The organism is Streptomyces sp. NPDC001914 (assembly GCF_042891215.1).
GTDB lineage: Bacteria > Actinomycetota > Actinomycetes > Streptomycetales > Streptomycetaceae > Streptomyces.
In genome coordinates this window covers 929779-987449 of the sequence record NZ_JBIASW010000001.1, presented here as the reverse complement: position 1 = coordinate 987449, position 57671 = coordinate 929779, and the positions used below count along the sequence as shown (strand labels likewise).

The 57671-nt window shown below is 71.7% G+C and carries 48 protein-coding genes, 1 pseudogene and 1 riboswitch (1 of these 50 running past the window's edge); of the genes and pseudogenes, 36 read left to right on the top strand and 13 right to left on the bottom strand.

The features are described from left to right. Positions 1 to 13: 13 nt before the first annotated feature. The 4 genes from ACFYYF_RS04595 to ACFYYF_RS04580 all read left to right on the top strand — a co-directional run bounded on the left by ACFYYF_RS04595 (position 14) and on the right by ACFYYF_RS04580 (position 5963). The gene (locus tag ACFYYF_RS04595; RefSeq protein WP_388771334.1) at positions 14 to 1150 is read left to right on the top strand and encodes a CaiB/BaiF CoA transferase family protein; all 1137 of its coding nucleotides are present in this window, start codon (positions 14 to 16) and stop codon (positions 1148 to 1150) included. A 202-nt stretch (positions 1151 to 1352) separates the two neighbouring features. Continuing rightward, complete coding sequence (locus ACFYYF_RS04590) at positions 1353 to 2495, top strand: acyl-CoA dehydrogenase family protein (protein WP_388771331.1); 1143 nt, start codon at positions 1353 to 1355, stop codon at positions 2493 to 2495. A 22-nt stretch (positions 2496 to 2517) separates the two neighbouring features. Then, positions 2518 to 3732, top strand: a complete 1215-nt coding sequence (locus tag ACFYYF_RS04585) for an acetyl-CoA C-acetyltransferase (RefSeq protein WP_365493139.1) — start codon at positions 2518 to 2520, stop codon at positions 3730 to 3732. A gap of 38 nt (positions 3733 to 3770) precedes the next feature. Continuing rightward, complete coding sequence (locus tag ACFYYF_RS04580) at positions 3771 to 5963, top strand: 3-hydroxyacyl-CoA dehydrogenase NAD-binding domain-containing protein (protein WP_388771328.1); 2193 nt, start codon at positions 3771 to 3773, stop codon at positions 5961 to 5963. 142 nt (positions 5964 to 6105) lie between these two features. Here ACFYYF_RS04580 and ACFYYF_RS04575 read toward each other — a convergent pair whose 3' ends face one another. Continuing rightward, positions 6106 to 6804 (bottom strand): MerR family transcriptional regulator, encoded by a 699-nt coding sequence (locus tag ACFYYF_RS04575; protein ID WP_388771325.1) that lies wholly within the window; start codon positions 6802 to 6804, stop codon positions 6106 to 6108. A gap of 142 nt (positions 6805 to 6946) precedes the next feature. Between ACFYYF_RS04575 and ACFYYF_RS04570 the strand changes: the two genes are divergently transcribed. Beyond that, positions 6947 to 7426 (top strand): Appr-1-p processing protein, encoded by a 480-nt coding sequence (locus ACFYYF_RS04570; protein ID WP_388771323.1) that lies wholly within the window; start codon positions 6947 to 6949, stop codon positions 7424 to 7426. Positions 7427 to 7523: 97 nt separating this feature from the next. Continuing rightward, the gene (locus tag ACFYYF_RS04565) at positions 7524 to 8456 is read left to right on the top strand and encodes an adenosine kinase (RefSeq protein WP_388771320.1); all 933 of its coding nucleotides are present in this window, start codon (positions 7524 to 7526) and stop codon (positions 8454 to 8456) included. 104 nt (positions 8457 to 8560) lie between these two features. Here ACFYYF_RS04565 and ACFYYF_RS04560 read toward each other — a convergent pair whose 3' ends face one another. Then, positions 8561 to 9715 (bottom strand): M1 family metallopeptidase, encoded by a 1155-nt coding sequence (locus ACFYYF_RS04560; protein WP_388771318.1) that lies wholly within the window; start codon positions 9713 to 9715, stop codon positions 8561 to 8563. Positions 9716 to 9742: 27 nt separating this feature from the next. Between ACFYYF_RS04560 and ACFYYF_RS04555 the strand changes: the two genes are divergently transcribed. Continuing rightward, positions 9743 to 11704: a Xaa-Pro dipeptidyl-peptidase gene (locus ACFYYF_RS04555; RefSeq protein WP_388771315.1), complete on the top strand. Its 1962-nt coding sequence runs from the start codon at positions 9743 to 9745 to the stop codon at positions 11702 to 11704. A 65-nt stretch (positions 11705 to 11769) separates the two neighbouring features. Here ACFYYF_RS04555 and ACFYYF_RS04550 read toward each other — a convergent pair whose 3' ends face one another. Beyond that, a complete protein-coding gene (locus ACFYYF_RS04550; RefSeq protein WP_388771313.1) occupies positions 11770 to 12732 on the bottom strand; it encodes an FAD-dependent oxidoreductase in 963 nt (320 codons plus the stop codon). A gap of 67 nt (positions 12733 to 12799) precedes the next feature. On the opposite strand from ACFYYF_RS04550, the pseudogene ACFYYF_RS04545 reads away from it, so the two are divergent. Together ACFYYF_RS04545 and ACFYYF_RS04540 are read left to right on the top strand one after the other, a co-directional pair. Beyond that, a pseudogene (locus tag ACFYYF_RS04545) lies at positions 12800 to 13249 on the top strand (oxidoreductase); the annotation flags it as partial. Positions 13250 to 13366: 117 nt separating this feature from the next. Beyond that, complete coding sequence (locus ACFYYF_RS04540; protein WP_361687096.1) at positions 13367 to 15007, top strand: ABC-F family ATP-binding cassette domain-containing protein; 1641 nt, start codon at positions 13367 to 13369, stop codon at positions 15005 to 15007. Between the two features lie 73 nt (positions 15008 to 15080). On the opposite strand, the gene ACFYYF_RS04535 is transcribed toward ACFYYF_RS04540, so the two are convergent. Both ACFYYF_RS04535 and ACFYYF_RS04530 read right to left on the bottom strand, forming a co-directional pair. Further along, positions 15081 to 17468, bottom strand: a complete 2388-nt coding sequence (locus ACFYYF_RS04535) for a Tex family protein (protein WP_388771310.1) — start codon at positions 17466 to 17468, stop codon at positions 15081 to 15083. Positions 17469 to 17612: 144 nt separating this feature from the next. After that, complete coding sequence (locus ACFYYF_RS04530; protein WP_388771308.1) at positions 17613 to 18479, bottom strand: hypothetical protein; 867 nt, start codon at positions 18477 to 18479, stop codon at positions 17613 to 17615. 319 nt (positions 18480 to 18798) lie between these two features. On the opposite strand from ACFYYF_RS04530, the gene ACFYYF_RS04525 reads away from it, so the two are divergent. After that, complete coding sequence (locus ACFYYF_RS04525) at positions 18799 to 19752, top strand: GlxA family transcriptional regulator (RefSeq protein WP_388771305.1); 954 nt, start codon at positions 18799 to 18801, stop codon at positions 19750 to 19752. Positions 19753 to 19848: 96 nt separating this feature from the next. Beyond that, the gene (locus ACFYYF_RS04520) at positions 19849 to 20484 is read left to right on the top strand and encodes a DJ-1/PfpI family protein (protein ID WP_388771303.1); all 636 of its coding nucleotides are present in this window, start codon (positions 19849 to 19851) and stop codon (positions 20482 to 20484) included. A gap of 49 nt (positions 20485 to 20533) precedes the next feature. Here ACFYYF_RS04520 and ACFYYF_RS04515 read toward each other — a convergent pair whose 3' ends face one another. Beyond that, complete coding sequence (locus ACFYYF_RS04515; RefSeq protein WP_388771301.1) at positions 20534 to 21277, bottom strand: enoyl-CoA hydratase/isomerase family protein; 744 nt, start codon at positions 21275 to 21277, stop codon at positions 20534 to 20536. Between the two features lie 299 nt (positions 21278 to 21576). Here ACFYYF_RS04515 and ACFYYF_RS04510 point away from each other — a divergent pair, with 299 nt between their 5' ends. Next, complete coding sequence (locus ACFYYF_RS04510; protein WP_388771580.1) at positions 21577 to 22077, top strand: ATP-binding protein; 501 nt, start codon at positions 21577 to 21579, stop codon at positions 22075 to 22077. Positions 22078 to 22085: 8 nt separating this feature from the next. On the opposite strand, the gene idi is transcribed toward ACFYYF_RS04510, so the two are convergent. The 3 genes from idi to galE form a co-directional block, all read right to left on the bottom strand. Next, positions 22086 to 22679 (bottom strand): isopentenyl-diphosphate Delta-isomerase, encoded by a 594-nt coding sequence (idi, locus tag ACFYYF_RS04505; protein WP_361676199.1) that lies wholly within the window; start codon positions 22677 to 22679, stop codon positions 22086 to 22088. A 218-nt stretch (positions 22680 to 22897) separates the two neighbouring features. Then, the gene (locus tag ACFYYF_RS04500) at positions 22898 to 23836 is read right to left on the bottom strand and encodes a cation diffusion facilitator family transporter (protein WP_361676196.1); all 939 of its coding nucleotides are present in this window, start codon (positions 23834 to 23836) and stop codon (positions 22898 to 22900) included. A 174-nt stretch (positions 23837 to 24010) separates the two neighbouring features. Further along, positions 24011 to 24991, bottom strand: coding sequence for a UDP-glucose 4-epimerase GalE (gene galE, locus ACFYYF_RS04495; RefSeq protein WP_388771297.1), 981 nt, complete (start codon positions 24989 to 24991; stop codon positions 24011 to 24013). 317 nt (positions 24992 to 25308) lie between these two features. On the opposite strand from galE, the gene ACFYYF_RS04490 reads away from it, so the two are divergent. The 20 genes from ACFYYF_RS04490 to ACFYYF_RS04395 all read left to right on the top strand — a co-directional run bounded on the left by ACFYYF_RS04490 (position 25309) and on the right by ACFYYF_RS04395 (position 46614). Next, positions 25309 to 27105 (top strand): DUF5941 domain-containing protein, encoded by a 1797-nt coding sequence (locus tag ACFYYF_RS04490; protein WP_388771577.1) that lies wholly within the window; start codon positions 25309 to 25311, stop codon positions 27103 to 27105. After that, a complete protein-coding gene (locus tag ACFYYF_RS04485; RefSeq protein ID WP_361676191.1) occupies positions 27102 to 27854 on the top strand; it encodes a phosphocholine cytidylyltransferase family protein in 753 nt (250 codons plus the stop codon). Before ACFYYF_RS04490 ends, ACFYYF_RS04485 begins: the two co-directional genes overlap by 4 nt. Then, complete coding sequence (locus ACFYYF_RS04480) at positions 27842 to 28903, top strand: iron-containing alcohol dehydrogenase family protein (protein ID WP_365493096.1); 1062 nt, start codon at positions 27842 to 27844, stop codon at positions 28901 to 28903. Before ACFYYF_RS04485 ends, ACFYYF_RS04480 begins: the two co-directional genes overlap by 13 nt. Continuing rightward, complete coding sequence (locus ACFYYF_RS04475; protein WP_388771295.1) at positions 28881 to 29660, top strand: CDP-alcohol phosphatidyltransferase family protein; 780 nt, start codon at positions 28881 to 28883, stop codon at positions 29658 to 29660. Before ACFYYF_RS04480 ends, ACFYYF_RS04475 begins: the two co-directional genes overlap by 23 nt. A gap of 35 nt (positions 29661 to 29695) precedes the next feature. Continuing rightward, positions 29696 to 30541: a glycosyltransferase family 2 protein gene (locus ACFYYF_RS04470; RefSeq protein ID WP_388771575.1), complete on the top strand. Its 846-nt coding sequence runs from the start codon at positions 29696 to 29698 to the stop codon at positions 30539 to 30541. Between the two features lie 127 nt (positions 30542 to 30668). Continuing rightward, complete coding sequence (locus ACFYYF_RS04465; protein ID WP_361676298.1) at positions 30669 to 31565, top strand: ABC transporter permease; 897 nt, start codon at positions 30669 to 30671, stop codon at positions 31563 to 31565. Beyond that, on the top strand, positions 31558 to 32337 hold the full coding sequence (locus ACFYYF_RS04460) for an ABC transporter ATP-binding protein (RefSeq protein WP_361676179.1): 780 nt from the start codon (positions 31558 to 31560) through the stop codon (positions 32335 to 32337). Before ACFYYF_RS04465 ends, ACFYYF_RS04460 begins: the two co-directional genes overlap by 8 nt. 358 nt (positions 32338 to 32695) lie before the next feature. Then, positions 32696 to 33598 carry a squalene synthase HpnC gene (gene hpnC, locus ACFYYF_RS04455; RefSeq protein ID WP_361676176.1) on the top strand — a complete coding sequence of 301 codons (903 nt, stop codon included), beginning with the start codon at positions 32696 to 32698 and terminating at the stop codon, positions 33596 to 33598. Continuing rightward, positions 33595 to 34545, top strand: coding sequence for a presqualene diphosphate synthase HpnD (gene hpnD / locus ACFYYF_RS04450; protein ID WP_388771291.1), 951 nt, complete (start codon positions 33595 to 33597; stop codon positions 34543 to 34545). Before hpnC ends, hpnD begins: the two co-directional genes overlap by 4 nt. Next, complete coding sequence (locus ACFYYF_RS04445) at positions 34546 to 34701, top strand: DUF6380 family protein (RefSeq protein ID WP_365493084.1); 156 nt, start codon at positions 34546 to 34548, stop codon at positions 34699 to 34701. Continuing rightward, the gene (gene hpnE / locus ACFYYF_RS04440) at positions 34698 to 36104 is read left to right on the top strand and encodes a hydroxysqualene dehydroxylase HpnE (RefSeq protein ID WP_388771289.1); all 1407 of its coding nucleotides are present in this window, start codon (positions 34698 to 34700) and stop codon (positions 36102 to 36104) included. Before ACFYYF_RS04445 ends, hpnE begins: the two co-directional genes overlap by 4 nt. Before the next feature lie 14 nt (positions 36105 to 36118). After that, positions 36119 to 37231, top strand: coding sequence for a polyprenyl synthetase family protein (locus ACFYYF_RS04435; protein WP_365493181.1), 1113 nt, complete (start codon positions 36119 to 36121; stop codon positions 37229 to 37231). A 152-nt stretch (positions 37232 to 37383) separates the two neighbouring features. Further along, positions 37384 to 39387 (top strand): squalene--hopene cyclase, encoded by a 2004-nt coding sequence (shc, locus tag ACFYYF_RS04430; protein ID WP_388771286.1) that lies wholly within the window; start codon positions 37384 to 37386, stop codon positions 39385 to 39387. Next, entirely contained in the window at positions 39387 to 40028 is a 642-nt protein-coding gene (locus ACFYYF_RS04425) for a 1-hydroxy-2-methyl-2-butenyl 4-diphosphate reductase (RefSeq protein WP_388771284.1), read from the top strand. The genes shc and ACFYYF_RS04425 overlap by 1 nt, the downstream gene beginning before the upstream one ends. 5 nt (positions 40029 to 40033) lie before the next feature. Further along, positions 40034 to 41056, top strand: a complete 1023-nt coding sequence (hpnH, locus tag ACFYYF_RS04420) for an adenosyl-hopene transferase HpnH (RefSeq protein ID WP_361676159.1) — start codon at positions 40034 to 40036, stop codon at positions 41054 to 41056. A gap of 4 nt (positions 41057 to 41060) precedes the next feature. Then, positions 41061 to 42218, top strand: a complete 1158-nt coding sequence (gene ispG / locus ACFYYF_RS04415; protein WP_388771282.1) for a flavodoxin-dependent (E)-4-hydroxy-3-methylbut-2-enyl-diphosphate synthase — start codon at positions 41061 to 41063, stop codon at positions 42216 to 42218. Between the two features lie 27 nt (positions 42219 to 42245). Next, on the top strand, positions 42246 to 44198 hold the full coding sequence (gene dxs, locus ACFYYF_RS04410) for a 1-deoxy-D-xylulose-5-phosphate synthase (RefSeq protein WP_388771280.1): 1953 nt from the start codon (positions 42246 to 42248) through the stop codon (positions 44196 to 44198). After that, complete coding sequence (locus ACFYYF_RS04405) at positions 44195 to 45595, top strand: aspartate aminotransferase family protein (RefSeq protein ID WP_388771278.1); 1401 nt, start codon at positions 44195 to 44197, stop codon at positions 45593 to 45595. Before dxs ends, ACFYYF_RS04405 begins: the two co-directional genes overlap by 4 nt. Before the next feature lie 234 nt (positions 45596 to 45829). Beyond that, positions 45830 to 46468, top strand: coding sequence for a helix-turn-helix domain-containing protein (locus ACFYYF_RS04400; RefSeq protein WP_388771276.1), 639 nt, complete (start codon positions 45830 to 45832; stop codon positions 46466 to 46468). A 29-nt stretch (positions 46469 to 46497) separates the two neighbouring features. Further along, positions 46498 to 46614, top strand: coding sequence for a DUF6126 family protein (locus ACFYYF_RS04395; RefSeq protein WP_037618597.1), 117 nt, complete (start codon positions 46498 to 46500; stop codon positions 46612 to 46614). Between the two features lie 22 nt (positions 46615 to 46636). Here the strand turns inward: ACFYYF_RS04395 and ACFYYF_RS04390 are convergent, their stop codons facing one another. Then, positions 46637 to 47434, bottom strand: a complete 798-nt coding sequence (locus ACFYYF_RS04390; protein ID WP_361676144.1) for a tyrosine-protein phosphatase — start codon at positions 47432 to 47434, stop codon at positions 46637 to 46639. 664 nt (positions 47435 to 48098) lie between these two features. Then, positions 48099 to 48255, top strand: a riboswitch (cyclic di-AMP (ydaO/yuaA leader). A gap of 4 nt (positions 48256 to 48259) precedes the next feature. On the opposite strand from ACFYYF_RS04390, the gene ACFYYF_RS04385 reads away from it, so the two are divergent. Continuing rightward, positions 48260 to 49171, top strand: a complete 912-nt coding sequence (locus tag ACFYYF_RS04385) for a peptidoglycan DD-metalloendopeptidase family protein (RefSeq protein ID WP_388771274.1) — start codon at positions 48260 to 48262, stop codon at positions 49169 to 49171. A gap of 272 nt (positions 49172 to 49443) precedes the next feature. After that, complete coding sequence (locus ACFYYF_RS04380) at positions 49444 to 50229, top strand: SGNH/GDSL hydrolase family protein (RefSeq protein ID WP_388771570.1); 786 nt, start codon at positions 49444 to 49446, stop codon at positions 50227 to 50229. Between the two features lie 152 nt (positions 50230 to 50381). On the opposite strand, the gene ACFYYF_RS04375 is transcribed toward ACFYYF_RS04380, so the two are convergent. The 3 genes from ACFYYF_RS04375 to ACFYYF_RS04365 form a co-directional block, all read right to left on the bottom strand. Continuing rightward, entirely contained in the window at positions 50382 to 51002 is a 621-nt protein-coding gene (locus tag ACFYYF_RS04375; RefSeq protein ID WP_388771272.1) for a TetR/AcrR family transcriptional regulator, read from the bottom strand. A 65-nt stretch (positions 51003 to 51067) separates the two neighbouring features. Then, the gene (locus tag ACFYYF_RS04370) at positions 51068 to 52249 is read right to left on the bottom strand and encodes a Glu/Leu/Phe/Val dehydrogenase dimerization domain-containing protein (RefSeq protein WP_361676135.1); all 1182 of its coding nucleotides are present in this window, start codon (positions 52247 to 52249) and stop codon (positions 51068 to 51070) included. Beyond that, entirely contained in the window at positions 52246 to 53913 is a 1668-nt protein-coding gene (locus tag ACFYYF_RS04365; RefSeq protein ID WP_388771268.1) for a 5-guanidino-2-oxopentanoate decarboxylase, read from the bottom strand. The genes ACFYYF_RS04370 and ACFYYF_RS04365 overlap by 4 nt, the downstream gene beginning before the upstream one ends. 392 nt (positions 53914 to 54305) lie before the next feature. On the opposite strand from ACFYYF_RS04365, the gene ACFYYF_RS04360 reads away from it, so the two are divergent. Further along, on the top strand, positions 54306 to 55523 hold the full coding sequence (locus tag ACFYYF_RS04360; protein ID WP_388771265.1) for an MBL fold metallo-hydrolase: 1218 nt from the start codon (positions 54306 to 54308) through the stop codon (positions 55521 to 55523). A 346-nt stretch (positions 55524 to 55869) separates the two neighbouring features. Beyond that, a protein-coding gene (locus tag ACFYYF_RS04355; RefSeq protein WP_388771263.1) for an ATP-binding protein crosses the window boundary here: on the top strand, positions 55870 to 57671 show its 5' portion. Its footprint extends 292 nt past the window's final position; the window shows 1802 of its 2094 coding nt (coding positions 1–1802); it begins with the start codon at positions 55870 to 55872; the stop codon falls past the right edge of the window.

Here is a 57671-nt window from a genome sequence, read left to right as displayed (position 1 = left end):
TGCTGGGGGCTTGATGACAGCGGCAGGAACGCCGGGGCACGGTCCCCTCGCCGGGGTGCGCGTGGTCGAGCTGGCGGGCATCGGGCCCGGCCCGTTCGCCGCCATGCTGCTGGCCGACCTCGGAGCGGACGTCGTCCGGGTGGACCGGCCCGGCGGCGCCGGGATCGGCGTCGACCCGGCACTCGACATCACCAACCGCAACAAGCGGTCCGTGCTCGTCGACCTCAAGGCCGAGGACGGTCCGTCCCGGGTCCTGGACCTGGTCGAACGGGCCGACATGCTGATCGAGGGCTACCGCCCCGGCGTCGCCGAGCGGCTGGGCGTGGGCCCCGAGGACTGCCGGGCCCGCAACCCGCGGCTCGTCTACGGCCGGATGACGGGATGGGGCCAGGAGGGCCCGCTCGCCCAGCGCGCCGGACACGACATCGCCTACATCGCCCTCACCGGCACCCTCGGCATGATCGGCGAACCGGACAGGCCGCCGGCGGTCCCGGCGAACCTCCTCGGCGACTACGCGGGCGGCTCGCTCTACCTCGTCGTCGGTCTCCTCGCCGCCCTGCACCACGCGCGGGCGACCGGCACCGGCCAGGTCGTGGACGCGGCCATCGTCGACGGCACCGCGCACCTCTCGACGATGATCCACGGCATGATCGCCGCGGGCGGCTGGCAGGACCGGCGCTCCGCCAACCTCCTCGACGGCGGCTGCCCCTACTACGGGACCTACGAGACCTCCGACGGCCGGCATATGGCCGTCGGCCCCCTGGAGCAGCGGTTCTACGACCGGTTCGTAGACCTGCTGGGCATCCCCGGACTCGGTCCCGCCCACAAGGACCCGGCCCGCTGGGACGAACTGCGCGCGGCGGTCGCCGACCGCTTCAGGACCCGTACGAGAGACGAGTGGACCGCCGTCTTCGAGGGCACCGACGCGTGTGTGGCGCCGGTCCTGTCGCTGCGCGAGGCGCCCGGGCATCCGCATCTCGCGGCCCGCGGCACGTTCGTGGACCACGGCGGCATCACCCAGCCCGCCCCCGCTCCGCGCTTCTCCGCCACTCCCACGTCCGTCCGCGGCGGGCCCGCCCTGCCGGGCGCCGGCACCGCGGACGTGGCCCGCGACTGGGACGTGCCCGGGCTGACGAAGGACGGCGGCTGATGGCACCCGACCGGCCGCCGGTGCCGCTCGGCGCGGTTGTCTCCGGCCCGGACCGGACGCCCGTGGCGCCTCCAGGCGCGGACCGGGCGCCCGCCCGCACTCGCACGCCCGCCTGGACCCACGCCTCCTGCTTGCCCCGCCCCAGCCCGTGCCACGCCCTCGCCGAGGGCCCCCGTACCCCCTCCAGGAAGGCCCTTCCCGCATGAAGCGGCAGATCTTCACCGCCGAGCACGACGCGTTCCGCGAGACCGTGCGCACCTTCCTCGCCAAGGAGGTGCTTCCCCACTACGAGCAGTGGGAGAAGGACGGCATCGTCTCCCGCGAGGCCTGGCGGGCGGCCGGGAAGCAGGGCCTGCTCGGACTCGCCGTGCCCGAGGAGTACGGAGGCGGCGGCAACGCGGACTTCCGCTACAGCGCCGTGCTCGCCGAGGAGTTCACGCGCGCGGGAGCGGCCGGTCTGGCCCTCGGGCTGCACAACGACATCATCGGCCCGTATCTGACGGACCTCGCCACCGAGGAGCAGAAGCGGCGCTGGCTGCCCGGATTCTGCGACGGCTCGATCGTCACCGCGATCGCGATGACCGAACCCGGCGCCGGCTCCGACCTCCAGGGCATCACCACCCGTGCCGACGACAAGGGCGACCACTTCCTGCTCAACGGCTCCAAGACCTTCATCTCCAACGGCATCCTCGCCGACCTGGTGATCGTGGTCGCCAGGACCACCCCCGAGGGCGGCGCGCACGGACTGTCGCTGCTCGTCGTCGAGCGGGGCATGGACGGCTTCGAGCGCGGCCGCAACCTCGACAAGATCGGCCAGAAGTCGCAGGACACCGCGGAGTTGTTCTTCAACGACGTCCGCGTCCCCAAGGAGAACCTGCTCGGCGAGTTCAACGGCGCGTTCATCCACCTGATGACCAACCTCGCGCAGGAGCGCATGGGCATCGCCGTCGCCGCCATCGCCGGGGCCGAACACCTGCTGGAGATCACCACCGCGTACGTGAAGGAGCGCGAGGCGTTCGGACGGCCGCTCGCCAAGCTCCAGCACATCCGCTTCGAGATAGCCGAGATGGCCACCGAGTGCGCCGTCACCCGTACCTTCCTCGACCGCTGCATCGTCGACCACTCGGACGGCGAACTCGACGCGGTGCACGCCTCCATGGCGAAGTGGTGGGCCACCGAACTGCAGAAGCGCGTCGCCGACCGGTGCCTGCAACTGCACGGCGGCTACGGCTACATGACGGAGTACCGGGTCGCCCGGGCCTTCACCGACGGACGCATCCAGACCATCTACGGCGGGACGACCGAGATCATGAAGGAGATCATCGGTCGCTCCCTGCTCGGCTGAACCCTCATCGAAAGGCTTACCAGTGAGCACCGAAGCGTACGTGTACGACGCGATCCGCACCCCGCGCGGTCGCGGCAAGCAGAACGGCTCCCTGCACGGAACGAAGCCCATCGACCTCGTCGTCGGGCTCATCCACGAGGTGCAGCGCCGCTTCCCCGGCCTCGACCCGGCCGCCGTCGACGACATCGTGCTCGGTGTCGTCGGCCCGGTCGGCGACCAGGGCTCCGACATCGCCCGGATCGCGGCCATCGCCGCCGGACTGCCCGACACGGTGGCCGGCGTCCAGGAGAACCGCTTCTGTGCCTCGGGCCTCGAAGCCGTCAACATGGCCGCGATGAAGGTCCGTTCGGGCTGGGAGGACCTCGTCCTCGCGGGCGGCGTCGAGTCGATGTCACGGGTGCCGATGGCCTCGGACGGCGGCGCCTGGTTCGCCGACCCGATGACCAACCTGGCCACCAACTTCGTGCCGCAGGGCATCGGCGCCGACCTGATCGCCACCATCGAGGGCTTCTCCCGCCGCGACGTCGACGAGTACGCGGCCCTCTCCCAGGAGCGCGCGGCCAACGCCGTGAAGGACGGCCGTTTCGACCGGTCCGTCGTCCCCGTCAGGGACCGCAGCGGTCTCACCGTCCTCGACCACGACGAGTTCCTGCGCCCCGGCACCACCGCCGACTCGCTGGCGAAGCTGAAGCCGTCGTTCGCGGACATCGGTGAACTGGGCGGCTTCGACGCGGTGGCACTGCAGAAGTACCACTGGGTCGAGAAGATCGACCACGTCCACCACGCGGGCAACTCCTCCGGCATCGTGGACGGCGCCTCGCTCGTCGCCATCGGTTCCAAGGACGTCGGCGAGCGCTACGGCCTGACCCCGCGCGCGCGGATCGTCGCCGCCGCCGTGTCCGGCTCCGAGCCGACCATCATGCTCACCGGTCCCGCGCCCGCCGCCCGCAAGGCGCTCGCCAAGGCCGGCCTGACCATCGACGACATCGACCTCGTCGAGATCAACGAGGCCTTCGCGGCCGTCGTCCTGCGCTTCGTGAAGGACATGGGCCTGTCGCTGGACAAGGTCAACGTCAACGGCGGCGCCATCGCGCTCGGCCACCCCCTCGGCGCCACCGGCGCGATGATCCTCGGCACCCTCGTCGACGAGCTGGAGCGCCAGGACAAGCGCTACGGCCTCGCCACCCTGTGCGTGGGCGGCGGCATGGGCATCGCCACGATCGTCGAACGCGTCTGACCTTCCCAACGGATCAAGGATCTACGGAGCATCCCCTGATGAGCACTGAGCCCACCACCATCCGCTGGGAACAGGACGAGACCGGCGTCGTCACCCTCGTCCTCGACGACCCCAACCAGTCCGCCAACACCATGAACGCGGCGTTCCGCGCCTCCCTCGCCGCGGTCACCGACCGCCTGGAGGCCGAGAAGGACTCGATCCGGGGCGTCATCTTCACCTCCGCCAAGAAGACCTTCTTCGCGGGCGGCGACCTGCGCGACCTCATCCGGGTCACCCCCGAGACCGCCCAGGACCTCTTCGAGGGCGGCCTCGCCATCAAGCGGAACCTGCGCCGCATCGAGACGCTGGGCAAGCCGGTCGTCGCCGCCATCAACGGCGCGGCCCTGGGCGGCGGCTTCGAACTCGCCCTCGCCTGCCACCACCGGGTCGCCCTCGACACCTCCGGCACCAAGATCGGCTGCCCCGAGGTCACGCTCGGCCTGCTCCCCGGAGGCGGCGGAGTCGTCCGCACCGTGCGCCTGCTGGGCATCGCCGACGCCCTCCTGAAGGTCCTCCTCCAGGGCACGCAGTACAACGCGACGCGCGCCCGGGACAACGGCCTCGTCCACGAGGTGGCCGCCACCCCCGAGGAACTGCTCGCCAAGGCCCGCGCGTTCATCGACGCCAACCCCGAGTCGCAGCAGCCCTGGGACAAGCCCGGCTACCGCATCCCCGGCGGCACCCCGTCGAACCCGAAGTTCGCGGCCAACCTGCCCGCCTTCCCGGCCAGCCTGCGCAAGCAGACGAACGGCGCCCCCTACCCGGCCCCGCGCAACATCCTCGCGGCCGCCGTCGAGGGCTCGCAGGTCGACTTCGAGACGGCCCAGGTCATCGAGGCCCGCTACTTCGTCGAGCTGGCCGCCGGCCAGACCTCGAAGAACATGATCCAGGCGTTCTTCTTCGACCTCCAGGCCGTCAACTCCGGTGCCAACCGGCCCAAGGGCATCGAGCCGCGCCCCGTCCGCAAGGTCGCCGTCCTCGGCGCCGGCATGATGGGCGCGGGCATCGCCTACTCGTGCGCGCTCGCCGGCATGGACGTCGTCCTGAAGGACGTCTCGGCCGACGCCGCGGACAAGGGCAAGGCGTACTCCGAGAAGCTCTGCGCCAAGGCCGTCTCCCGGGGCCGTACGACCCAGGAGAAGGCGGACGCGCTGCTCGCCCGCATCACGCCCACCGCGGACCCGAACGACCTCGCGGGCTGCGACGCGGTCATCGAGGCGGTCTTCGAGGACACCGCGCTCAAGCACAAGGTGTTCCAGGAGATCCAGGACATCGTCGGGCCCGACGCCCTGCTCTGCTCCAACACCTCCACCCTGCCGATCACCGCCCTCGCCGAAGGCGTCGAGCGGCAGGAGGACTTCATCGGGCTGCACTTCTTCTCGCCCGTCGACAAGATGCCGCTGGTGGAGATCATCAAGGGCGAGCGCACCGGCGACGAGGCCCTGGCCCGCGCCTTCGACCTGGTCCGCCAGATCAAGAAGACCCCGATCGTCGTCAACGACTCGCGGGGCTTCTTCACCTCCCGGGTCATCGGGCACTTCATCAACGAGGGCGTCGCCATGGTCGGCGAGGGCATCGAGCCCGCCTCCGTCGAACAGGCCGCGGCCCAGGCCGGCTACCCGGCGAAGGTCCTCTCCCTCATGGACGAGCTGACCCTCACCCTGCCGCGCAAGATCCGCAAGGAGTCGAAGCAGGCCGTCGAGGAGGCGGGCGGCACCTGGGAGACCCACCCGGCCGAGGCCGTCATCGACCGCATGGTGGACGAGTTCGAGCGCCCCGGACGCAGCGGGGGAGCGGGATTCTACGAGTACGGCGAGGACGGCAAGCGCGGTCTGCTCTGGCCCGGACTGCGCGAGCACTTCACCAAGCCGGGGTACGAGATCCCCTTCGAGGACATGAAGGAGCGCATGCTCTTCTCCGAGGCGCTGGACACCGTCCGGCTCCTCGAGGAAGGCGTCCTGACCTCCGTCGCCGACGCCAACATCGGGTCCGTCTTCGGGATCGGCTTCCCGGGCTGGACCGGCGGTGTCCTCCAGTACATCAACGGCTACGAGGGCGGGACCGGCACGGGACCGGCCGCGTTCACGGCCCGCGCGCGGGAGCTCGCCGAGCGGTACGGCGACCGTTTCCTCCCGCCGGCGCTGCTCGTCGAGAAGGCGGAGAAGGGCGAGCGGTTCGCCGACGCCTCCTGATCCGGCCGAGACGCCTCCTGATCCGGTCGCGACAGCTCCTGGTCCGGTAGCGGACCGGGCGGCTGGCGGACTCGCGCCACGAGGGCGGGGGCCGGGCACCGACAGGTGTCCGGCACCCGCCCCCGCCGTCGGGCCGAGGCCGTCAGGACTCCTTGAGCCATTCCCGCAGCTCGTCCTTCAACGAGCGCTGGAACGCCGTCAGCAGCGCCTGCACGACCAGCGGCTGCATGTGCGCCGACAGCGACTTCACGGCCGCCACGGACTCCCGGTCGCCCACGGCGACGCGCAGCAGACCCGACAGTTCGTGGGCCGCCGCGCGCGAGTGCTCCAGCAGGACGGTCCGCGCGGCGAGGATCGTCTCGTCCGCGATCGGTACGTCCAGCAGCTCCAGGCCGAGCTTCAGCAGCCCGGGGTCCAGCCGGACCGGGTCCCCCGTCCCTTCGACGACGCCCATCGCGGCGAGCCGGTCCAGGTCGGCGTCACCGAGGGGCCGTCCGGCCCGCCCCTCCAGTTCCTCCCGGGTCACGTCCTCCATCGCGTCGGGCGCCCAGGAGGCCACCACGGCACGGTGGATGGCGAGGTCGTGCGCGCTCAGACCGGGCGGCAGCTGCGTCAGATGCCGCTCGATCGCCGCCAGCGTCATGCCCTGGTGCTGCAACTCCTCGATGAGCGCGAGCCGGGCCAGATGCTCCTGGCTGTAGTGGCCCACCCGGCGGGGTCCGATCACGGGCGGCGGCAGCAGGCCCCTGGCGCTGTAGAAGCGGACGGTGCGGACCGTGACGCCCGCGCGCGCGGCCAGTTCGTCGACCGTGAGCTTGGGCTCCTCGGTGTCCGTCGTCATGCCAGGTCCTCGCCTCTCGCGTCGTGCGGCGCGCCCGGGGTGAGGGGTGACGGCGCGGTGCAACAGTATTGCTGTCCCACCAGTGTTGTGAAAGCACCCGTCCACCGGCGCCGTTGTCAGTGGCGGCCTCTACGGTGGTGGCATGACGGAGATCGCCTACGTACGAGGTGACGCCACCGCTCCCTCGGTCAAGGGCGTCAAGATGATCGCCCACGTGTGCAACGACATCGGGGGCTGGGGCAAGGGCTTCGTGCTGGCGCTCTCCCGCCGCTGGCCGGAGCCCGAGGCCGCGTACCGCGCCTGGCACCGCGGCCGCGCGGGCAACGACTTCGGCCTGGGCGCGGCCCAGTTCGTCCAGGTCGAGCCGTACGTGTGGGTGGCGAACCTGGTGGGCCAGCGCGGGATACGCACCGGCAGCAAGGGCGTTCCCGTGCGCTACGAGGCCATCGACGCCGCGCTCGCGCTGCTGGCCGGCAAGGCGGTCGAGCTCGGGGCCTCGGTGCACATGCCGCGCATCGGATGCGGGCTGGCCGGCGGCACCTGGGCGCGGGTGGAACCCCTGGTCACCGAGCGGCTGGTGCGCCGCGGCCTCGCGGTGACGGTGTACGACCACGGCGGCTGACCGGGCGTCGCAGGAGTCTTGCGGAAGTTTCTGCAATTCCTTGCGGTGATCGTCCGGGGGCTGGTTGACTCGCTGCTCGCGTCCGAAAGGGAGTGTCATGAGCCGCGACATCGACGTCCTCGTACTGGGCGGCGCGGGGGTGGACACCATCGTCCACGTCCCCGAACTGCCGTTGCCCTACGCCGACAGCTACATGATCCGCCCGGGCATCGAGACCCGCGCAGGGCAGACCGGCGACTTCGTCGCGCTCGGCCTGCACACCCTCGGCCTGCGCACGCACCACCTCGACATGCTCGGCGCCGACCCCGAGGGCGACCTCGTGCGAGCCCTGCACCGCGAGCGGGGCATCGCGCTCACCGAGGTCCCCCAGCCCGCGGGCACCAAGCGCGCGGTCAATCTCGTCGGCCCCGACGGACGCAGGCTCTCCCTGTACGACGACAGCCGGGCGGGCGAAGGGGACCGGCTGCCCGAGGAGACGGTGCGGGACCTGGCGGCGTCGAGCCGGCACGCCCATGTGTCCATCACCCACCCCTGCGCCTTCGCCCTGCCGGTCCTGAGGGAGGCCGGGGTGACCATCTCGACCGACCTGCACAACTGGGACGGCGAGAACCCGTACCACGAGGCCTTCGCCTACACCGCCGACATCGTGTTCGTCTCCACCACCGCCCTCGCCGACCACGAGCGCACCATGCGGAAGATCATGGAGCACGGCCGGGCGGAGGTCGTCGTCGCCACCGCCGGTGCCGAGGGCGCGTACGTACTGACCGGCGGCGAGGTGACCCACATCCCCGCGATCCCGCCCCGTACACCGGTCGTCGACTCGAACGGCGCGGGGGACTCCTTCGCCGCCGGCTTCCTCTACGGCCGTCTGACCGGCGAACCGGTCGGCCGCTGCGCCCTGTACGGCGCGGTGGCCGGCGCCTTTGCCTGCACGGTTCCCGCGACGCGGGCCGACGCCGTCACCCGCGCGGATCTCCTCGACGAGGTGGCGAGGTGGGACCGCCGGGAGGCGGAGCCGGCCCTCCCCTGACCGGGACGTCGCCGACCCGGTGACGGTCGGACGGACACCCGGGCGGTGACGGGTCCGCGCTCCCTCGGGGAACGCGGACCCGTGCCGCGGACTCCGGAGAGTGCTCAGCCCGAGTGGACCGTGTCCGTCGCCGCGATCTTCTTCCAGGACTTCGGCCGGACGGGGACCGCCTTCGCCGCCGAGGGGGCGAGTCCCGCGCTCCGCGCCGCGGGTGCCGTCGGCTTCGACGGCTGGAACAGCCAGGTGTCGAAGAACGCCGCGAGCGACTGGCCGGACACCTGCTCCGCGTACCGCTGGAAGTCGGCGACCGACGCGTTCCCGTACGCGTGCTCCTTGGGCCATCCCTTGAGCAGGGCGAAGAAGGCGTCGTCCCCGACCTGGTTGCGCAGCGCCTGCACCGCCAGCGCGCCCCGGTCGTAGACCGCGATGTCGAACTGGTTGTCGGGCCCCGGGTCTCCGGGCGCCACCTTCCAGAAGGCGTCGTCCGCCGGGTGCGCGGCGTACACGTAGTCCGCGAGCTCCTGTGCCGTGCCCTCGCCCTCGTGCTCCGACCACAGCCACTGCGCGTAGCGCGCGAAGCCCTCGTTGATCCAGATGTCCTTCCAGCCCTTCAGCGACACGTCGTCGCCGTACCACTGGTGCGCCAACTCGTGCACGACGACCGAGGTGTTGGAGCCGTTCGCGAACTGCCGCGGGCTGTAGTAGACCCGCGTCTGGGTCTCCAGCGCGTATCCGGTGGTGGTGTTGGGGACGTATCCGCCGGCGCTGCTGAACGGATACGGCCCGAAGTAGCCGCTCAGCCAGTCCACCAGCTCGCCCGTGCGCTCGACACTGGCACGCGCCGCCCCGTCGTTGTCGCCCAGGTCCTTGCTGTAGGCGTTGACGACGGGGACGCCGCCCTCGGACGTACCGGTCGTGATGTCGAACTTCCCGACCGCGAGCGTGGTCAGATACGTGGCCTGCGGCTTGTTGGACCGCCAGTTGTAGCGGGTCCAGCCGAGCCGGGAACTCGTCGACTGCAGCGTGCCGTTGGAGATCGCCTGGGTGCCGTCCGGGACGGCCACCGACACGTCGTAGGTCGCCTTGTCGAGCGGGTGGTCGTTGCTCGGGTACCACCACCAGGCCGATTCGGGCTCGTCCGCCGCGACCGCCCCGTCCGGGGTCCGGTGCCAGGTCGAGAAGCCGTACGCGCTCTTCGTCGACGGCAGCCGACATGAGCCATCCGGCCCCAGGCGCCTGTCACCGACCCTCTGTCGCACGGGAGTTGACCGGGGTACCTTCCGCGCATGCCGATACCAGAGCGCCGTACGCGCTTCATGACCTGGAGACCGCTCGCCACGGCGGCCGTCGCCGCCCTGATGGCCGCCTTACTCGTCCCGGCCGCCGCACACGGCGCGCCGAGACAGAGCACCCCGGTCTACTCGTACGAGAACGCGATCCGCGAGTCCGTCTGGGTCGACACCGGCCTCGACGGCGACGGCGACGGAAAGCACGACCGCGTGGCCGTCGACATCGTCCGGCCCCGTGAACCCGCCCGCCAGGGACACAGAGTCCCCGTGATCATGGACGCCAGCCCGTACTACTCCTGCTGCGGGCGCGGCAACGAGAGCCAGAAGAAGACGTACGACGCGAACGGTCACGTCGTCCAGATGCCGCTGTTCTACGACAACTACTTCGTACCGCGCGGCTACGCCTTCGTCGGCGTCGACCTCGCCGGAACCGACCGCTCCGACGGCTGCGTCGACGTCGGCGGCCGCTCCGACATCCGGTCCGCGAAGGCGGTGATCGACTGGCTGAACGGCCGCGCCAGGGGCTACACCACCCGAACCGGCACCGCCACGGCCAGAGCCACCTGGACCAACGGCCGGACCGGGATGATCGGCAAGAGCTGGGACGGCACCATCGCCAACGGCGTCGCCGCCACCGGCGTGAAGGGTCTGAAGACCATCGTGCCGATCAGCGCCATCTCCTCCTGGTACGACTACTACTTCGCCAAGGGCGCCCCGCTCTACGACTCCGGTCCCGACTGGCTGTCCGGCTACGTCGACAGCCCCGACGCCCGCGCCAAGTGCGCGGCCGTGCAGCGGAAGCTGGTCGACGGCGCGCCGCGCACCGGCGACTGGACGTCGCTGTGGACCGAGCGCGACTACGTCGAGGACGCCTCGAAGGTGAAGGCCAGCGTCTTCCTCGTCCACGGCATGCAGGACCTCAACGTCCGCACCAAGAACTTCGGCCAGTGGTGGGACGCCCTCGCCAAGAACGGTGTCGAGCGCAAGATCTGGCTCTCGCAGACCGGGCATGTCGATCCCTTCGACTTCCGCCGCGGCGCCTGGGTGGACACCCTGCACCGCTGGTTCGACCACGAACTCCTCGGCTACGACAACGGCATCGACCACGAGCCGATGGCCGACGTCGAACGCCACCCCGACCAGTGGACGACCTCCGCCGTCTGGCCACCCCGCGCCACCGCTGCCACGACCCTGCGACCGGGCACGGGCACGCTGCCGGGCGTCGGCACCCTCGGACTCGGCCGCGGATCCGGCACGGAGACCTTCACCGACGATCCGAGTCGGGGCGAGACCGACTGGGCCGCGCACATCGACCGGACGACCGCCGACAAGGCCGGCTTCACCACCCGGCCGCTCACCCGCGACCTGCGGCTCTCCGGCTCCTCCAAGGTGACCGTCACCGCCACACCCACCACCTCGACGGCCCACCTCTCGGCGGTCCTCGTCGACCTCGGCCCGGACACCGTCCGCGACTACGCCGGCTCCGGCGAGGGCATCACGACCCTCACCGACCGCACCTGCTGGGGAGCGAGCACGGCCGGCGACAGCTCCTGCTACAAGGTGACCCGGGCGGCCACGACCGACGTCGACTTCACCGTCGTCAGCCGCGGCTGGGCCGATCTCGGCAACTACGCCTCGGACAAGGGCATCGCGCTCACCCCGGGCAAGGCGTACACCATCACGCTCGACCTGGCGGCCACGGACCACGTGGTCCCGAAGGGGCACCGGCTCGCGCTGATCGTCGCGGGCACCGACAGGGATCTGATCGACCCTCCGGCCGCCACGCCGACCCTCACCCTCGACCTGTCCCGTACCTCGGCCCGGGTGCCGCTGGTGGGCGGCGCGGCCGCGTTCGAGCGGGCGACGGCGGGCTCCGGGACGGCGGCACCGGCCGCGTCCCTCCTCGACGGCGTACGCGCCCCGCGCACCGCACTCCGCGTCCCGGGGCAGGCCGGTTGACCCACCGACCTGCCGCCCCTGTGACGCACTGACCCGCCCGACCCTCCGGCCCCCGCGGCCGGAGGTCAGGAGGAGGCGACCGGACCGACGAGTCCGGCCGCCTCCCGCGCGCATCCCCACGCCACCGTGACTCCGGCGCCCCCGTGCCCGTAGTTGTGCACCAGCACCCGTCCGTCCGGCAGGACCTCGCGCTCCAGCCGGACCGTTTCGCGCACCGGCCGCAGCCCCACCCGGTGACCGAGCACACGGGCCCCGGCGACCTCGGGGCGCAGCGCCGCGCACCGCGCGACGATCCGCGCCGCCGCCTCCGGGTCGGGAACCAGGGACCAGTCGTCCTCGTCCGTGGTGCCGCCGAGGATCACCCGGTCCGGGTGCGGGAAGACGTACGTCGTCGTCCCGGCCGCGGGGTCCGTGGACACGAGCCATTCACGGATCCCGGGATTCTCGACGATCACGAGCTGCCCGCGCACGGGCCGCACGCCCGGATCCACGGCGAGCTCGCGGGCGCCGAGGCCCGCGCAGTTGACGACGACCGGCGCGTCCGGCTCCGCGAGATCCGTCGCCGTCCGCTCCTCGACCGTGCCGCCCGCCCGCAGCAACCGCTCCCGCAGATGGCGCAGATGCACGGGCATGTCGATCAACGGCAGCCGCGCCCGCAGCGCGGTGCCCGGATACTCCTCGGCCGTCGCCGCCCGCAGACCGGGCACCCGGGCCGCCCACGACCCCAGCTCGTCCAGCCGCGTCTCGCCCATGACCCCCTCGACCAGGCGTACGCCACTGTCCTCGGGCCGCGTCGCCGACTTCTCGTACACGGAGAGCGATACGAGGGCCCAGGCGCGGGCCAGTTCCTTCGGCGCGATGCGGTACGGCCACCACAACGCCCCCGCAACGGCCGAGGTGGTCCGCTCGGCGGGCTCCCGCGCCCACACCCGGACCCGCCTGCCGGCCTCGGCCAGCACCACGGCCGTGGTCAGACCGACGACCCCGCCGCCGACCACGATCACCTCGTCGCTCCCGGGCTTCTCCATGCCGGGACGTTAGCGGAACATGCCACGTCAGTGGTCTCGTCTCCCTCCGTCCGGGAATACTCACGGCATGTCCTCCGAGTACGCCACCTTCGGCCTGGCCCCGGCGACGCGTGCCGGTGGAGTCCTCGCGGGCGGTGACAGCCGGGTGCACCGGGACGCCGTCGACTTCGTCGTCGGCGGAAGCCCGCTGCTGAGCCGGCTCTCCGGCCTCGACGCGGTCTCCCCGCTCGCCTCCGACGTACCGCCCGCGATCCTCACCGCCCAGGTGCGCGGCCTCCTCCTGGAGGCCGAGGCCCCGCTCGACGGGGGCAGGCACGTCATCTACGGCTGTCCCGAGTGCCGGAGCATCGAATGCGGTGCCGTCACCGCGGTCGTCGAGCGGGACGGCGACGACTACGTCTGGCGGGACTTCGCCTGGCAGACCGGCGAACGGGCCGATCTGGAACGCAACGGCTACCACGGCGTGGGGCCGTTCCGCTTCCACGGCCCCGAGTACCGCGGCGCGCTGAACAGCCTGGGGGAGTCGTTCGTGACGGCCCGGACGCCGGGCGGCGCAGCGGTGGAACCCGTGACGCACCGGGGTCCGGATCGGCGGTGAGGGGGGCCGCGGAGGGCCGTTAAAATCGGCTCCCTGATGACTGCCACTCTCGTCGCCAAGAATCTCACCGCCGGACACGGCGACCGCGCGCTCTTCGCCGGACTCGACCTCGTCGTCGCGCCCGGCGACGTGATCGGGCTCGTCGGCGCCAACGGCGCCGGCAAGTCCACGCTGCTGCGGCTGCTCGCGGGTCTCCTCACCCCGGAACAGGGCGAGCTGCGGCTCTCCCCGCCCACCGCGACCGTCGGGCACCTGCCCCAGGAGCCGGAGCGCCGGGAGGGCGAGACCGTACGGGACTTCCTCGCCCGCCGGACGGGTGTCGACGAGGCCCAGCGGGTGATGGACGAGGCGACCCAGGCGCTCGTCGACGGGGCGCCCGGCGCGGACGACCTCTACGCGAACAGCCTGGAGCGCTGGCTCGACCTCGGCGGCGCCGACCTGGACGAACGCGCCGAGGAGGTCGCCGACTCGCTGGGGCTCGGCGTCGGCCTCGACCAGCCGATGACGTCCCTGTCCGGCGGTCAGGCGGCCCGCGCCGGACTCGCCTCGCTCCTGCTCTCCCGCTACGACGTCTTCCTGCTCGACGAGCCCACCAACGACCTCGACCTGGACGGCCTGGAGCGCCTGGAGCGCTTCGTCTCCGGGCTGCGCGCCGGGACCGTCGTCGTCAGCCACGACCGCGAGTTCCTGACCCGCACGGTCACCAAGGTCCTCGAACTCGACCTGGCACAGCAGCAGATCACGCTGTACGGCGGCGGCTACGAGGCCTATCTCGAAGAGCGCGAGACCTCCCGCCGGCACGCGCGCGAGGACTACGAGGAGTACGCCGACAAGCGTTCCGCCCTCGAGGGCCGGGCCCAGATGCAGCGCGGCTGGATGGACAAGGGCGTCAAGAACGCGCGGCGCAAGGCGGGCAACGACAACGACAAGATCGGCCGCAAGTTCCGCAGCGAGGCCAGCGAGAAGCAGGCCGCGAAGGCCCGGCAGACCCAGCGCATGATCGAGCGGCTGGACGTGGTCGAGGAGCCCCGCAAGGAGTGGGAGCTGCGCATGGAGATCGCGGCGGCCCCCCGATCGGGCGCGGTCGTCGCCACGCTGCGCGACGCCGAAGTGCGGCGCGGGGACTACACCTTCGGCCCGGCGACCCTCCAGATCGACTGGGCGGACCGGGTGGCCGTCACCGGCGCGAACGGCGCCGGCAAGTCGACCCTGCTGGGCGCGCTGCTCGGCCGGGTGCCGCTGTCCTCCGGCCACGCCACGCTCGGCTCCGGTGTGATCGTCGGCGAGGTGGACCAGGCCCGCAAGCTCTTCCACGGCCCCGAGTCGCTGCTGGAGGCGTTCGGCGCGGCCGTCCCGGACACCGAACCCGCCGAGGTCCGCACGCTGCTGGCCAAGTTCGGCCTGAAGGCGGACCACGTCCTGCGCCCGGCGGCCACGCTGTCCCCGGGCGAGCGCACCCGCTCGGCGCTGGCACTCCTCCAGGGCCGGGGCGTCAACCTGCTGGTCCTGGACGAGCCCACCAACCATCTCGACCTGCCGGCCATCGAGCAGCTCGAATCGGCCCTGGACTCCTACGAGGGCACGCTCCTGCTGGTCACCCACGACCGCCGCATGCTGGACGCGGTCCGCACGACCCGCCGCCTGGAGGTGGCGGACGGCAAGGTGACGGAACGCTGAGCCCGCAGGCCGGACTCGAAGAGGGGGCCACCGCCGAACGGCGGTGGCCCCCTCTTCCCGTGTCAGTCCGGTGTCACTTCCGGCCGCGCTCGGGGCCGGTCAGGCCCGCGCGCCGCAGGGCGTCGGCCATGGCGCTGTTCGCCGGCGGCGGAGCCTGCCGGGAGCCGCCCCCGGTGCCCCCGCCCGCACCGCCGCGGCCCTGCCGCTGCTGGCCGCGCTGCTGGGGCGGACGCCCGCCCCGCTGGGACCGGCCGCCGCCGCCCTCGGCCGCCGGAGCCGCCGCCTCGTCGTCCAGCCGGAGCGTCAGCGAGATCCGCTTGCGCGGGATGTCGATGTCCAGGACCTTCACCCGCACGATGTCGCCGGGCTTCACGACGTCCCGCGGGTCCTTGACGAAGGTCTTGGACATCGCGGAGACATGCACGAGCCCGTCCTGGTGGACGCCGATGTCCACGAACGCGCCGAACGCGGCCACGTTCGTGACCACACCCTCCAGGACCATCCCGGCCACCACGTCGGAGATCTTCTCCACGCCCTCCTTGAAGGTGGCCGTCTTGAAGGCGGGACGCGGGTCGCGCCCCGGCTTCTCCAGCTCCTTGAGGATGTCCGTGACGGTCGGCAGACCGAACTTCTCGTCCACGTAGTCGGCCGGCCTCAGCGAGCGCAGCACGCTCGTGTTGCCGATCAGCGACGCGACCTCGCTGCCCGCCGTCTTCACCATCCGCCGCACCACGGGGTACGCCTCGGGGTGCACGCTGGACGCGTCCAGCGGGTCGCTGCCGCCCCGGATGCGCAGGAAGCCCGCGCACTGCTCGTAGGCCTTCGGACCGAGCCGGGCCACGCCCTTGAGGGCCGTACGGGAGGTGAAGGGGCCGTTGGCGTCGCGGTGCGCCACGATGTTCTCGGCGAGGCCGGAGGTGATGCCGGAGACCCGGGCCAGCAGCGGGGCGGAGGCGGTGTTCACGTCCACACCCACGCCGTTCACACAGTCCTCGACGACCGCGTCGAGCGAGCGGGACAGCTTCACCTCGGACAGGTCGTGCTGGTACTGACCGACACCGATCGACTTCGGGTCGATCTTCACCAGCTCCGCCAGCGGGTCCTGGAGCCGGCGCGCGATGGAGACGGCGCCGCGCAGCGACACGTCCATGTCGGGCAGCTCCTGCGAGGCGAACGCGGACGCCGAGTACACCGACGCGCCCGCCTCCGACACCATCACCTTGGTGAGCTTCAGCTCCGGGTGCTTCGTGATCAGCTCACCGGCGAGCTTGTCGGTCTCGCGGGAGGCCGTGCCGTTGCCGATCGCGACCAGCTCGACCGCGTGCTCCTTCGCGAGCCGGGCGAGCTTGGCGATCGCCTCGTCCCACCGGTTGGCCGGGACGTGCGGGTGGATGACGTCCGTGGCGACGACCTTGCCGGTTGCGTCGACGACGGCGACCTTCACGCCCGTACGGAAGCCGGGGTCCAGGCCCAGCGTCGCGCGCGTGCCCGCCGGGGCGGCGAGCAGCAGGTCCCGCAGGTTCGCCGCGAAGACGTCGACCGCCTCGTCCTCGGCGGCGGTGCGCAGCCTCAGACGCATGTCGATGCCGAGGTGCACGAGGATGCGGGTGCGCCACGCCCAGCGGGCGGTGTCGGTCAGCCACTTGTCGCCGGGACGGCCGCGGTCGGCGATGCCGAAACGGTGGGCGACGATCCCCTCGTACGAGGACGGTCCCTCGGTCGCCTCCTCCGGCTCCAGGACGAGATCGAGGACCTCCTCCTTCTCGCCGCGCAGCATGGCGAGGATCCGGTGCGAGGGCAGCGCCTTGAAGGGCTCGGCGAAGTCGAAGTAGTCGGCGAACTTGGCGCCCGCCTCCTCCTTGCCCTCGCGCACCTTGGCGGCGAGCCGTCCGCGCACCCACATGCGCTCGCGCAGCTCGCCGATCAGGTCGGCGTCCTCGGAGAACCGCTCGGTGAGGATCGCCCGGGCGCCGTCCAGGGCGGCCTGCGGGTCGGCGACACCCTTGTCGGCGTCGACGAAGGCCGAAGCCGCGGCCGACGGTTCCACCGACGGGTCGCCGAGCAGGCCCTCGGCCAGCGGCTCCAGGCCCGCCTCGCGCGCGATCTGCGCCTTGGTGCGCCGCTTGGGCTTGAACGGCAGATAGATGTCCTCGAGACGCGCCTTGGTCTCGGCGGCCCTGATCTGCGCCTCCAGCTCCGGGCCGAGCTTGCCCTGCTCGCGCACCGAGTCGAGGATCGCGGCCCGCCGGTCCTCCAGCTCCCGCAGATAGCGCAGCCGCTCCTCGAGGGTGCGCAGCTGCGCATCGTCGAGCATCTCGGTCGCTTCCTTGCGGTAGCGGGCGATGAAGGGCACCGTCGAACCGCCGTCGAGCAAATCGACGGCGGCCTTGACCTGCCGCTCCCGTACACCGAGTTCTTCGGCGATCCTGCCTTCGATGGACCCTACGAGGGGTGTCGTCACGATCCCGTACCGCCTTCTCCACTGAGGTTGCGCGGCAATTGTGGCAGGTGACGCCGACAACGGGGGCCCAGGGCGGCACTCGGAGGGACCGCGCGCCGCGACCGGAGGCGATCCGCGCCCCGCACCCCGCCCGGGCTCGGCCCCTCAGCCCTTGCCGATCATCCCCTCGGGGAACGCGCCTGCGGCGAAGGCCGTCATGAGCAGGGACGTGGTGATCTCGGTGAGCCGTTCGACCCCGGCGGCGCCCAGGTGCTCGTAGGGAGCACGGTCGAGGTGGTCCGTCCGGGCCTCGATGTCCCGGCGCAGGTCCGCACCGTCCGCCGTCAGCTCGCCGTCCGCGTCGAGCAGCCCGCGCTCGCGCAGCCGTCCGGAAGCCGCCTCCCAGTCCTGCCGGGACCAGCCGCGGGTGCCCAGCACCCACTGGGGCACCATGCCCTTGCCGGTCGCGGTGTGACTCACCAGGGCCTCCACCGGGTCGAGCCCGGCGTCGAGCAGCACCGCGAGATGGCCGTCGCCCCGGTGCTCGCGCAGCAGGGTGGCCGCGTGCCACAGCGCCAGGTGCGGTGCCTCGGGCACGGGGAGGTCCGCGTGCGCGGCGTACAGCGGGCGGGCGGTGCGGGTGCACGCCTCGGCCGCGCGCAGCGCGAGCTTCGCCGCCTCGGCCACCTCCCCGGAGGCGACGACGTCCTCGCCGAGCAGCCGCCTGAGCGTCGCGTCCACGGCACGCAGACGTGCCGCGAGCACCGTCTCGGGAGAAGCGGTCCGCCATACGGCGGGCACATGCCCGGCGACGAGTTCGTGCCGGAAGTTGAAGAACGTCGCCGTCACCGTGCCCGCGCCGACCGCGCCCATCGCGGCGGCCCGCACCGCGAAGTACGCGCTCCGCTCGTTCCCGACGCCGACCGCGGCCAGCTCACGGCCCAGATCCGGGGAGAAGTAGTGCGTGGAGTGCAGCGGGTTGAGGACGTTGTGGCAGCGCCGTCCGGCGCGCTCCGGCAGTGGAGGGGTCATGCCCCGCACATTACCGACTGGTTGGTATGTCGTGAACACCCCGGTCCTGATCCGGTCCCGATCCATCCCGATCCGGCCTCGAACCGCCCCCGACCCGGCCTCGAACGCCCCCGATCCGGCCTCGAACGCCCCCGATCGGGCCTCGAACCGCCCCCGATCCAACCCCGATCCAACCCCGATCCGGCCTCGAACCGTCCCCAGGTCGGTCCCCGATCCGGCCTCGAACCGTCCCCAGATCGGTCCCCGATCCGGCCTCGATGGCAGGAAAGGTGGGTTCCTCGTCATTGCGGCCATCCGTGCACCGGCCGAGAATCGGGACATGCGAACGGTCCTGATCGTCCTCTTCGACGGCGTGCAGAGCCTCGACGTCACCGGCCCCCTGGAGGTGTTCGCCGGCGCCGAGACCCTTCGCGGTGGTTCGTACGGCATCCGCACGGCCTCCCCGGACGGCGCCCGGGTCCGCACCTCCAGCGGCCTCGTCCTGGTCCCGGATCTGGCGCTTGCCGACGCGCCGGACCCGCACACCCTGCTGGTTCCCGGCGGCAGCGGCACCCGGCGCCCGGATCCCTCGCTGATCGACTGGCTGCGTGCCCACGGACCGCGCGCCGAGCGCCTGGTCTCGGTGTGCACCGGCGCCGGACTGCTCGCGGCGGCGGGCCTGCTCGACGGCCGGCGCGCGACGACCCACTGGGCCCACTGCGACCGGCTCGCCCGCGACCACCCGGCGGTCACCGTCGAACCCGACCCCATCTACGTGCGCGACGGCAACGTGGCCACGTCGGCGGGTGTCACCTCCGGCATCGACCTGGCCCTCGCCCTCGTGGAGGACGACCTGGGCCGTGACGCCGCCCTCACCATCGCCCGCCACCTCGTCGTCTTCCTGCGAAGACCGGGCAACCAGGCCCAGTTCAGCGCCCAGCTCGCCGCCCAGACCGCCCGGCGCGAACCGCTGCGCGAGGTCCAGCAGTGGATCTCCGAGCATCCGGGCGACGACCTGAGCGTCGACTCGCTCGCGCTCCGCGCCCGTCTCTCGCCCCGCCACTTCGCCCGGGCCTTCCGGACGGAGACGGGCACGACGCCCGGCCGGTACGTCGAGCGCGTACGCCTGGAGCACGCCCGCCGTCTCCTGGAGGACACCGCGGACGGCATCGAGGAGGTCTCCCGGGCGTCCGGCTACGGCACGCCCGAAGCCATGCGCCGCGCCTTCCTGAAGTTCCTCGGCTCGGCCCCCGCGGAGTACCGCCGCCGCTTCCACCCGGCCCCCACCGCCTGACATCCGACCGCCTGACGCCCCACCGCTCGGCACCCGGCACACCGTCGCCACCCGGCGCACCGTCGCCGCGCCGCCGCCCGCGCCGAAAGGATCCCGATGCAGATCGCCATCGTCCTCTACGACCGCTTCACCGCCCTGGACGCCGTGGGCCCCTACGAGACCCTCGGCCGGCTCCCCGACGCCGACACCGTCTTCGTCGCCGAGCGCACGGGCCCGGTCCGTTCCGACACCGGCCGGCTCGCGCTGATCGCGGACAGGAGCCTCGCGGAGGTGCCGCACCCGGACATCGTCGTCGTGCCGGGAGGTCCTGGCCAGAGTGACCAGATGGACAACCCGGTCCTGCTCGACTGGCTGCGGGCGGCCGACGCCACCAGCCTCTGGACGACCTCGGTGTGCACCGGGTCCCTGCTGCTGGCCGCGGCGGGGCTCCTGGAGGGACGCCGCGCCACCTCCCACTGGCTGGCACTCGCTCAGTTGGAGCGCTTCGGCGCGAAGCCGACGGGGGAGCGGGTCGTGTCCGACGGCCACTACGTGACGTCGGCCGGTGTCTCCTCGGGCATCGACATGGGCCTGACCCTGCTCGGACGGATCGCCGGGGACGAACACGCCCAGGCCGTGCAGCTCCTGACGGAGTACGACCCGCAGCCGCCCTACGACGCGGGGTCCCCGGAGAAGGCGCCCGCGCACCTCGTCGAGGAGTTCCGGGGCAGGAGCCGGTTCATCCTGTCGTAGAGCCGGCCTCCCCGTGGCGCTCACGGCGCCCCGGGAGCCGGGCGGGTCCTCAGGGAGTCCAGGTGAAGTGCGGCTGCCTGCGTTCGAGGAAGGCGGCGACCCCCTCCGCCGTGTCGCCGCCGGCGCGTGCCTGCCGCGTCCAGTGGGCGTCACGGTCGGTGCGCCCGTTCACGAACTCCTTGGCCGCGGCCTGGGTCAGCAGCGAACGCGCGGCCAGGACGCGGGTGAACTCCGCGACCCGCTTGTCGAGTTCGCCCTCGGGCAGCACCTCGTCCACGAGCCCGGTGCGCAGTGCGCGCTCGGTGTCGATCAACTCGCCCGAGAACAGGAGGTACTTGGCGGCGGACGGTCCCACCAGTGCCGCCAGCCTCCGCGTGGAGGAGGCCGGGTAGACGATGCCGAGCTTCGCCGGAGTCACCCCGAACAGCGAGCCCTCCTGCGCGAAGCGCAGATCGCAGGCGGCTGCCAGCTGGGACCCGCCGCCCACGCAGTAGCCGCGGATCGCGGCCAGCGTCGGCTTGGGGAACGCGGCGAGGGCCTCCTCGGCGAGGACGGCGAGGCCCTGGGCCTCCTCCGGCGACTCGCGCAGCGTCGAGATGTCCGCCCCGGCGCAGAACGTGCCGCCCTCGCCGGTGAGCACGAGCGCGTGCACGTCGGCGCGCGCGCCCAGAACGTTCAGCAGCGGCGGCAGCGCCCGCCACATCGGCGTCGTCATGGCGTTCCGCTTGGCGGGGTGGTGGATGACGACGGTGGCGACCCCGTCGCCGACGTGGTGCAACAGCTGCGGCTCCATACGCCGGATGCTATCCGGCGCGGCCGGCCGGACTTCGATCATGGTCCCGGGTCGCCATCGAGGGCGGCGCGGCGGCGCGGAACGAACCGGGACGGTCGGGGGGCAAACCCGTACAACCCGAAGAGTTTCGGAAGGTGCCACGAAAACGACAAGGTCTGTCGTGAACTTGGCTTTCTTTGACATTTTCGATCATAAATCGGCGATAATTGCTGACTTCTGTTCAGTCAACCGGTACGGACCGGCGCATTACCAACACTCGACGTGTGGTGACAATCGAGCGCAAGGGTGGCGACCGGACGATGGAGAACCTCGGGCGCGGGTCCGACCCGAGCCCCGAAGGCGGAGTCGCGACTCCCGACGTCAGATCGCCCGGACCGCTGCCGTACGAGGGGGTGTGGCGGTTCACCGCCACCGCCGTCGACGCCTCTGTGCCGCAGGCGCGGCACGCCGTCCGTGATCTGCTGGTCCGCCAAGAGGTGCCGGTCTCGGACGATGTCGTTCAGGGACTGCTGTTGATCGTCTCCGAACTGGTCACGAACGCCGTCAAGCACGCGGCACTTCTGTCGCCGATGCTCGCGGTGGAGGTCGCGGTCGGCGCCGACTGGGTGCGGGTGTCCGTCGAGGACGACCACCCCTACCGCCCGACCGCCCTGGAGGCCGACTACGGCCAGACCGGAGGCCGGGGTCTGCTGCTGGTGCGCGAGGTCACCCGGGAATTCGGCGGAGGGTGCGACGTCGAGTACACCGCGGGCGGCGGCAAGGTGATCTGGGCCGCCCTGCCGCTCGCCCCGAACGTCTGAGCGTTCCGCTACCAGCCCGCGGACGGACCCGTCAGCTCCCGCATCGCCGGACGGGCCGCGTCCAGCACCGTCATGAACCACGCCGAGAAGGGGTCCCTCGCGTGCCGCTCCGCCAGCTCGGCGGCGGTCACGAAGGCCGTCGAGCCGACCTCCTCCGGGTCGGGCCGCGGCGCGGACTGCACCATCCCGACGAACAGGTGGTTGTACTCCTGCTCCACCAGGCCCGAGTCCGGGTCCGGGTGGTTGTAACGGACCGTGCCCGCCTCGGCGAGCAGCGTCGGCGACACCCCGAGCTCCTCGTACGTCCGCCGGGCCGCCGCCGCGAAGGGCGCCTCGCCCGGGTAGGGGTGGCCGCAGCAGGTGTTCGACCAGACGCCGGGGGAGTGGTACTTGCCGAGCGCGCGCTGCTGCAGCAGCAGCCGGCCCTGCTCGTCGAAGAGGAACACCGAGAACGCCCGGTGGAGCTGCCCCGGGGGCTGGTGGGCCGCGAGCTTCTCCGCCGTACCGATCGTGTTGCCGTCCTCGTCGACCAGTTCCAGCAAGATCGCTTCAGCGGTGCCGTTCGACGAACTGTGCGTCGCGGTGGCAGGTGTGATCGGCATACCCATCCTTCGCATCGGTTTTCAGGGCCAAGTCTGCCGTACGAAACCGGCACTCCCGGCACTTCGCGACTCTCCGCATGTCCCGCCCCGGTGTCCCGGGCCGGGACACCGGGCCCACGCGGGTCGGACGCCGAACGCGGCCGGATACCTGAGCGTGCCCGGCGCCACCGGCACGGAATCGTCGAGGACGCGGGCCGGCGAGGGCGAGCCGCGGACCGTCAGTGGCAGAGCTTCGCCTCGTGCTCCGCGTGTCCGCTCGGTTCGAGCTGGAACGTGCAGTGCTCGACGTCGAAGTGGACGCCCAGACAGCCCTGGAGCTCGTGCAGCATCTTCTCGTGGCCGATCGCGTTCAGGACGTCGGAGCTGACGACCACGTGCGCGGAGAGCACCGGCATCCCGGAGGTGATGGTCCAGGCGTGCAGGTCGTGGATGTCCTCGACCCCGTCCAGGGCCAGGATGTGGGAGCGCACCTCCGCCATGTCGACCCCCTTGGGCGCCGCCTCCAGGAGCACGTCGAGCGTCTCCTGGAGCAGCTTCCAGGTCCGCGGGACGATCATCAGCGCGATGGCGATCGAGGCGATCGGGTCGGCCGCCTGCCAGCCGGTCGTCATGATCACCACGGCGGCGAGGATGACCGCCACCGAACCCAGCGCGTCCGCCGCGACCTCCAGGAACGCGCCGCGCACGTTCAGGCTGTCCTTCTGCCCGCGCATCAGCAGCGTCAGCGAGACCGTGTTGGCGACCAGGCCGAACACACCGAACGCGATCGTCAGGCCGCCGTGGGTGTCCGCCGGTGTGATGAAGCGCTGGATCGCCTCGACGAGCACGTAGCCGCCGACGACGAGCAGCAGCAGACAGTTGGCGAGCGCGGCGAGGATCTCGGCCCGGGCGTAGCCGAAGGTGCGCTTCTCGCTCGGCGGGCGCGCGGCGAAGTGGATCGCGAGCAGGGCCATGCCCAGTCCCAGCGCGTCCGTGGCCATGTGCGCCGCGTCCGCGACGAGCGCGAGCGAATCGGCGAGGAGACCGCCGACGATCTCGACGACCATGACGGTGAGCGTGATCGCCAGCGCGACGCGCAGCCTCCCCCGGTACGCGGCCGTCGCCGTACCGGCCGGGGGAGCGCCGTGCGCGTGCCCGTGGTCGTGCCCAGCCCCCATGAACGCCGCCTCCTGTTGTCCGCCCGGGTCTTCCGCTCGGGTTCTCCGCCCGGGATTTCCGCTCGGTCGTGCCAGTCAACTACGGGTGGGGGGTATCGGGCAACGCGGCACTGAACACCGTTGTCATATGCTCTGACCTGCGGAAATGATCAGCAGGTCAGAGCACTGACGAGATCACGCGCCGGCTGCCTCCGGGTGGTGCAGCAGCCAGCCCCGCCACGCCGACTCCACCATCTCGCGGACCCCTCGCCGCGCGCTCCAGTCCAGCTCGGCGGCGGCCAGAGCGGCCGACGCGACCGCCCGGGGGGCGTCGCCGGGGCGGCGCGGTTCGACGAGGGGCGCCGCCGGGTCTCCGGTGACCTCGGCGATGAGCGTGACGAGTTCCCGTACGGAGACCCCCTCGCCCCGGCCGATGTTCACCGTCAGATCACCGCTCGCCCCGTCCGTCAGCCGCCGGGCCGCCGCGAGGTGCGCCTCGGCGAGGTCGGCGACATGGATGTAGTCGCGTACGCAGGTGCCGTCCGGCGTCGGGTAGTCGTCGCCGAAGATCCGCGGGGCCTCGCCGCGGGTGAGGCGGTCGAACACCATGGGGACGATGTTGAAGATCCCGGTGTCGGCGAGCTCCGGCGAGGCCGCGCCGGCCACGTTGAAGTAGCGCAGGCACACGGTGGCGATGCCGTGCGCCCGGCCCGCCGCCCGTACCAGCCACTCGCCCGCGAGCTTCGTCTCGCCGTAGGGGCTCATGGGGGCGCAGGGGGTGCCCTCCGTGATGAGGTCCACATCGGGGTTGCCGTAGACCGCCGCCGACGAGGAGAACACGAACCGCTTCACACCCGCCCCGGCCACCGCGTCGAGGAGCGTCGCGAGGCCGCCCACGTTCTCCTGGTAGTAGCGGGTCGGCTCCGCCACGGACTCGCCGACCTGCTTGCGGGCGGCCAGGTGCACCACGCCCGTGATCGAGTGCTCGGTCAGGACCCGCTTGAGCAGATCACCGTCCAGCGACGACCCCTGGACGAGGGGGATGTTCTCCGGAAGCCGGTTCGGGATCCCCGACGACAGGTCGTCGAGGGCGACGACGCGCTCCCCGGCCTCCGCCATCGCCCGCGCCACGTGTGCCCCGATGTATCCGGCTCCGCCTGTGATCAGCCATGTCATGGACGACCACCTTATGCGGGCCCGGCACCGCGTCCGCTCCGCGCCGCTTCGACGGGGCCGGGGTGCGCCGCGCCGTGCCGGGAATGTGCCGGTCCGCGCCTCCGCGCTTGTGACCCGGGCCCGTGATCACCGATGATGATCGCGCCGCCGCCGGACAAAATCGGTTGATCGGGCCGTGAACGGGCGGTGAACGCCCGCTTCCATTCATCCGATAGCCTCTGCCGACATGCCGCCGGGGCCGCCGCCGTGGACCGGGGGCCATCCCATCACGTACACGCCGGACGCCAGGTCGCGCCGGCACCCAGGGAGTGAGTTCGCTGCCGACCGCCATCCTCACCGGCCAGCCGGTCCCCGGGTCGTCGCTCGAAGGCGATCTGCGGTCGCTCGGCTTCGACGTGCGTCCCGCGGCCGACGCGGCCCAGACCGAGACCCTGCTCGCCGTCGTGCCGGCGAACGAGCGGGTCGCCGTCGTGGACTCCCGCTTCGTCGGGCATGTGCACGCCCTGCGTCTCGGCCTGACCGACCCCCGCTTCGCGGCCTCCGCCATTCCTGGCGCCGTGTCCGTGCAGCCGGAGGCCCGGCGGGCCCTGACCCGCGCCGTGACCCGGGAGACCGTCGCCGCCGGCAACGCCGCCGCTGCCCCGGACGACCTCGTCGAGCGCCTCGGCGAGGCACTCGAGGCGGACGACCTCTCCGTGCACCGCCCGGAGCTCGGCACGCTCGTCGCCGCGGTCCCCGCCGACCCGCAGGAGCGCAACGGCGTCCGGCAGGCCGTCCTGGCCGTCGACGACGAGGCCGTACGGCTGCGCAGTGCCGTCAAGGCCCGCGACGGCTTCTTCACCACGTACTGCATCAGCCCGTACTCGCGCTACATCGCCCGCTGGTGCGCCCGCCGCGGCCTGACCCCCAACCAGGTCACCACCGCGTCGCTGATCACCGCGCTGATCGCCGCGGGCTGCGCCGCCACCGGCACCCGGCTCGGCTTCGTCGTGGCCGGTCTGCTGCTGCTGTTCTCCTTCGTCCTCGACTGCACGGACGGACAGCTCGCCCGCTACTCCCTGCAGTACTCGACCCTCGGCGCCTGGCTGGACGCGACCTTCGACCGCGCCAAGGAGTACGCCTACTACGCGGGACTCGCGCTCGGCGCGGCCCGCGGCGGCGACGACGTGTGGGCGCTCGCGCTCGGCGCGATGATCCTCCAGACCTGCCGGCACGTCGTGGACTTCTCCTTCAACGAGGCGAACCACGACGCCACCGCCAACACCAGCCCCACCGCCGCCCTCTCAGACAAGCTCGACAGCGTCGGCTGGACGGTCTGGGTGCGCCGGATGATAGTCCTGCCCATCGGCGAACGATGGGCGATGATCGCCGTCCTGACGGCGCTGACGACCCCCCGCATCACCTTCTACGCGCTGCTCGCCGGCTGCGCCTTCGCCGCGACCTACACCACGGCGGGCCGCGTCCTGCGCTCGCTCACCCGCAAGGCGAGCCGCACGGACCGCGCGGCCGGGGCCCTGGTGGACCTCACCGACTCCGGCGCGCTCGCCGAGTACCTGACCCGCCACGCGGGCCGCCTCCCGCGCATCGCCCCGGCCGTGGTCGCCCTCGTCGCCGGAGCGGTCGTCGTGACATCCGCCGCACTCGCGCCGTACGGAAGCTGGCTGCCCGTGCTGGGCGCCGCCGTGTACGTCCTGCTGTCGCCGGCCGCCCTGCTCAGGCCCCTCAAGGGCGCCCTCGACTGGCTGGTCCCGCCGTTCTACCGCGCGGCCGAGTACCTCACCGTCCTGGCACTCGCGGTCCACGCCGGGGTGAACGGGGCGCTTCCGGCGGCTTTCGGCCTGGTGGCCGCGGTCGCCTACCATCACTACGACACGGTGTACCGCATTCGCGGAAACGCCGGAGCCCCCCCGCACTGGCTGGTGCGGGCGATCGGCGGGCACGAAGGCAGGACGCTGCTGGTCACCGTCCTGGCCGCGCTGCTCACCGCCGCACAGTTCAAGGTCGCGCTCACGGCACTCGCCGTGGCCGTGGCGCTGCTGGTGCTCGTCGAGAGCATCCGCTTCTGGGTGTCCTCCGGGGCGCCCGCCGTACACGATGAAGGAGAACCCGCATGATCGGCCTCGTGCTGGCGGCCGGCGCCGGACGGCGTCTGCGCCCCTACACCGACAGCCTCCCGAAGGCTCTCGTGCCGGTGGGCCCCGCGGGCATAGAGGACTCCATCACGGTCCTGGACCTGACCCTCGGCAACTTCGCCGAGATCGGCCTGACCGAGGTCGGCATCATCGTCGGCTACCGCAAGGAAGCCGTCTACGACCGCAAGGCCGCCCTCGAGGAGAAGTACGGCCTCAAGATCACCCTCATCGACAACGACAAGGCCGAGGAGTGGAACAACGCCTACTCCCTGTGGTGCGGACGTGACGCCCTCAAGGACGGCGTGATCCTCGCCAACGGCGACACCGTGCACCCGGTCTCCGTCGAGCGCACCCTGCTCGACGCCCGCGGCGACGGCAAGAAGATCATCCTCGCCCTCGACACGGTGAAGAAGCTCGCCGACGAGGAGATGAAGGTCGTCGTGGACCCCGACAAGGGCGTCCAGAAGATCACCAAGCTCATGGAGCCGTCCGAGGCCACCGGTGAGTACATCGGTGTGACCCTCATCGAGGGCGCCGCCGCCGCCGAGCTGGCCGACGCCCTGAAGACGGTGTGGGAGACCGACCCGCAGCAGTTCTACGAGCACGGCTACCAGGAGCTCGTCAACCGCGGCTTCCGTATCGACGTCGCGCCGATCGGCGAGGTCAAGTGGGTCGAGATCGACAACCACGACGACCTCGCCAAGGGACGTGAGATCGCGTGCCAGTACTGACGAGGCTCATCCCCTCGCCGGTCGTCGTCGACATCCGTCCCGGTGCCCTGGACGACCTGGCGAGCGTGCTCAGCGACGAGCGCATCTCGCACTCGGGCAAGCTGGCCATCGCGGTCAGCAACGGCTCGGGCGCCCGGCTGCGCGACCGCATCGCCCCGGCCCTGCCCGGAGCGAGCTGGTACGAGGTCGGCGGCGGAACGCTCGACGACGCCATCCGGCTGGCCGGCGACATAAGGGCCGGGCACTACGACGCGGTCGTGGGCCTGGGCGGCGGCAAGATCATCGACTGCGCCAAGTTCGCCGCGGCGCGGGTCGGGCTGCCGCTGGTCGCGGTGCCCACGAACCTCGCGCACGACGGACTGTGCTCGCCGGTCGCCACCCTCGACAACGACGCGGGCCGCGGCTCCTACGGTGTGCCGAACCCGATCGCCGTGGTCATCGACCTCGACGTGATCCGTGAGGCGCCGGTCCGGTTCGTCCGGGCGGGCATCGGGGACGCCGTCTCCAACATCAACGCGATCGCGGACTGGGAGCTGTCCAACCGCGTCACGGGCGAGAAGATCGACGGACTGGCCGCCGCCATGGCGCGCCAGGCGGGCGAGGCCGTGCTCAGGCACCCCGGAGGGGTCGGCGACAACGACTTCCTCCAGGTGCTCGCCGAGGCGCTCGTCCTCACCGGCATCGCGATGTCGATCTCGGGCGACTCCCGTCCGGCCTCCGGCTCCTGCCACGAGATCAACCACGCCTTCGACCTGCTCTTCCCCCGGCGCGCGGCGAGCCACGGCGAGCAGTGCGGCCTGGGCGCGGCCTTCGCGATGTATCTGCGCGGCGCCCACGAGGACGCGGCGTTCATGGCCGAGGTGCTGAGGCGGCACGGCCTGCCGGTGCTGCCCGAGGAGATCGGCTTCACCGTGGACGAGTTCGTGCAGGTCGTGGAGTTCGCTCCGCAGACCAGGCCCGGCCGCTACACGATCCTCGAACATCTCGACCTGAAAACCCACCAGATCAAGGACATCTACTCCGACTATGCCAAGGCCATCGGTAGCTGAACTCCGCCCCGTCGTTCATCCCCCCGGGGTGAAGGACCGGCGCAGCGGTGAGCACTGGGCGGGACGCCTGTACATGCGAGAGATCTCGCTGCGCTGCGACCGCTACCTGGTGAACACCAGGATCACGCCCAACCAGCTCACGTACCTGATGACCGTCTGCGGCGTGCTCGCGGCCCCCGCACTGCTGGTGCCGGGGATCGCGGGCGCGGTGCTGGGCGTGGTGATGGTCCAGCTCTATCTGCTGCTCGACTGCGTCGACGGCGAGATCGCGCGCTGGAAGAAGCAGTACTCGCTCGGCGGGGTCTACCTCGACCGCGTCGGCGCCTATCTCACCGACGCGGCCGTCCTCGTCGGCCTCGGTCTGCGCGCCGCGGACCTGTGGGGCAGTGGGCGCGTCGACTGGCTGTGGGCCTTCCTCGGCACCCTGGCCGCCCTCGGCGCGATCCTGATCAAGGCGGAGACCGACCTCGTCGGCGTCGCCCGCCACCAGGGCGGGCTGCCGCCGGTCCAGGAGTCCGCAGCCGAGCCCCGCTCCTCGGGCGTGGCGCTGGCCCGCAGGGCCGCCGCGGCGCTCAAGTTCCACCGGCTGATCCTCGGCATCGAGGCGTCCCTGCTGATCCTGGTCCTCGCCGTCGCGGACCAGATCCGGGGAGACCTGTTCTTCACCCGGCTCGGCACCGCCGTGCTCGCCGGCATCGCGCTCCTGCAGACCGTGCTGCACCTGGTGTCCATCCTCGCCTCGAGCAGGCTCAAGTGAGTGCGGCGGCCAAGGTCGGCGCGGTGATCATCACCATGGGCAACCGCCCCGACGAGCTCAGGGCCCTGCTCGACTCCGTCGCCAAGCAGGACGGCGACCGCGTCGAGGTGGTCGTGGTCGGCAACGGCTCACCCGTCCCGGACGTCCCCGCGGGGGTCCGGACGGTCGAGCTGCCCGAGAACCTCGGCATCCCCGGCGGCCGCAACGTGGGCATCGAGGCCTTCGGCCCCGGCGGCACCGACGTGGACGTCCTGCTCTTCCTGGACGACGACGGTCTGCTGGCCCACCACGACACGGCCGAGCTGTGCCGCCGGGCCTTCGCCGACGACCCGGAGCTCGGGATCATCAGCTTCCGCATCGCCGACCCCGGCACCGGGGAGACCCAGCGCCGCCACGTGCCGAGGCTGCGCGCCGCCGACCCGATGCGCTCCTCGCGCGTCACCACGTTCCTCGGCGGCGCCAACGCGGTCCGTACGAAGGTCCTCGCCGAGGTCGGCGGACTCCCGGACGCGTTCTTCTACGCCCACGAGGAGACCGACCTGGCCTGGCGGGCCCTCGACGCCGGCTGGATGATCGACTACCGCTCCGACATGGTGCTGTACCACCCGACGACCGCCCCCTCGCGGCACGCGGTGTACCACCGGATGGTGGCCCGCAACCGCGTCTGGCTCGCGCGCCGAAACCTTCCCGCACCGCTCGTCCCGGTCTATCTCGGCGTCTGGATGCTCCTGACGCTGCTGCGCCGCCCCTCGCGGGCCGCGCTGCGGGCCTGGTTCGGCGGATTCTGGGAAGGCTGGAGGAGTCCGTGCGGACCGAGGCGTCCCATGCGGTGGCGCACGGTGTGGCGGCTGACCCGACTGGGCCGGCCTCCGGTCATCTGACAAGCTCGATCCTGAGAGCACCCGGGAACCACCCGGACCCCGGTTCGTGCCGGCGTCCGGCCGGCCGTGCGCCTCTCGAAGACGAAAGTATCCCCTTGTGAGTACGACGCATGACGGCGGCATCGCGGTGAGCGACCGACCTTCGCCCGACGACGGGCTGTCCGCGGCCGACCTGGCCGCCAAGTACGGCCTCGCGGTCAGCGGCGCCCGGCCCGGACTGGCCCAGTACGTCCGTCAGCTCTGGGGCCGGCGGCACTTCATCCTCGCCTTCTCGCAGGCGAAGCTCACCGCCCAGTACAGCCAGGCCAAGCTGGGCCAGCTCTGGCAGGTCGTGACGCCGCTGCTCAACGCGGCCGTCTACTACCTGATCTTCGGGCTGATCCTGCAGGCCGACCGCGGGATGTCGCACGACGTGTACATCCCGTTCCTGGTGACCGGTGTCTTCGTCTTCACCTTCACGCAGAGCTCGATCATGGCGGGTGTCCGGGCGATCTCGGGCAACCTGGGACTCGTGCGCGCGCTGCACTTCCCGCGTGCCTCGCTGCCGGTGTCGTTCGCGCTCCAGCAGCTCCAGCAGCTGCTCTTCTCGATGATCGTGCTGTTCGTCGTGGCGATCGGCTTCGGCAGCTACCCGGGCCTGTCCTGGCTGCTGATCGTCCCGGTGCTGTTCCTCCAGTTCCTGTTCAACACCGGCCTCGCGCTGATCGTCGCGCGGATGGGCGCCAAGACGCCCGACCTCGCCCAGCTCATGCCGTTCCTCCTGCGCACCTGGATGTACGCGTCCGGTGTCATGTTCTCCATCAGCACCATGCTGGAAGGCCGCCCCGAGTGGATCGCCCGGGTGCTCCAGGCGAACCCGGCCGCCGTCTACATGGACCTGATGCGCTTCGCGCTCATCGACGGCTACGGAGCATCCAACCTGCCCCCGCACGTGTGGGGCATCGCCGTCTTCTGGGCCGTGGTCACCGCCGTCGGTGGTTTCGTCTACTTCTGGAAGGCTGAAGAGAGGTACGGCCGTGGCTGAGCTCGACAAGAGGTCGCACATCCCGACCGTCATCGCGGACGAGCTGCACATCGTCTACCGCGTGAACGGCGCCAAGACCGGCAAGGGCAGCGCCACGGCCGCCCTCAGCCGCATCGTCAAGCGCGGCGAGGAACGCGGGGTGCGCAAGGTGCACGCCGTCCGGGGTGTCTCCTTCACCGCCTACCGCGGCGAGGCCATCGGCCTGATCGGCTCGAACGGCTCCGGCAAGTCCACCCTCCTGCGGGCCATCGCCGGTCTGCTGCCCGCCGAGAAGGGCAAGGTCTACACCGACGGCCAGCCCTCGCTGCTCGGCGTGAACGCGGCCCTGATGAACGATCTGACCGGCGAGCGGAACGTCATCCTGGGCGGTCTCGCCATGGGCATGTCCCGTGAGCAGATCAAGGAGCGCTACGAGGAGATCGTGGACTTCTCGGGCATCAACGAGAAGGGCGACTTCATCACCCTGCCGATGCGGACGTACAGCTCCGGCATGGCGGCGAGGCTGCGCTTCTCGATCGCGGCGGCGAAGGACCACGACGTGCTGATGATCGACGAGGCTCTGGCGACCGGTGACCGCTCCTTCCAGAAGCGCTCCGAGGCCCGCATCCGCGAGCTGCGCAAGAGCGCGGGCACGGTGTTCCTGGTCAGCCACAACAACAAGTCGATCCGCGACACCTGCGACCGCGTGCTGTGGCTGGAGCGCGGCGAGCTGCGCATGGACGGCCCGACCGAGGACGTCCTCAAGGAGTACGAGAAGTTCACGGGCAAGTAGCCCGATTCGCCCAGGGCCCCGCCGGAACTCTCCGGCGGGGCCCTGCGTCTGCAAAGGAAACGCCAACTCCCGTCGGCGCAAGGAATCTTGACGCCAATCGGTGTGTTGTTGTGATGTGCAGGACACCCCGGCGGAGTGTGCCGCGTTGTACAACGTAAGCTGTACCGGTGCTGAATCGCGTCAAGTAGGGCGATAATACGCGACACCCGGCACCGTCACGTCGAGCGGATCTCCGGGCGGCGTGTCCGAAATGGGCAGGGTTGGGTCGGCAGTGTAGAACGGGAGATGTGACGGCAATGGCTACGGTGACTCTCCAGCTCCGCGATGCGTGTGCCGTCCTCGCGCCGGGCGGCGAGCGGTGACCCAAGCCGGGACGGCCCGCACCGACGATCCGGAGCGCGGCACCCTCGACAAAGCCGCGGACGAGAACTTCCCCGTGGCCCCGTTCTTCCTGCCCAGGGCCTGGCGCGACGACCTCATGGCCGTGTACGGCTTCGCCCGCCTCGTGGACGACATCGGCGACGGCGACCTCGCCCCCGGTGGCGCCGACGCCCGCCTCCTCGGTGTGCCGGCCGCGGACGCCGACGACCCCCTGGTCCTGCTCGACGCGCTCGAAGCTGATCTTCACCGGGTGTTCGACTCGACCCCGCGCCACCCCCTGATGCGCAGGCTGCGGCCCACGGTGCGCCGCGCGGACCTGACCCCCGAACCGTTCCTCGGCCTGATCGCGGCCAACCGCCAGGACCAGCTCGTCAAGCGGTACGAGACCTTCGACGACCTGCTCGCCTACTGTGAACTCTCCGCGAACCCCGTCGGCCGCCTGGTCCTCTCCGTCACCGGAACCTCCACGCCCGAGCGCGTCCGCCGCTCCGACGCGGTGTGCACGGGGCTCCAGATCGTCGAGCACCTCCAGGACGTGGCCGAGGACCTGGGCCGCGACCGCGTCTACCTGCCCGCCGAGGACATGAAGCGCTTTCATGTCGTCGAAGCCGATCTCGCCGCCGCCACAGCAGGCGCATCGGTGCGAGCACTGGTTGCATACGAAGCAGAACGCGCCTTGAACCTCCTGAATGAAGGCACCCCCCTCGTGGGTAGCGTCCACGGCAGGCTGAAACTGCTGCTCGCGGGGTTCGTGGCAGGGGGGAAGGCGGCGGTCCGTGCGATCGCCGCCGCCGAATACGACGTACTACCCGGCCCGCCCAAGCCCGGCAAGCTCCAGCTGCTGCGCGAGGTGGGAGTGACTCTGCGAGGAGAGGGGTGATCCGGACCGTGGAGTCGGAACAGCACGTGTCCGCACCGGTACTCGCCGCGTACAGCTACTGCGAGGCGGTGACCGGTCAGCAGGCCCGTAATTTCGCGTACGGCATCAGGCTGCTGCCGACGTCCAAGCGCCGTGCGATGTCGGCGCTCTACGCGTTCTCGCGGCGCGTCGACGACATCGGCGACGGCACGCTGGCGCCGGACGTGAAGGGGGTGCGCCTGGAGGAGACCCGGGCGCTGCTCGCCCGCGTGCGCGCGGGCGAGGTCGCCGAGGACGACACCGACCCGGTCGCGGTCGCCCTCAGCCACACCGCCGCGTACTTCCCGGTCCCGCTCGGGGGCCTGGACGAACTCATCGACGGCGTGCTGATGGACGTACGCGGTGAGACGTACGAGACCTGGGACGACCTGAAGGTCTACTGCCGGTGCGTGGCCGGAGCGATCGGCCGGCTCTCGCTCGGGGTCTTCGGCACCGAACCGGGGGCGCGTGGCGCCGAGCGCGCTCCGGAGTACGCCGACACGCTCGGGCTCGCGCTCCAGCTCACCAACATCCTCCGGGACGTCCGCGAGGACGCCGAGGGCGGGCGCACCTACCTGCCCGCCGACGACCTGGCCAAGTTCGGCTGCTCGGCCGGGTTCGACGGGCCCACCCCGCCGCAGGGCTCGGACTTCGCGGGCCTCGTGCACTTCGAGGTGCGGCGGGCGCGTGCCCTGTTCGCCGAGGGCTACCGGCTGCTGCCCATGCTGGACCGGCGCAGCGGCGCCTGCGTCGCGGCCATGGCGGGCATCTACCGGCGGCTCCTCGACCGCATCGAGCGCGAGCCGGAGGCCGTGCTGCGCGGCCGGGTGTCCCTGCCGGGCCGCGAGAAGGCGTACGTCGCGGTGCGCGGCCTGTCCGGTCTCGACGCCCGGCATGTCTCCCGCCGCACCGTCCGGAGGCGTGTCTGAATGGACGCGTGTTTGATGGACCAAATGGACCAAGGTGATGCGGTCGGCGAAAAGCGGCAGGCAACCCTCCGGAGCCGGGCCGCGTCCCTGACTGCAACGGCCCGCCGTCGATGCTCCGACCATCGCGGTACGGCCGCAGGGGAGGGTGCGCGATGAGCGAGGTCGAGTCCACGGACGACTCCGGACGGGCCACTGCCGTGGTGATCGGCGGAGGGCTCGCCGGCATCACCGCCGCGCTCGCGCTGGCCGACGCCGGGCTCCGGGTGACGCTGCTGGAGGGCCGGCCGCGCCTCGGCGGTCTCGCGTTCTCCTTCCAGCGCGGCGAGCTCACCGTGGACAACGGACAGCACGTCTTCCTGCGCTGCTGCACCGCCTACCGCTGGTTCCTCGACCGCGTCGACGCGACCTCGCTCGCGCCCCTGCAGGATCGTCTCGACGTGCCCGTTCTCGATCTGGAGGCACCGCCGGGACGACGGCTCGGCAGGATCGGGCGCGCCGGACTGCCCGTACCGCTCCACCTCGCGCGCAGTCTCGCGACCTATCAGCACCTCTCGCTCGCCGAGCGCGCCAAGGCCGGCCGTGCCGCGCTCGCGCTCAAGGGCCTGGACCTCAGCGATCCGGCACTCGACGCGCAGAACTTCGGCGACTGGCTCGCCGGGCACGGTCAGTCGCGACGTGCCGTCGAAGCACTGTGGGACCTCGTGGGGGTCGCCACCCTCAACGCGGTGGCCCAGGACTCCTCGCTCGGGCTCGCCGCGATGGTGTTCAAGACGGGTCTGCTGTCCGACCCGGGCGCGGCCGACATCGGCTGGGCTCGCGTCCCGCTGGGCGAACTGCACGACACCCTGGCCCGCAAGGCGCTCGACTCCGCGGGCGTACGTACCGAGATCCGTACACGAGTCACCTCCGTCTCCCCGTACGAGAACGGACGTTGGAGCGTTCAGGTTCCCGGCGAGCGCATCGACGCCGACGCCGTCGTGCTCGCCGTACCCCAGCGCGAGGCCCACGACCTGCTGCCCGAGGGAGCGCTCGACGCCCCCGGACGGCTTCTGGACATCGGCACCGCGCCGATCCTCAACGTCCACGTCGTCTACGACCGCAAGGTCCTCACCGCGCCGTTCTTCGCGGCCCTCGGCTCCCCGGTGCAGTGGGTCTTCGACCGCACCGAGGCCTCGGGGCTGCGGCAGGGCCAGTACCTCGCGCTGTCCCAGTCGGCCGCGCAGGACGAGATCGACGAGCCCGTCGCCGCGCTCCGGGAGCGGTATCTGCCGGAGCTCGAACGGCTGCTCCCCGGTGCGCGCGGCGCCGGGATCAAGGACTTCTTCGTGACCCGGGAGCGCACCGCGACGTTCGCCCCCGCCCCGGGCGTCGGGCGGCTGCGGCCCGGTGCCCGGACCAAGGCCCCCGGCCTGTACCTGGCCGGAGCGTGGACCGCCACAGGGTGGCCCGCGACCATGGAGAGTGCGGTTCGCAGTGGAGTCGGTGCGGCGGACGCCGCGCTGGACGCCCTGGGCCGGCCCCGCGACCACCTCCTCGGACTCTTCGAGGAGGCGGCATGACGCTCGACCGGAGCATGGCAGGTCCCCGCACCCCCGGTTCCGTAACAAGAGGAGAGATTGTGCCCACTGTGCCCCCGGCCGAAGCGGCTGCCGACGCGGTGGACGTGACCGCGCTCCTGGAGCGCGGCCGGACCCTGGCCACACCGGTGCTCAAGGCGGCCGTCGACCGGCTCGCACCGCCCATGGACACCGTCGCCGCCTACCACTTCGGCTGGATCGACGCCGAGGGCAACCCCGCGGACGGCGACGGCGGCAAGGCCGTGCGCCCCGCGCTCGCCGTGCTCTCCGCGCAGGCCGCCGGAGCGGTCCCCGAGGTGGGCGTCCCCGGCGCCGTCGCCGTCGAGCTGGTGCACAACTTCTCGCTGCTGCACGACGACCTCATGGACGGCGACGAACAGCGCCGCCACCGCGACACCGTCTGGAAGGTGCACGGTCCGGCCCAGGCGATCCTGGTCGGCGACGCCCTGTTCGCGCTGGCCAACGAGGTCCTGCTGGAGCTCGGCACCGTCGAGGCGGGCCGCGCCACCCGGCGCCTGACCACCGCCACCCGGGCCCTGATCGACGGTCAGGCCCAGGACATCTCCTACGAGCACCGCGACCGCGTCAGCGTCGAGGAGTGCCTGGAGATGGAGGGCAACAAGACCGGTGCCCTGCTCGCCTGCGCCTGCTCCATCGGCGCGGTCCTCGGCGGCGCCGACGACCTCACCGCCGACACGCTGGAGCGCTACGGCTACCACCTCGGCCTCGCCTTCCAGGCCGTCGACGACCTCCTCGGCATCTGGGGCGACCCGGAGGCCACCGGAAAGCAGACCTGGAGCGATCTGCGCCAGCGCAAGAAGTCCCTGCCGGTCGTGGCCGCGCTCGCCGCGGGCGGACCCGCCTCCGAGCGGCTCGGCGAGCTGCTCGCCGAGGACGCCAAGGCGACCGACTTCGAGAACTTCTCCGAGGAGGAGTTCGCCGTGCGCGCCGCGCTCATCGAGGAGGCGGGCGGCCGCGAGTGGACCGCCCAGGAGGCACGCCGCCAGCACGCGATCGCCATCGAGGCGCTGGACGCCGTACCGATGCCCGAGCAGGTCCGCGCCCAGCTCGTGGCGCTGGCCGACTTCGTCGTCGTGCGGAAGAGATGATCGTTATCGGTCGAATAACCCTCGCGTAGTCGCCGGCCGGTGCCTTCCCCAAGCTTCGAACCCTGTTCGAGCGGAGGGGTATCCATCCGAACGAACGCACCGGCCGACGGCGGACCCACAGCAGAGACACACCACTGCACGAAGGGGAAGCCATGACAGCGACGACCGACGGAAGCACCGGGGCCCTGCCGCCCCGCGCTGCCTCGGCCAGCGAAGACCAGGACCAGACGACTCCCGAGGCGGCCGGGACAGTCGAGACCCGAGACGTCGCCACGCGCGCCATGGAGCGCGCCACGGACTTCCTGCTCGCGCGGCAGGACGCCCAGGGCTGGTGGAAGGGCGACCTCGAGACGAACGTCACCATGGACGCCGAGGACCTGCTGCTCCGCCAGTTCCTGGGCATCCGCGACGAGCCGACCACCCGCGGCGCGGCGCTGTTCATCCGCGGCGAGCAGCGCGAGGACGGCACCTGGTCCTCGTTCTACGGCGGTCCGGGCGAGATCTCCACCACCATCGAGGCGTACGTCGCCCTGCGGCTGGCCGGGGACGACCCGGACGCCGCGCACATGGCGAAGGCCGCCGCGTGGATCCGCGAGCGCGGCGGCATCGCCGCGGCCCGTGTCTTCACCCGGATCTGGCTCGCCCTCTTCGGCTGGTGGAAGTGGGACGACCTCCCCGAACTCCCGCCGGAGCTCATCTACTTCCCCAAGTGGATGCCGCTGAACATCTACGACTTCGGCTGCTGGGCGCGGCAGACCATCGTGCCGCTCACGATCGTCTCGGCCACGCGGCCGGTGCGGCCCGCGCCGTTCCCGCTGGACGAGCTGCACGCCGACGCCGAGCGCCCCAACCCCGCCAGGCCCCTAGCCCCGATGGCGAGTTGGGACGGCGTCTTCCAGCGCCTGGACAAGGCCCTGCACCAGTACCGCAAGGTCGCGCCGCGCGCGTTGCGCAGAGCCGCGATGAACACCGCCGGCCGCTGGATCATCGAGCGCCAGGAGAACGACGGCTGCTGGGGCGGCATCCAGCCTCCGGCCGTCTACTCGGTCATCGCGCTGCATCTGCTCGGCTACGACCTCGAACACCCGGTGATGCGCGAGGGGCTGGCCTCGCTAAACCGTTTCGCCGTGTGGCGCGAGGACGGAGCCCGGATGATCGAGGCCTGTCAGTCGCCGGTGTGGGACACGTGCCTCGCCACCATCGCGCTGGCCGACGCGGGAGTGCCCGCCGACCACCCGCAGCTCGTCAAGGCCGTGGACTGGATGCTCGGCGAGGAGATCGTCCGGCCCGGCGACTGGTCGGTCAAGCGGCCCCAACTGCCGCCGGGGGGCTGGGCGTTCGAGTTCCACAACGACAACTACCCCGACATCGACGACACCGCGGAGGTCGTCCTCGCACTGCGCCGCGTCCGGCACCACGACCCGGACCGCGTCGAGAACGCCATCGGACGCGGGGTCCGCTGGAATCTCGGCATGCAGTCCAAGGACGGCGGCTGGGGCGCGTTCGACGTCGACAACACCAGCGCCTTCCCCAACCGGCTGCCGTTCTGCGACTTCGGGGAGGTGATCGACCCGCCCTCCGCGGACGTGACCGCACACGTGGTGGAGATGCTGGCGGTCGAGGGGCTGACCCAGGACCCGCGCACCCGCCGGGGCATCGAGTGGCTGCTCTCCCACCAGGAGCCGAACGGTTCCTGGTTCGGGCGCTGGGGCGTCAACTACGTCTACGGAACGGGGTCGGTGGTCCCGGCGCTCGTGGCGGCGGGACTGCCCGGATCGCACCCGGCGATCCGCCGGGCGGTGGCCTGGCTGGAGTCCGTGCAGAACGACGACGGCGGCTGGGGCGAGGACCTGCGCTCCTACTACGACATCGCCGGATGGAGCGGACGCGGCGCCTCGACCGCCTCGCAGACAGGCTGGGCGCTGCTCGCCCTGCTCGCCGCGGGGGAGGCCGAGTCCAAGGCGACCGAGCGCGGGGTGGTGTGGCTCACCGAGACACAGCTTCCCGACGGCACCTGGGACGAGCCGTACTTCACGGGGACCGGCTTCCCGTGGGACTTCTCGATCAACTACCACCTCTACCGTCACGTCTTCCCGCTCACGGCGCTCGGCCGCTACGTCCACGGGGAGCCCTTCTCCGCGGTGAAGGGGCGCTGATGGACAGCCTGCCCGCCCCGGACCCGCTCCTGATCGCCTGCGCGCTCGGTATCGAGCACCTCGCCCTGCGCAGCGGAGACCGGAGCGGCGCCGGCGGGCCGGTCACCGTGCTGCGCACCGGCATGGGGCCCAGGGCGGCCGACCGGTCGGTCACCCGGGTGCTGGCCGACCCGGCGCTGTCCGGAGCCGCCGTGCTCGCCACCGGCTTCTGCGCCGGCCTCGCCCCGGGCATGCACCCCGGCGACCTGGTCGTCGCCGAGGAGACCCGGGACCCGGGCGGCACCACGCCGTGCGTGGGCACGGATCTGCTGGTCAAGGAGCTCGCCCGGGCCGTGCCGGGCCGCACCGTCCACACCGGGCCGCTCACCGGCTCCGATCACGTGGTGCGCGGTCACGAGCGCGCCGATCTGTTCGCCACCGGCGCCATCGCCGTGGACATGGAGTCGGCGGCCACCCTGCTCGGCGCGGTCCGCTCGGGGATCCGTCCCGTTGCGGCCGTCCGGGTGGTCGTGGATGCTCCAGAACATGAACTCGTCCGAATCGGCACGTTCCGCGGTGGAATATCAGCCTTCCGCGTTCTTCGTGCCGTACTTCCCGCTTTTTTCGAATGGCACCGTTCTTTGTCGCTCCCTCGGAGGTGAGCCGTATGGCCATGCCGCTTCGGCAGTCCATGAAGGTCGCTGCATACCTGTTTGAACAGAAGCTTCGGAAACGGGACAAGTTCGCCCTGCTCGTCGAGCTGGAGCCGCTGTTCGCGTGCAACCTCGCGTGCGAGGGCTGCGGCAAGATCCAGCACCCCGCCGGCGTGCTCAAGCAGCGCATGCCGGTCGCCCAAGCGGTGGGTGCGGTCCTCGAATCCGGTGCGCCGATGGTGTCCATCGCCGGCGGCGAGCCGCTGATGCACCCTCAGATCGACGAGATCGTACGGCAGTTGGTGGCCAAGAAGAAGTTCGTCTTCCTCTGCACCAACGCCCTGCTGATGCGCAAGAAGATGGACAAGTTCAAGCCCTCGCCGTACTTCGCCTGGGCCGTGCACATCGACGGGCTGCGTGAGCGGCACGACGAGTCGGTCGCGAAGGAAGGCGTCTTCGACGAGGCCGTCGAGGCGATCAAGGAGGCCAAGCGCCGCGGCTTCCGCGTCACCACCAACTCCACCTTCTTCAACACCGACACCCCGCAGACCGTCATCGAGGTGCTGAACTACCTCAACGACGACCTCAAGGTCGACGAGATGATGCTCTCGCCCGCCTACGCCTACGAGAAGGCGCCCGACCAGGAGCACTTCCTCGGGGTCCAGCAGACCCGGGAACTGTTCAAGAAGGCCTTCGCGGGCGGCAACCGGCGCCGCTGGAGGCTCAACCAGAGCCCGCTCTTCCTGGACTTCCTGGAGGGCAAGGTCGACTTCCCGTGCACCGCGTGGGCGATCCCCAGCTACTCGCTCTTCGGCTGGCAGCGGCCCTGCTACCTGATGAGCGACGGGTACGTGCAGACGTACAGGCAGCTCCTGGAGGAGACCGACTGGGACTCCTACGGCCGCGGCAAGGACGACCGGTGCGCCAACTGCATGGCGCACTGCGGCTACGAGCCGACCGCCGTCCTCGCCACGATGGGCTCGCTCAAGGAATCCATCCGGGCCGCCCGCGAGACCTTCACGGAAAGCCGCGGGTGACCTCATGACCGCCGTTTCCCTGGGCCTCCCCGAGGTACCGGTCCAGCCGATCGCGGAGCGCCGTGTCGCGCGGCGCATCCAGGTCGGACCGGTGGCGGTCGGCGGCGGGGCGCCCGTGTCCGTCCAGTCGATGACCACGACCCGGACGTCGGACGTCGGCGCCACACTTCAGCAGATCGCGGAGCTGACCGCGTCCGGCTGCCAGATCGTGCGGGTCGCCTGCCCCACGCAGGACGACGCCGACGCCCTCGCGACCATCGCCGCGAAGTCGCAGATCCCGGTGATCGCGGACATCCACTTCCAGCCGAAGTACGTCTTCGCGGCGATCGAGGCCGGCTGCGCGGCCGTCCGCGTCAATCCGGGCAACATCAAGCAGTTCGACGACAAGGTGAGGGAGATCGCGCAGGCCGCGCGGGACGCCGGGACCCCGATCCGCATCGGCGTGAACGCGGGCTCGCTCGACAGGCGGCTGCTCCAGAAGTACGGCAAGGCCACGCCCGAGGCGCTGGTCGAGTCCGCGCTGTGGGAGGCGTCCCTCTTCGAGGAGCACGGCTTCCGTGACATCAAGATCTCGGTCAAGCACAACGACCCCGTGGTCATGGTGAACGCCTACCGTCAGCTCGCCGCGGCCTGCGACTACCCGCTGCACCTCGGTGTGACCGAGGCGGGGCCGGCCTTCCAGGGCACGATCAAGTCGGCCGTGGCCTTCGGCGCCCTGCTCTCCGAGGGCATCGGCGACACCATCCGGGTCTCGCTGAGCGCGCCGCCCGCCGAGGAGGTCAAGGTCGGCATCCAGATCCTGGAGTCGCTCGGACTGCGGCAGCGGCGGCTGGAGATCGTCTCCTGCCCGTCCTGCGGGCGCGCCCAGGTCGACGTCTACAAGCTGGCCGACGAGGTCACCGCCGGCCTGGAAGGCATGGAGGTCCCGTTGCGCGTCGCGGTCATGGGCTGCGTCGTGAACGGCCCCGGCGAGGCACGAGAGGCGGATCTGGGGGTCGCCTCCGGCAACGGCAAGGGGCAGATCTTCGTCAAGGGCGAGGTCATCAAGACCGTCGCCGAGTCGAAGATCGTCGAGACCCTCATCGACGAGGCGATGAAGATCGCCGAGCAGATGGAGAACGACGGCGTCGCGTCCGGGGAACCGGCCGTCACCGTGAGCTGATCAGCACGGACCGAGAGGGGGCCCGACGTGACGATTCTGGAGAACATCCGGGGACCACGCGACCTGAAGGCGCTGTCCGAGGCGGAAATCGGTGAACTGGCCGAAGAGGTGAGGGAGTTCCTGGTGCACGCGGTCGCCAGGACCGGCGGTCACCTCGGACCCAACCTGGGAGTGGTGGAGCTGTCCATCGCCCTCCACCGGGTCTTCGAGTCGCCCTTCGACCGCATCCTGTGGGACACCGGCCATCAGAGCTACGTACACAAACTGCTGACAGGGCGTCAGGACTTCTCCAAGCTGCGAGGCAAGGGAGGCCTCTCCGGCTACCCCTCCCGCGAGGAGTCCGAGCACGACATCATCGAGAACAGCCACGCCTCCACGGCGCTCGGCTGGGCCGACGGGCTCGCCAAGGCCCGGCAGGTGCAGGGCGGGAAGGGCCACGTCGTCGCGGTCATCGGCGACGGCGCGCTGACCGGCGGCATGGCCTGGGAGGCGCTGAACAACATCGCCGCGGCCAAGGACCGGCCCCTGATCATCGTCGTCAACGACAACGAACGCTCGTACGCGCCCACCATCGGCGGCCTCGCCAACCACCTCGCGACCCTGCGCACCACCGACAGCTACGAACAGGTCCTCGCCTGGGGCAAGCAGGTCCTGCTGCACACCCCCCTCGTCGGCAACACCATCTACGAGTCCCTGCACGGCGCGAAGAAGGGCTTCAAGGACGCCTTCGCGCCCCAGGGCATGTTCGAGGACCTGGGACTCAAGTACGTCGGACCCATCGACGGCCACGACGTGGGAGCCGTGGAGTCCGCGCTGCGCCGCGCCAAGCGCTTCCACGGGCCCGTGCTCATCCACTGTCTGACCGAGAAGGGGCGCGGCTACGAACCCGCGCTCGCGCACGAGGAGGACCACTTCCACACCGTCGGTGTGATGAACCCGCTCACCTGCGAACCCCTGGCACCGTCCAACGGCCCGTCCTGGACCTCCGTGTTCGGCGACGAGATCGTCAGCATCGGCGAGGAGCGCGCGGACGTCGTGGCCATCACGGCGGCCATGCTGCATCCGGTCGGCCTCGGCAAGTTCGCCGAGAGGTTCCCCGACCGGGTGTGGGACGTCGGCATCGCCGAGCAGCACGCCACGGTCTCCGCGGCCGGACTCGCGACCGGCGGCCTGCATCCCGTCGTCGCCGTGTACGCGACCTTCCTCAACCGGGCCTTCGACCAGCTGCTCATGGACGTCGCGCTGCACCGCTGCGGTGTGACCTTCGTCCTCGACCGGGCCGGGATCACCGGCGTCGACGGCGCCTCGCACAACGGCATGTGGGACATGTCGATCCTCCAGGTCGTCCCCGGCCTCAGGATCGCCGCGCCCCGCGACGCCGACCAGCTCAGGGCCCAGCTCCGGGAGGCGGTCGCCGTGGACGACGCGCCGACCCTGATCCGCTTCCCGAAGGAGTCCGTCGGCCCGGTGATCCCCGCGGTGGACCGGGTGGGCGGCCTCGACGTCCTGCACCGGGGCGAGCGGCCCGAGGTCCTGCTCGTCGCGGTCGGCGTCATGGCCCCGGTCTGCCTGCAGACCGCCGACCTGCTGGAGGCCCGCGGCATCGGCTGCACCGTCGTCGACCCGCGCTGGGTCAAGCCAGTCGACCCGGACCTGCCCCGCCTCGCCGCCGGGCACCGGCTCGTCGCCGTCGTCGAGGACAACAGCCGGGCCTCGGGCGTCGGCGCCGCCGTCGCGCTGGCCCTCGGCGACGCCGAGGTCGACGTGCCCGTGAGACGGTTCGGCATCCCCGAGCAGTTCCTCGCGCACGCCAAACGGTCCGAGGTCCTGGCCGACATCGGTCTCACGCCCGTGGAGATCGCCGGACGGATCAGCGCCGGGCTGGCCATCAGGGACGAACGGGCCAAGGCCGCGTACGAGCTGACGGAGGCCGCCGGCCGGCCGGCCGAGGAACAGTCGTCCAAGGAGAAACAGGAATGACCGACCCTGCCCAGAAGGGGGAGTTCGACCTCGGCGCGCTCCTCGCCGAGCGCGGAGCCGAGCGCTACGAACTGCACACGAAGTACCTGAACCACCAGCTCCCGCGCATGCTGCACACCATCGGCTTCGACAAGGTCTACGAACGGGCCGAGGGCGCGCACTTCTGGGACGCCGACGGCGACGACTACCTGGACATGCTCGCCGGCTTCGGGGTGATGGGCCTCGGCCGCCACCACCCCGTCGTCCGGCGCGCCCTGCACGACGTCCTCGACGCCCAGCTCGCCGACCTCACCCGCTTCGACTGCCAGCCGCTGCCGGGCCTGCTCGCGGAGCGACTGCTCACCCACAGTCCGCACCTGGACCGGGTGTTCTTCGGCAACAGCGGCACGGAGGCCGTCGAGACCGCGCTGAAGTTCGCCCGGTACGCCACCGGCAGGCCGAGGATCCTGTACTGCGCGCACGCCTTCCACGGACTGACCACCGGTTCCCTGTCGGTGAACGGCGAGGACGGCTTCCGCGACGGCTTCGCGCCGCTGCTGCCCGACACGGCCGTCCCCCTCGGCGATCTCGACGCCCTCGCCCGGGAGCTGAGGAAGGGCGACGTCGCCGCGCTCATCGTCGAGCCCATCCAGGGCAAGGGCGTCCACGAGTCCCCGCCCGGATATCTGCGCGCCGCCCAGGAACTGCTGCACCGGCACAAGGCGCTGCTCATCGCGGACGAGGTGCAGACCGGCCTCGGCCGCACCGGGGACTTCTACGCCTACCAGCACGAGGAGGGCGTCGAACCGGACCTGGTGTGTGTCGCCAAGGCGCTGTCCGGCGGCTATGTTCCGGTGGGCGCGACCCTCGGGAAGGACTGGATCTTCAAGAAGGTCTACTCGTCCATGGACCGGGTCCTCGTGCACTCCGCGAGCTTCGGCTCCAACGCGCAGGCCATGGCGGCGGGTCTCGCGGTCCTGTCCGTGATGGAGAACGAGCAGATCGTCGCGAACGCCCGCGTCACCGGAGAACTGCTGAAATCCCGGCTGGCGGCCCTGGTCGACCGCTACGAGTTGCTGAGCGAGGTGCGCGGGCGGGGTCTGATGATCGGCATCGAGTTCGGCCGGCCCGCGTCGCTCAAGCTGCGCAGCCGCTGGACCATGCTCCAGGCCGCGCGCAAGGGGCTCTTCGCGCAGATGGTCGTCGTGCCGCTGCTCCAGCGGCACCGGATCCTCACCCAGGTCTCCGGCGACCACCTGGAGGTGATCAAGCTGATCCCGCCGCTGGTGATCGACGAGGGGGACGTCGACCGGTTCGTGGAGGCCTTCACCGCGGTGATGGAGGACGCGCACAACGGCGGCGGGCTGATGTGGGACTTCGGCAAGACACTGGTGAAACAGGCGGTCGCGAACCGCTGAGCCCGAGCCGTACCGGCGGCCGCCGCGAGCGGCACCGGTACGGCCGGGCGAGCGGGCCTTGGGCGTGGCCGCGAGGGGCCGGGGTGTGGGCCGTGGCTGGGCTGGGCGGCCCGACGTGCCGCCGGGCAAGGAGCCGGCCCGGGGTGTGGCTGGGCGAGGGGACGGGCGTAGGGGCCTCTTTGTCTCTGAGGCAAGAAAATTGCCGCTGAGGTAAATCTTTGGCTCAATGGTTCCATGAGCCAAGCCGATCCAGGGGCGGTCGACGAACCGTCCGCCGAGCTGCACGCCGTGGGGCCCCGGCTGCGCGCCCTGCGCCGCGGTGCCTCCCTGACGCTGGAGGCCGCCGCCCGCGCCGCCGCGCTCTCGCCCGCCCATCTCTCCCGGCTGGAGACCGGGCAGCGCCAGCCCTCGCTGCCGATGCTGCTCACCCTGGCACGTGTCTACGGTACGACGGTCTCGGAACTGCTCGGCGAGGCGGTCCCCGAACGTGACGCGGTCGTACGGGCCGCCGACATGGAGGCGGCCCCCGCGGGCGGCTGGACCTACTGGCAGGCGGGCTCCGCGGGCCGCGGCATGCAGGCCCTGCGCGTACACGTCCCCTACGGCTCGCAGGGCGACATCGTGCGCGTCCACCCGGGCGAGGAGTGGCTGTACGTCCTCAAGGGGCGGCTCCGTCTGCGCCTCGGGGACACCGCGCACGTCCTCGAACCGGGGGACAGCGCCCACTTCGACTCGATGACCCCGCACCGCATCGCCGCCGCCGAGCGCGACGGAGCCGAGCTCCTCTTCGTACACACCCTGCTGCAGAGCCCCGTCGCCGCGCTGTGCCTCGGCCCGGCGGCGGGCCACCCCACTCCGGGAGAGACGTCATGACCGAACCCACAGAACCCCGCCGGCGGTCCATGGAGGACAGGTTCCCGCGCGCCCTGTGGGTGCGGCTGATCATCTACGTCGCCGTCGGCCACCTGTTCGCGGCCTTCATCTACCTGCTCTTCACGCTGGGCGCGCAGAACCAGTAGTGACCCGGCAGCGGCGCGCGGCTCAGTCCAGGAGCCGCGCGCGCAGCCGCTCCCGCAGCTCCGGCGTGAGCCCCAGTCCCTGTTCCAGATATGCCTCGACGCTGCCCCAGGTCTCCTCGATCGTTTCGAAGGCGGCGGTCAGATACTCGGCGCGCGCGTCGAACAGCGGGCTGAGCAGTTCCATCACCTCGGGGGAGTAGGCGCCGGCCGAGGAGCCGTTGCGGTGGACCTTGTAACGGCGGTGCGTGGCGTTCGACTCCAGGTAGTCGGTCACGATCGCCTCGCGCTCGACCCCGAGGGCGAGCAGGGTGACCGCGATGGACAGCCCGGCGCGGTCCTTGCCCGCCGCGCAGTGCATCAGCGCCGGCACGCTGTCGTCGGCCAGCGCGTGCAGCACCTGGGAGTGCTCGGCCGTGCGCTCCCTGATGATCGTGCGGTAGGAGTTGATCATCCGGTTCGCGGCCTTGCCGTCGCCGAGGAGTCCGCGGAGCTGGTCGATGTCGCCGTCGCGGACCATCTTCCAGAACTCGCTGCCGTCCGCCGGGTCGCTCAGCGGGAGGTTCACGTTCCGCACGCCCGGCAGCTCGACGTCCGGTCCCTCCAGCTTCTGGTCCGCGGCGTTGCGGAAGTCGAAGATCGTGTGGAGGCCCAGGGAGGAGAGGAACGCGGCGTCCTCCTCCGTGGCGTGCGCGAGGTGACCGCTGCGGAACAGATGCCCGAAGCGCACTCGCCGGCCGTCCGCGGTGGGCAGTCCGCCCACGTCGCGGAAGTTCCGCACTCCGCCGAGTTCGGGCTCGGTCGACGGGACCTGCTGCGTCACGGGGGCTCCTCCCATTCGGCCGCCGGCGTCGCCGGGCTGGACTCGGCGCCGCTCGTCGGCAGTTGTACCGGCTCGCGCTGTCGACGATACGACATGGGTTCCCCGGGCAATGAGTTGTCCACAGGCGCCTGCTTCCGGACGGATACGCCCAGGAGGGAGCGTTGCGCTGGATGTCGATCGAATGTGTGTGCGATTCATGTGCGATTCATGTGCGGGGTCACCCGCCGGGCCGGACGTGCCTTTCCGGTCCCATGGGCATCGCGGGGCAATTGTTGCTAATTCCGGCATCGGGGTGCGCCGTTTTGCGATTCGTCCGACATGGAGATCCCGATGTGCCGGATATCCGCTCACGTCGCATCTGACTGTTCTGTCCGAATAGGCACCTTCATTACAACTGGCCCTGGAATAAGGCACCCTGGGGCGAGTCGCGTGAGGAGCGTCATATTCGTGACGATGCGTTGCCGTCCCGTTTTCTCAACCCGCCCGGATTTCCTGGCGGGTTGAGGGGACCGGAAGATCGTCACTCCACGGAGGGTTACGGCGATTTCAGCATGGATCAAGAAAGGCGAGCGCACAGAAACCGCCCATAGTTGTCGACGCGCTCTCATCTCGCTTACGTTCTGCCTCAATCCGGACGGACGCCCAATCCTGCCGCCGCCCGGCATCCGCACACTCACCCGTACACGGCAGGAGCGGGGGACCCACAGGTTCCGTGCCTGGTCCGGTCTCCGGAACAGGCTAGGGGTACAGCCGCGCAGAGCGCGGCCGGGCATCTCCAGCCCGCACCCGACAGCTCACCCCGCAGGCGCCGGAGAGGAATTCGTCATGCCCGCGAAGGGTAAGCACCGCCGTCCCAAGTCCCTGCGTTTCACCCGCTCGATCGCCGTGGCCGGAACCGGTGGCGCCGCACTCGCGCTGCCCCTGATGGGGGCCACGGGCGCCCACGCCGCGACCCCGGCCGCCGCCGTCGCGCAGCATGTCGAGAAGGCCGCGACCGCCGCCCCCGCCGAGAAGTCCGCCAAGACCGCCACGTCCGCCAAGGCCAAGACGTACGCGGTGAAGCGCGGTGACTACCTCTCGAAGATCGCCGACGAGCAGAACGTCGGCGGCGGCTGGAAGAAGATCTACGCCGACAACCGCTCCGCCATCGGCAGCGACCCGTCGCTGATCCACCCCGGTCTGAAGCTGTCGCTCGGCAAGAAGGCCGCCCCCGCCGCCCACTCGGCCACTCAGTCGTCCGCCAAGGCGGCCACCTCGGCGAAGCCCGCCCAGGCGACCCCGGCCGCCGACACGGCCCCGTCCGCCACCCCCTCCACCGCCGGCTCCTCCGGCTACACCCTGCCGGTCGACAGCAGCACCGTCGGCACCGGATACAAGGTGGCGGGCAGCATGTGGTCCAGCGGTTACCACACGGGCGTGGACTTCGTGGTCCCGACCGGCACCACGCTCAAGTCCATCGCCGCGGGCACCGTCGTCTCCGCGGGCTGGGGCGGCGCCTACGGCAACCAGGTCGTCATCCAGCACGCCGACGGCAAGTACTCCCAGTACGCCCACATGTCGTCCCTGTCCGTCTCGGCGGGGCAGACCGTGACCGAGGGGCAGCAGATCGGCCTCTCCGGCGCGACCGGCAACGTGACCGGCCCGCACCTGCACTTCGAGATCCGCACCACGCCGGACTACGGCTCCGACGTCGACCCGGTCGCGTACCTGCGCTCGCACGGTGTCGCCGTCGGCTGACACCCCCCACTCCTCCTGCTCCTGACGGCAGGAAGATCTCCGAAGGCCGGACCCCATGATCCCCTGGGTCCGGCCTTCGGTGTTCCCCGGCTCGGGCCTCGGGTCGATCGCTGCTTCAACATCCTTGGCGCGGACCCTATTCCGGAGTTGACCAACGCTTGACGAGTGGCCTATCTCACCGCCCGTCAACCCCTCCCTACGGTCGCGTAGCTCACATCGAAAGGTGAATCATGCTCGATGTGGCAGACGATTCGAAGAGTGACAACAGATCAGTGATCGGGTCGTACGTGGCGGTGGGGGACAGCTTCACCGAAGGCGTCGGCGACCCCGGGCCCGACGGAGCCTTCGTCGGCTGGGCCGACCGGTTCGCGGTACTCCTCGCGGACCGCAGGCCCGAAGGCGATTTCGACTACACCAACCTCGCGGTGCGCGGCAAGCTGCTCGACCAGATCGTCGATTCCCAGCTCCAGAGGGCCAAGGAACTGAGCCCGGACCTGGTCTCGTTCTGCGCCGGCGGCAACGACATCATCCGCCCCGGCACCGACCCCGACGAGGTCGCGGAGCGCTTCGAGCGCGCGATCGCCGACCTCACCTCCGCCGTCGGCACCGTCATGGTGACGACCGGCTTCGACACCCGTGGCGTTCCCGTGCTCAAGCACCTGCGCGGCAAGATCGCCACGTACAACGGCCATGTGCGGGCCATCGCGGACCGCTACGGCTGTCCCGTCCTCGACCTCTGGTCCCTGAAGACGATCCAGGACCGACGGGCCTGGGACGGCGACCGGCTGCACCTCTCGCCCGAGGGGCACACCCGGGTGGCGCTCCGCGCCGGGCAGGTGCTCGGCCTGGAGGTGCCGGCCGACCCGGACCAGCCCTGGCCCCCCCTCCCGCCGCGCGGCACGCTGGAGGTGCGCCGGGACAACATCCAGTGGGCGCGCGAGTATCTGGTCCCCTGGATCGGGCGGCGGCTGCGCGGGGAGTCCTCGGGCGATCACGTCTCGGCCAAGGGAGCCCTGTCCCCGGACGACATCAAGCTGCGCATCGAGTCGGTGGCCTGAGGGATCCGGGACGGGCGCCGCCGCGCCGGTTCACGGGGCTGGAGCGGGCGGGCACGAGTGCGGGGCCGGAGCGGGCGCGCGCGAGTGCGGGGCCGGAGCGGGCGAGGACGAGTGCGGGGCCGGCATCACGGTGGCCCCGCGCTCTCGCGTCCTCAGCGCACCGCCGCCATCAATGCCTCGCGTTCCAGGCCCAGTTCGCGGGCGAGCGCCTCATCGACCCATTCCTGGGTGCGGGCTCGCGACACCGCGCCGGAGTACGCCGTCATCTGGACCGCCAGTCCGTCCAGCAGCGCCGTGAGCCTGAGGACCGCGCTCGTGGGGTCCGGGCAGCGGAACTCGCCGGCGGCCACACCCTCCGCGATCACCTCGGCCATGGCGGCCTTCCACTGCCGGTCGAGATCGCGGGTCACCTCGCACAGCGCCGGCTCGCGCAGGGCGACCGCCCAGCCCTCGATCCACAGACGCCAGCCCTTGGCCTGACCCGTCGGGGCGTACCAGCGCACGGCGGCGCGCAGGCGGCGCAGCGCCGTCGTGCGGCGGCCGAGCAGTTTGCGCAGATGGGCGAGGTCGTCCTCGGCGGCGTGGGTGAACGCGGCGGCGACCAGCTTCTCCTTCGTCGAGAAGTGGTACAGCACCAGCGCGTTGCTCACGCCGAGGGCCGAGGCCACGTCGGCGATCCGCACCGCCGCGACGCCCCGCGCCTCGATCTGTTCGACGGCGGCCCGCAGCAACTCCTCGCGCCGCTCCGCCACGCTCAACCGGACTCTCGCCACGCGGCAACCCTACACAGCCCTTTCGGCGGAGGCCCGGCCGGAGCGGGTAGGACCGGGTACGTCCCTCAGCGGTACCAGCCGAACCGCTCCGCGATGACCGGGAGCCGGTCGGTGACGATGGCGTGGGCGGCGGCCCGCGGGGTCGTGCCGTCGGCCTCCGCGCGCGCGAGCGTCCGGTCGATCAGGGCCCGCATGGAGCGCCGCGTGTGGGTGAACGCCTCGTCCGCGTCGGCGCCGATGTCGCCGAACAGGGTCCACCACCACCAGGCGTTCGTACCGGAGTTGACCACGACGTCCGGCAGGACGGTGACCCCGCGCGCGGCGAGCAGTTCCTCCGCGTCCGCGAGGACGGGCATGTTGGCCGCCTCGATGATCCAACGGGCCTTGATCTCATGCTGGTTCGCCGTGTCGATCGCGTACGAGACCGCGGCGGGCACCAGCACCTCGGCGTCGGCGGACAGCCAGGCGTCACCGGGGAGTTCGCGGTCGGCCGGGCGCAGCACCGCGCGGTCGACCGTCCCGTACGCGTCGCGTGCCGCGAGCAGTGCGTCGACGTCGAGGCCGTCCGGGTTCGCGATGGTTCCCTTGACGTCGGCGACGGCCACGATCCTGAGGCCCGCGCGCGCGAGGAAGCGCGCGGTGGCCCCGCCCATGGTGCCCAGTCCCTGTACGGCGACACGTGTTCCCGCGTACGGCGTGCCGGCCCGGTCCAGCGCGGCGAGCGCCGACTCGGCGACCCCGCAGCCGCCGACCAGTTCGTCGAGGCCGATGCCGTCCACCTCGACCGCGAAGGCGTCCGCGAGCCGCTTCCGGGCCGCCGTCTCGTCGTCGAGCAGCGGGTACACGGCCTGGATGGAGGAGACGAGGCCGGCCTCCTCGGCGGCCCGGTCGACCAGGTCCTGGCTGAGCCCGAGATCCTCGCCGGTGGTCCAGAAGCTCTCGATGTAGGGGCGCATGGCGCGCAGGTAACGCACCAGCAGTCCGTACGCCACCGGGTCCTGGGGATCGCAGTCGATCCCGCCCTTGGCGCCGCCCAGGGGGATGTAGCGCCCCTCGGGGTTGTAGTGCAGGGCCTCCTTCATGGTCATGCCGCGGGCGAGCCCGGCGACCTCCTCCAGCGTGCAGCCGGGCCGCATCCGCAGACCGCCGCTGGAGACACCCCGCACGAGCCGGTCCACGACGAGGAACCCGGGACGGCCGGTGACATGGTCCGTCCAGGTGAGCGTCATCAGGGGGGCGGCGGTCATCGGTTCTCCTCGGGGACGACGATCAGGGTGGGGCCGGGGGTGCGCAGCGCCTCGGCGAGCGCCGCGCCCAGCTCCTCCGGGCTGTGCGCGTACGTGCCCTGTCCTCCGTAGGCGCGGGCCAGGGCGGGCAGGTCGACCGGAGCGAGGTCGACGCCCGTGGGCGTGTCGCCCCGGGCGGCCATCTCGTCGCGGATCTCCCCGTAGCCGCCGTTGTCGAAGACCACGACGGGCAGCGGGAGGCGGATCTGTACCGCGGTCGCCAGTTCCTGCACGGTGAACTGGAGGCCGCCGTCCCCGCTGAGCGCCACGACCTCCCGGCCGGGGCACGCCGCCTTGGCTCCGATCGCCGCGGGCAGAGCGTAGCCGAGCGTGCCGTAGCCGGTCGGGTGAAGATAGCGGCCCGCCGGGCCGAGCGGGAGGTGGGGGAGGGCTCCGTAGTAGCAGCACTGGGCGCTGTCCGAGGTGATCACGGCGTCCTCGGGGAGGACGGAGCGCATCGCCCGCAGGTACGGGATCCAGCGGGCGTCGCGCCCGGCCGTCTCGGCGTTTCGCGCGGCCCGCAGTTCCGCGGCCCGCCGGAGGGGGTCCTCGTCGGGCACGCGCGCGTTCGGGGGTTCGCCACCGGGTCCCTCGGCGGCGCCGGGCACGCGCGCGTGCCCGGTCGTGGCGCCCGGTTCCCCGACGGCTGTGAGCAGCGCGGTCAGGGACAGCAGCGCGTCGCCCACGACCGCGACGTCAGCGGCCGGTCCCGCGTACATCTGGTCCGGGTCGACGTCCACGCGGATCAGCGTGCCGTTCAGGGCGGGCGGCGCCGACCAGAAGTCGGACTCGGCGAGCTCGGTGCCCACGGCGAGTACGGCGTCGCGTCCGGTGAGCCAGTCCCGGACCGCGGGGCTGTGCAGCGACACGCCGAGGGCCAGCGGGTGGGTCTCGGGGACGATGCCCTTGCCGTTGGCCGTGGTCAGGACGGGAGCGCCGAGCCTCTCGGCGAGGGCCAGGACCGGGGCGGCCGCCTCGCGTGCTCCGCCGCCGGCCACGAGCGCCGGACGGCGGGCCTCGCGCAGCGCGTCGGCGGCCCGCGCCACGGCGAGGGGTGCCGGGGCGAGGGGGACGGCGGCGGGGGCGACGCGTGCGGGACCCGTCTCCTCGGCGGCCTCCAGCAGATCGAGGGGGATCTCGATGTGCGCGGGACGGGGCCGGCCGGTGCGGAACAGGGTGAAGGCGCGCGCGACCGCCGTGTCGATCTCGGCGACCGAGGACACCCGGTGGCTGAACGCGGCCACGCCCCGCAGGGCCTCCGTCTGGCTGCGCGTCTCGTGCAGCAGACCGGTCGCGAGCCGCGGGTGGCGCAGGGGCATCCCGGGGGAGACGACGAGCAGCGGCACACTGTCGGAGTAGGCCTGGCCGACGGCGGCCGCGGCGTTCAGCAGGGCGGGTCCTGTCGTGGTGAGCACCACACCGGGGCGCCCGGTCACGCGCGCGTAGCCGTCGGCGGCGTATCCGGCGCCCTGCTCGTGGCGCGTCAGGACGTGCCGGACGCCGTACGCGGACAGGTGGCGGTAGATCTCCAGGTTGTGCGTACCGGGAATGCCGAAGGCGCGGGTCACGCCGTGTCCGGACAGGGCGCGGACGACGGCCTCGCCTCCGGTGAGCATCTCGCCCATCACACGCTCCGCACGGCGGTGACGTCACGCCCGAGGGCGTACACGGCGTACACGGCGTGCACGGCCGCGGCCGTTTCGGCGGGGAGGTCGGACACGGTGTGTCTCCAGACGTGGACGGGCCCGCGCGGTTCTCGGGCCGCCGGGACGCATGCTCTCTACTGAATCACGAGTCAGTATCGGAAGGCGTGCCGGGTCGTGTCAACGCGCGGGACCGGCGTGGCCGCGGGGGCGAGGCGTCCAGATCGGCTCCCCGGAGCGGAAGAAGCGGGGGTGCGGCGGGGTTGGCACCTGTGGAACCAGGGCCACGGACCTCGCGTTGTGACCGGGTGACCCGGCGCTGTCCGAGGCGACGACCATAATGAAAGCCTGACCGACTCCATCTGGAGGTATCCGTGACCGGTTTCCGTACCCTGAGCTCCGGGCTCCGCGCGCTGCGGCCCGCCGCCTTCGGCGCGGATCCGGCTGGTGCGCGCATGCGGCGCATCCGCAATTCGCCGAACTTCGCGGACGGAGTCTTCCAGAACCCCGAGACCGCCCGTACCCGCCCCGACGGCTCGATGGTGGAGTTCGCGAAGGTCTACTTCCGCAGTGAGGAGCGGGCCCACCGCTCCCCGGCCGGAACCGTCCCCGTGCACGCGACGACCCTCGCCGACCTGGCCAGGCCCGCCGCGACCGGGCTGCGGCTCACCTGGATGGGGCACTCCAGCGTCCTCGCGGAGATCGACGGCCACCGTGTGCTGTTCGACCCGGTCTGGGGCGAGCGCTGTTCCCCGTTCGCCTTCGCCGGCCCCAAGCGGCTGCACCCGGTTCCGCTGCCGCTCGCCGCGCTCGGCCCGGTCGACGTCGTGGTCATCTCGCACGACCACTACGACCACCTCGACATGCCCACGATCAAGGCACTGGGCGGCACGGACACGGTGTTCGCCGTACCGCTCGGCGTCGGAGCCCACCTGGAGCACTGGGGCATCGCGGCCGAGCGGATCCGTGAACTGGACTGGCACGAGTCGACCAAGGTCGGCGGGATCACCCTGACGGCGACACCGGCGCGCCATTTCTGCGGGCGCGGCCTGCGCAACACCCAGCACACGCTGTGGGCCTCGTGGGTCGCCGAGGGCGACGAGCACCGGATCTACCACAGCGGCGACACCGGCTATTTCCAGGGCTTCAAGGAGATCGGCGCCGCCCACGGCCCCTTCGACGCCACGATGATCCAGATCGGCGCCTACAGCGACTTCTGGCCCGACATCCACATGACCCCCCAGGAGGGGATGCGCTCCCACCTGGACCTCCAGGGCGGGACGCCCTCCGGCGTGATGCTGCCGATCCACTGGGGGACCTTCAACCTCGCCACGCACGCCTGGGCCGACCCGGGCGAGGGCACGCTGGCCGCTGCCCGCGCGACCGGATCGCGCGTCGCGCTGCCCCGCCCCGGAGAGCCCTTCGAACCCACCGCAGAGACCGTCCCCTCCGAGCCGTGGTGGCGTGGTGTCGCCCGTGCGCCGAAGGGCGGCTGGCCGGCCGTCGAGGAGACCGTGATCGATACGCCGGGTGACGTCGCCGGCGACTCGGCGGAGGACACCGGAGAGCCCGAAACGGTGCCCGCGGGCTGATGCACCGATCGGACGCGAGGGCCGGGGAGCGCCATGCTCCCCGGCCCTCGCTGTTTACCTGCGACCGCTTGTGACCAGCTCTGATCGGATGCGGAGTCCGGTGCGAACGCGTGTCCGACCGGGTTATCGGTCAGCCGTACGACGCCTCATACCAGAGCGGGAAGCCACCCGGGGGAGTTTGTCAACAGCCCACCGCACATGATGCGTTGGCGACTACTGTCAGTTGCCGACGGGCGACGCAGGGCCGATTTTTTCGGCTCTCTCGACCGGCACCGCGACGGCGCACACCCGAGTCGCGGAACCACGGGAGCTCCACGCCCCCGACGCATCCAGTACGAGGACGCCGATGTCTCACCTCCGCGCACCGGCCGCACGCGCAGACCGCCGCGAGGGCGGGCGGCACGGCAGACCGGCCGCCCGCGCCACCTCGGCGCAGCCCGAGACCCACCTGCGCCACCAGCTCCTGCGCCTCGCGGTCCTGCCGCCGACCGCCGTGGCCCTCAGCGCGTGCGCCGCCGTCCTGTTCACCGTCCGCTCCACCGGCGCCCGGCCCGGCCCCGTCCTGTGGACCGTCCTCGCCGGAGCGGTCGGCGTGGCCCTGGCCGGCATCCTGATCGCCGCCGTGGCCGCCGACCGCGCCGCCACGTCCGTACGGGAACGCATAGGAGCCCTGCGCCGCACCAGCGCCCGCACCGAGACCGACCTGCGCGCCGTCGTGGACGGGCTGCGCCGGGGCGAGGACCCGCCCGCGCGCAGGAAGCGCCGCCGCCCGCCAGCGGACGCCGACGACTTCGAACTGCTGGCCGCCGACCTCTCCCGCGCCCACGACGGCGCCGTCGCGGCCGTCGTGCAGGCCGCCCAGCTCTCCAGCCGCGCCGACAGCGACCAGAAGGTCGAGGTCTTCGTCAATCTGGCCCGGCGTCTTCAGTCCCTCGTGCACCGCGAGATCTCCATCCTGGACGAGCTGGAGAACGAGATCGAGGACCCGGACCTCCTCAAGGGGCTCTTCCACGTCGACCACCTGGCCACCCGCATCCGGCGCCACGCGGAGAACCTGGCCGTGCTCGGCGGCGCCGTCTCGCGCCGGCAGTGGAGCAACCCCGTCTCCATGACCGAGGTGCTGCGCTCCGCGATCGCCGAGGTCGAGCAGTACTCGCGGGTCAAGCTCGTGCCCCCCGTCGAGGGCACCCTGCGCGGCCACGCCGTCGCCGACGTCATCCACCTCCTCGCCGAACTCGTCGAGAACGCCACCGTGTTCTCCGCCCCGCACACCCAGGTGCTGCTGCGGGTCGACCTCGTCACCTCGGGCCTGGCCATCGAGGTGGAGGACCGCGGCCTCGGCATGCAGGCCGCCGAGCAGGACCGGATGAACGCCCTGCTCGCCGACCCCGACCAGGTCAATGTCGCCGGCCTCCTCCAGGACGGGCGCATCGGCCTGTTCGTCGTCTCGCAGCTCGCCCGCCGGCACGGCATCCACGTACGGCTCCAGAGCAACATCTACGGCGGTGTCCAGGCCGTACTCGTGGTCCCGCAGGGCCTGTTGGGCTCGGCACCGGACGCCGCCGAGGATGTGAGCCCGGACCGGGCGACGCCGATCGCCACGAACGGCGGGCCCCGGCCGGCCCTCGGCCCCGGGACCACGCACACGCCTCCGGCACCCGTCCCGGCGCTCCCCGGTGGCCGCCCGGCGGCTCCCGCGGTGCCGCGGCAGGCGCCGCGCGAGTTGTCGCGGGAACCCCTGCCCGGGCCCGCACGACGGGAACGGGCACCCGGGCGCGGCGCGGACGCGCCGGCCGGGGCGCGCGGTGCCGGACCGCTCCCGGTGCGCGGAGCCCGTACCGAACGGCCCAATCCCGCCGAGGCACTGCCCGGCATCCGCCCCGAGGACCGGCCGATCGCCGCCGAGAACGCGGCCCTGCCGCCCACCCCGCGCACCGGAGTCGTCCGCGGCACCATGGGCAAGCCCAACCTGCCCAAGCGGCGCGCCCAGGAGCACCTCGTCCCGCAACTGCGCGAAGGACAGGCGCCCCGCCCGGACACCGCGCACCACGTCGGGCACGACCCGGGGCTCATGGCCGCCTTCCAGCGCGGGATCGGACTCGCCGAGGCCGCCCGCACGGAACCGGCGGACCGGCAGCGGCCGGAGCC

Excerpts from the sequence above, each read along its gene's own strand:
- ACFYYF_RS04595 (WP_388771334.1), top strand. The coding sequence starts at position 14 with ATGACAGCGGCAGGAACGCCGGGGCACGGTCCCCTCGCCGGGGTGCGC.
- ACFYYF_RS04590 (WP_388771331.1), top strand. The coding sequence starts at position 1,353 with ATGAAGCGGCAGATCTTCACCGCCGAGCACGACGCGTTCCGCGAGACC.
- ACFYYF_RS04580 (WP_388771328.1), top strand. The coding sequence starts at position 3,771 with ATGAGCACTGAGCCCACCACCATCCGCTGGGAACAGGACGAGACCGGC.
- ACFYYF_RS04575 (WP_388771325.1), bottom strand. The coding sequence starts at position 6,804 with ATGACGACGGACACCGAGGAGCCCAAGCTCACGGTCGACGAACTGGCC.
- ACFYYF_RS04570 (WP_388771323.1), top strand. The coding sequence starts at position 6,947 with ATGACGGAGATCGCCTACGTACGAGGTGACGCCACCGCTCCCTCGGTC.
- ACFYYF_RS04565 (WP_388771320.1), top strand. The coding sequence starts at position 7,524 with ATGAGCCGCGACATCGACGTCCTCGTACTGGGCGGCGCGGGGGTGGAC.
- ACFYYF_RS04555 (WP_388771315.1), top strand. The coding sequence starts at position 9,743 with ATGCCGATACCAGAGCGCCGTACGCGCTTCATGACCTGGAGACCGCTC.
- ACFYYF_RS04550 (WP_388771313.1), bottom strand. The coding sequence starts at position 12,732 with ATGGAGAAGCCCGGGAGCGACGAGGTGATCGTGGTCGGCGGCGGGGTC.
- ACFYYF_RS04540 (WP_361687096.1), top strand. The coding sequence starts at position 13,367 with ATGACTGCCACTCTCGTCGCCAAGAATCTCACCGCCGGACACGGCGAC.
- ACFYYF_RS04530 (WP_388771308.1), bottom strand. The coding sequence starts at position 18,479 with ATGACCCCTCCACTGCCGGAGCGCGCCGGACGGCGCTGCCACAACGTC.
- ACFYYF_RS04525 (WP_388771305.1), top strand. The coding sequence starts at position 18,799 with ATGCGAACGGTCCTGATCGTCCTCTTCGACGGCGTGCAGAGCCTCGAC.
- ACFYYF_RS04520 (WP_388771303.1), top strand. The coding sequence starts at position 19,849 with ATGCAGATCGCCATCGTCCTCTACGACCGCTTCACCGCCCTGGACGCC.
- ACFYYF_RS04515 (WP_388771301.1), bottom strand. The coding sequence starts at position 21,277 with ATGGAGCCGCAGCTGTTGCACCACGTCGGCGACGGGGTCGCCACCGTC.
- ACFYYF_RS04510 (WP_388771580.1), top strand. The coding sequence starts at position 21,577 with ATGGAGAACCTCGGGCGCGGGTCCGACCCGAGCCCCGAAGGCGGAGTC.
- idi (WP_361676199.1), bottom strand. The coding sequence starts at position 22,679 with ATGCCGATCACACCTGCCACCGCGACGCACAGTTCGTCGAACGGCACC.
- ACFYYF_RS04500 (WP_361676196.1), bottom strand. The coding sequence starts at position 23,836 with ATGGGGGCTGGGCACGACCACGGGCACGCGCACGGCGCTCCCCCGGCC.
- galE (WP_388771297.1), bottom strand. The coding sequence starts at position 24,991 with ATGACATGGCTGATCACAGGCGGAGCCGGATACATCGGGGCACACGTG.
- ACFYYF_RS04485 (WP_361676191.1), top strand. The coding sequence starts at position 27,102 with ATGATCGGCCTCGTGCTGGCGGCCGGCGCCGGACGGCGTCTGCGCCCC.
- ACFYYF_RS04475 (WP_388771295.1), top strand. The coding sequence starts at position 28,881 with ATGCCAAGGCCATCGGTAGCTGAACTCCGCCCCGTCGTTCATCCCCCC.
- ACFYYF_RS04470 (WP_388771575.1), top strand. The coding sequence starts at position 29,696 with ATGGGCAACCGCCCCGACGAGCTCAGGGCCCTGCTCGACTCCGTCGCC.
- ACFYYF_RS04445 (WP_365493084.1), top strand. The coding sequence starts at position 34,546 with ATGGACGCGTGTTTGATGGACCAAATGGACCAAGGTGATGCGGTCGGC.
- hpnE (WP_388771289.1), top strand. The coding sequence starts at position 34,698 with ATGAGCGAGGTCGAGTCCACGGACGACTCCGGACGGGCCACTGCCGTG.
- ACFYYF_RS04435 (WP_365493181.1), top strand. The coding sequence starts at position 36,119 with ATGGCAGGTCCCCGCACCCCCGGTTCCGTAACAAGAGGAGAGATTGTG.
- shc (WP_388771286.1), top strand. The coding sequence starts at position 37,384 with ATGACAGCGACGACCGACGGAAGCACCGGGGCCCTGCCGCCCCGCGCT.
- ACFYYF_RS04425 (WP_388771284.1), top strand. The coding sequence starts at position 39,387 with ATGGACAGCCTGCCCGCCCCGGACCCGCTCCTGATCGCCTGCGCGCTC.
- hpnH (WP_361676159.1), top strand. The coding sequence starts at position 40,034 with ATGGCCATGCCGCTTCGGCAGTCCATGAAGGTCGCTGCATACCTGTTT.
- ispG (WP_388771282.1), top strand. The coding sequence starts at position 41,061 with ATGACCGCCGTTTCCCTGGGCCTCCCCGAGGTACCGGTCCAGCCGATC.
- ACFYYF_RS04405 (WP_388771278.1), top strand. The coding sequence starts at position 44,195 with ATGACCGACCCTGCCCAGAAGGGGGAGTTCGACCTCGGCGCGCTCCTC.
- ACFYYF_RS04400 (WP_388771276.1), top strand. The coding sequence starts at position 45,830 with ATGAGCCAAGCCGATCCAGGGGCGGTCGACGAACCGTCCGCCGAGCTG.
- ACFYYF_RS04395 (WP_037618597.1), top strand. The coding sequence starts at position 46,498 with ATGGAGGACAGGTTCCCGCGCGCCCTGTGGGTGCGGCTGATCATCTAC.
- ACFYYF_RS04385 (WP_388771274.1), top strand. The coding sequence starts at position 48,260 with ATGCCCGCGAAGGGTAAGCACCGCCGTCCCAAGTCCCTGCGTTTCACC.
- ACFYYF_RS04370 (WP_361676135.1), bottom strand. The coding sequence starts at position 52,249 with ATGACCGCCGCCCCCCTGATGACGCTCACCTGGACGGACCATGTCACC.
- ACFYYF_RS04365 (WP_388771268.1), bottom strand. The coding sequence starts at position 53,913 with ATGGGCGAGATGCTCACCGGAGGCGAGGCCGTCGTCCGCGCCCTGTCC.